Here is a 57413-nt window from a genome sequence, read left to right as displayed (position 1 = left end):
CGCCGAGGCCTATCTCGCGCAATGCCAGCGCGCGGATGACCAGCGAGGTCGCCTGCGAGCCGGAATTGCCGCCGGAACTCATGATCAGCGGGATGAAAAGGGTGAGCACGATCGCCTTCTCCAACTCGCTCTCGTAGCTCTGCATGGCATTGGCGGTGAGCATTTCGCTGAGGAACAGGGCGCAGAGCCAGCCGGCCCGCTTCTGGATCATGGCGAGGAAGCTCATCTTCATGTAGGGCTCGTCGAGCGCCTCCATGCCGCCGAAGCGGTGCACGTCCTCCGTCGTCTCCTCGATCATCGTATCGATGATGTCGTCGATGGTGACGATGCCGAGGATCTTGCCGTGGTCGACAACCGGGACGGCGAGCAGGTCGTATTTGGAGATCGTCTGCGCCAGGTTTTCGCGATCGGTCAGCGGTGTGACCGTGACCGGCATGTGGTCCGGCGCCACCGACAGGATCGGATCGTCCGGCTCACCGGTGATGAGCCGGCGCAAGCCGGTCGACCGCACCAGGAGGTGCGTCTGCGGATCGACGATATAGATCGCGTAGACGGTTTCGCGCGTCCGCTCGACCTTGCGGATGTAATCAAGCGTGCGCCCGACGGTCCAGTCCGAGGGAACGCTGACGAACTCCGTCGTCATGATCGATGCGGCGCTGCCTTCGGGATAGCCCAGAATGGAAAGCAAGGTCGCGCGCAATGGCGGCGCCAGCGCACCGAGCAGTTCGGAGCGTGCCGGCTCGTCGAGCTCGCGCAGGATGTCGGCCGCCCGGTCGACCGACATGGCGGTGAGCAGCTTGCTTGCCTTGGGGCGGGGCAGGGCCTCCGCGAGCTCAGGCGCACTCTCGAGTTCGGGTTGATCGAAAATCTCGACCAGACGCTCGAAGGGTACGGCGCAAAGCAGCTCCGTCGCGGTTTCGCGCGATTCATGATTGAGTGCCTCGACCACGTCGGCGACATGGTCGTTTGCAAGGATACGGGCGATGGCGACGGCCTCGTCGTCCGCTACAGGGAAGAAATCGTTCATGGCTCACTCCTTGCCGTCCGGCCAGGACATGAACCATTCAGGTCACGTCTAGGCGGACGGCGGTTGCGTTCGACTAATACTGTCGCCAGGCATGGCGCGGTGACCTTTCTGCTTGCGGGTTCGCGTTTGACTATCAGCAAGCCGGCGCAACATAGGAGCGAGCCTTGCCGAGTCAATCGTGGTGACGATGGAAAACGGTGCCTGATGGCTCCGATCGCGACACTGTGATCGCCGACTGCCGTTTTGTCCGGCAAGTCGAAATGAACGCATCGTTATTTCTGTTTCAGCCGGCGCGAGAAACGCAACCATTTGTCTTCGACCGGCCGTGGCTGGGCCAGGATCGTGGTGAGTTCGACGGGCAGGGTCGGAGCCAGCGGCTTCTTGGTGGCGACGCCGTCGGCGATCAAGACGATTGAGTGATAGAACTCGGTGCCGGCAGCCGATCTGGGCGCTACCGCCTCATGCATGACGCTGATCACCGTGACATCGGGGCAATTGTCCTTGATCGCCTGGTGGAAGGCAATCTTGCCCTCCGGGTCGAGCGCGCCGGTCGCCTCGTCGAGGAACAGGAGGCCCGGCTGCTGCAGGATGATGCGGGCCACCACCAGCTTCTGTTTCTGACCGCCCGACAGGACCTGATCCCAGCTTTTGCCCTCGCGGTTTTCATTGGCCATGTGTTCGATGAAGTCACCAAGGCCAGCCTTGTGCAGCGCCGACGCGACCTGAGCATCGCCGTGGTCGTGTTCGGAGCCCGGCAGACAGACCAACTGTTTCAGCGACACCTGCTGCAGCTTGACCTCCTGGGCGGCATAGAAACTCTTCACCCCGTCGGGGAAGACGATGGTGCCGCGGCCATAGGGCCAGAGGCCGTTGATCGCCTTTATCAGCGAGGTCTTGCCGCAGCCGGATTCGCCTTTCAGGAACGTCCACTCGCCGCGCCGGAAACGCAGGTTCGCGGCGACGAGGAACGGCGTCGCATCCTCGCCCTGATGCGCCAGTTCGAGTTTCTGGATGGTCAGGCCGAAAACCGGGTTCTGGCTAGCATAGTGGAAATCGGAGCGGCCGGTCTGGCTGTAGAATTCCTGCGGGTGCTGGACGTTCTCGATGGCTTTCGCCAATTCGGTCACACGCTGGCTGTTGGCACGCAGCGTGGCGATAGCAGGCATGACATGGATGAACCACGAACACTGGCTGATAAGTTGGGCGACCATTTCGGAGCCGGTGATGTAGCCCTTGTAGTCCAAGCGGCTGTGGATGAAGGGCACGAGCCCCGGAGCATAGGCCACGATACGGGCGCCGACGAAATTGTAGATCAGCTCGAACGACATATAACTGGTGTTGACGACATTCAGCCGGCCCCACGTGCGATCGATATCGACGTAGAGACGATCGTGCATCATCTTCTGCACGTCCTCACCGTGCGAGGCGGCGACATGGAAGCTGCGGCGCAGGAATGTCGTCAGCTCGCCGCGATAGCTGCCCTCGGCTTTCTGCATGCGGATATTAAGTCGTTCCAGAAGGCTGCCGAGCTTGACGGCGATCCAGGTGTTGAGTGGCACGTAAGTGGCAACAGCCAGAAGCGCGAGGACAGCGCTGCCATAGCTGCCCAGGAACTCCAGGCCTTTTACCTCCACCGACGACTGAATCAGGTTCTGACCGATAAAATAGAGCGAAGTTGCCAGACCCAGCACGCCCATTGCGAGGCCTATGGCACCACCGGTCATGTCCTTGATCAATTCCTGGATGCGCTGGTCGATGTTGTCGGGCGTGACGGCGCCGCCGGCCACGGACCCATGCTGGGCATGGAAATGAGTATGATTGCCGTCGAGCAAGGCCTGGTTGAACTGGCCGTTCAGCCAGCCACGCCATTTGCGGTGCAAGGTCGCCGAGACGAGATTGCGTACGCCGGTAAAGCCGACGTCCTTGAGAATGACCAGTAACACCAATATGCCGGCATTGGTCAGGATGGTCTCAAGCGGGCGGGTATTGGCGGCATCGTGGAGAAAGGCAATCGAATTGACCAATTCGCCGGAAGCCATGGCAAACCAAACGCTGGCCTTGCTGGATAGAGCGGTCAACAGCGCGATGACGAGGGTCAGCGTCCAGGCTTCTTTCCACCGATCCGACAACCAGTAGGCCCGCATCAGTCCCCAGAAATTGCGCATCGAGGATACCGGCGTCAAATGCGACGGCCCTGCGGCGCCGCTGTGTAGTCCATCCGGTACTGACTCCTGCGATCGTCTGCCGATCCGAATCACGATCCCGCCCAAACCTTTTTTGTTTTGTTACGGATGGTAACACCAATTGATCATTTTCCATTAATTTTTGTAGAGGGACGGCGGGATAAAGGAGCCGGCCGTGTCGGCAAGGCAACAGCGCGGGGTTTCCCATGCGTCGCGCGCAAGCCTGCGGAAAGGCGATTTTATGTAATGATATCATTTATTTATCGGCCTGGATGACAGGATACACATACCTTCCCCCAGGGAAGGTATTCACACGATTTCGTGACCTGTTTTGACGTGTTGGGTTTGCCGATTTTTCATTGCGGGCTAACCAAAATTCCGGAAAACAGGTCGCCATAATGTGTCAACGGCCCTGTCCCAAAGGCCGAGCAATGACCTGAAAAAGTCTTTGCGGCAGGCGAAAGGAATCACAGGCCTCAGCCGACCGTGTCCAGTTCGCCGCGGGCCTTGGCAGCCGCCACCTGGCGGATGGCATCAGCCAGGGTGTCGACGTCCTGCGCGCCCATCACGGCATATTTGCCTTCAAGCAGAAAACACGGCACGCCTGATATGCCCATGCGCGATGCCGTGGCGATCTCGGTGCGCACCGCTTCGATATCGGCGTCGGTCGGCAAGAGCGTCGCCACCACGGATGCGTCCATGCCGGCCTCGCGGGCGGCTTCGACCAACACGGCATGGTCGCCGATGTTGACGCCCTCCTCGAAATTCAGCTGGAACAGGCGGCGGACCAGCCTGTTCTGCACGGCTTCACCGGCGGCGCCAGCCCAGCGGATCAGTCGGTGCGCATCCAGCGTGTTTGGCGCCACCTTGATGGCATCGAAGGCAAAGGAAATGCCCTCGGCGTCGCCAAGCGGTTCGATGCGGGCATGAATCTCGCGAATGCGCTCGTCGCTGCCGAACTTGGCCAGCATATACTCCCGGCGGTCCTTGCCCTGCGGCGGAATGGTCGGATCGAGCTGGAACGGCCGCCAGCGTATGTGCACCTCGATATCGCCGGCCGCGGCAACCGCCTTGTCCAGCCGCTTCTGGCCGATGAAGCACCACGGACAGACGACGTCCGACACCACATCAACGGTTATGGCGTTCGCTTCGCTCATCTCGATCTCCGGATTTTCAGTTCGGCTTGCGCCACCATGTCGGCAGCTGATAACCGAATATGGGCGTCTTCTGCGGATGTTCCAGATAATTCCAGTACGCAAGCCACTGCTGCGTGTTGTACTGCATCGGCACCATGTAATTGCCCGAGATCAGCAGTCGGTCGAGAACGCGAACGGCGGCGACATAATCCTCCTTGGTATGTGCGTTCAACATGGCGTCGATCGCGGCGTCGATTGCCGGATCGGCGACACCGGCAAGATTGAACGATCCTTCGGTCTTGGCCGCAGCGGACGACCAACGCCCGATCTGCTCGATGCCCGGGGACAAGGAATTGTTGAAGCCGCTCGAGCCGACCAGCACCTCGAAGTCGAAACGCTGCTTGCGCGACTGGATCTGGTCGCCGTCCAGGCTGCGGATGCTGACGTTGATGCCGATCTTTTCCAGTGTGCGCTGGTAGATGCCGGCCAGGCGTTCTTCGTCCTGCGAAGCGGTCAGTATCTCGAATCCGAAAGGTTTGCCGTCGGGATCGAGCATTGTGCCGTCCTGCACGTGGTAACCGATGCTTTTCAGGAGATCGAAAGCGGCCTTCAGCACCTTGCGGTCCTGGCCTGAACCATCGGTCACCGGCGGTTTCCAGGTGCCGTCCATGATTTCGGCCGGCACGCGGCCGGGGTAGGGGGCCAGCAGCGCCCTTTCCCTGTCGTCGGCCGGATGGCCAAGCGCGGAGAGTTCGGAATTCTGCCAATAGCTCATCGTGCGCGTGTATTTCCCGCCGAACAGGTTCTTGTTGGCCCACTCGAAATCGTAAAGCATGCCGAGCGCGCGGCGAACCACCGGGTTGGAGAACTTCGGCAGCCTCGTATTGAACAGGAAACCGGTCACGACAGGCGGAATGCCGGTGTCGAAGGTTTCGGAAACCACCTCGCCCCTGTGGAAGGCGGGAAAGTCGAGATCGCGCTCGCGCTTCACCGGATCACTGTCGTCGTCGATGGCGCAAAGGCCCTTCTTGAAGGCTTCGAGCTTGGCGTTGGCGTTGAGGAAATATTCGATGGTGATCTGGTCGTAATTGTCGAAGCCGCGCTTGGCGGGTACGTCCTTGCCCCAATAGTCCGGATTGCGCTTGAAGACGATGCGCTGGCCGGGCGTCACCTGGGCGATCGTGTAGGGTCCGCTGCCGATCAACGGCTTCAGCGTCGTCCTGTCGAATGTGTCCATGTCAAAGGCATGCTTGGGGATGATCGGCGTCAGCGCGATGATCAAGGGAAATTCGCGATCGGCCTTGTCGTTGAAAGTAAAGCGCACGCTGTGGTCGCCGGTCTTTTCGAGCTTGGCGATCCTGGCCATGCGGTCGCTGTAGGGCGGGCGGCCCTTTTGCGTATAGACATCATAGGTGAACAGCACGTCTTCTGGCGTCACCGGCTGTCCGTCCGACCATTTGGCCTTCGGGTTGAGATGGAATTCGATGCTCTTGCGCTCCGGGTCCATGTCTGCGGTGTCGGCGAGCAGCCCATAGAGCGTGAAAGCCTCATCCGCGCTGCGTTGCATCAGCGGTTCGAAGACCAGATTGCCGAAGATCGTGTCCATCATGCCGCGCGCGGTCGTACGCAGGCTTTTCAGGATGAACGGGTTGAGGTTATCGAAGCTGCCGACGACGCAATAGGTGATGCTGCCGCCCTTCGGCGCGTCGGGATTGACGTAACTGAAATGCGCGTAGTCCGGCGGCAGGGCCGGTTCGCCCTGCATGGCAATCGCGTATTTTGGCTCCGACAGTGCCGGCAGCGACAGGGTGAGAAACGATATCGCGGTGATCAGCCAAACAAGAACGCGGCCCATGACCGTCTCCTTAACAGGTCGGCTTGATGATTCGGTGCGCACCCTAGCATGAGGCAGTTGCGTGCCGGCCAATGGTGTCATCAAGAATTACAAGTGAGCGGGCTGGATTCGGCACCGCTTGCAGTGTAACACGCCGTCCGAAGTCATTCTGTTGCCTCATTTCGGCAACAGGTAGCTGGACCACACGGCGCAGAGAAGCCGGTTCCGGGATCATTTGAGAGGAAATGCACGACATGACGAGCCTGAACAGCAACGCGTACCGCCTGTCGGTCATGGCCGCTGGCGTGATCGGCTTTCTGGGCGCAGGACTTCCCGCGGCTTCCGCGCAGCAACAGCAGCAGATACCTCAGGGCTGGTTCAAGGCCTGCACCAAGCAGGAAGACGTCGATATCTGCAACGTCCAGAACATCGTCACCGCCGGCAACGGCCAGCTCGTCACCGGTGTCAGCCTGATCGAACTCAAGGGCAAGGTTAACCGCAAGGTGTTCCAGGTCACGGTGCCGACCGGCCGTCTCGTGCCTCCCGGCATCGGCCTGCAGATCGACACTGGCAAGGCGCAAAAGCTCGACTATGTCATCTGCTTCCCGGATCGTTGCGTGGCGGAAGTGCCACTGACCGACCAGCTCGTCGCCTCGTTCAAGAAAGGTCAGGGTATCACCCTGACCTCGATCAATTTCCAGAACCAGGCCAACCCGATCAAGATTGCGCTGCAGGGCTTCAGCGGCGCCTATGACGGCCCGCCGCTGCAGCAGTCGGACATCGAAGACCGGCAGAAGAAGCTCCAGGACTTCGTGGCCAAGAACAACCAGGACTTCGCCAAGAAGCTCAAGGACGAGCAGGACAAGGCGAAGACCGCCAACTGATCACCGGTATCCGGCCAAGACCGATGTCAAAGAAAAGCGGGGCCTTGCCCCGCTTTTTTCGTTCCTGGCCATGGCTGGAGTGCCGGGAGGTCAGTGCTTGGACTGCCGTTTCGGCTCGTAGCGTCCATCCGGCTTCTTGTCGAACATCTCCTTGATCTGCGGATGGCGAACGGGCTCGCCCGACCGATCCTCAAGCAGATTCTGCTCGGACACATAGGCTATGTATTCGGTTTCCGAATTCTCGGCGAGCAGATGGTAAAATGGCTGATCCTTGCGAGGCCGCACGTCGGCGGGGATGGCTTCGTACCATTCGTCGGTGTTGGCGAATTGCGGATCGACGTCGAAAATGATGCCCCGAAACGGAAACAGCCGGTGGCGAACCACCTGTCCGATCGCGAATTTGGCCGTTTTCATCGTACTCACCACTGAATTCCTTGACTTTATTTGGCGCAGACTCCGAGTCAATTCAATCCCGAAGCGTTTGAGCCTCTTCAAGCTACGCAGAATTCGGCGGAAAGGTTTTGATTGACGTCGCGATGTCGCGATAAAGTCCGCAAGATCGCTACCGCTGCCGCACCGGCTTTCGCAGGCCACCCACAAGTGCTGCAAAGCCGCTGCCTGGACGAAGCCCTTCGCGCATGAAGAAGGCACGGAGCGGCGCAAAACCGCCGAGCACGCCCAGACCGGCGCCCCGCGCGATCTGCGCCGGCAACATGTCGGAAAGCAGCGACATGTTGAGGAGATTGACTGCACCGCTGCGCGCCAGAATATCGGGGCGACGTTTGAAATCGTAGGCGGCAAGGGCCTTGGCCCCGCCGGGGTCCTCACGATTTTCACTCGCAATACCAACCAGATCTTCAATATCCCTGATACCAAGGTTGAGGCCTTGCGCACCGATCGGCGGAAACACATGCGCGGCTTCGCCGACAAGTGCCACCCTCTCTCGCGCGAAGCGCAGGGGCGTCACGGTCGAAAGCGGATAGATCTGCCCGCCCGGCTCCACGGTGACCCGACCCAGCATTGACTGCATCTGCTCCTCGACCCGCATTGACAGCGTCGCGTCATCCAGGGCGGCAAGCGCCTTGGCTGTCTCGGGCTTAACCACCCAGACGAGACTTGAGCGATTGCCCGGCAGCGGAACCTGTGTGAATGGTCCTGTCTCGGTGTGGAACTCCGTCGAGGTGAAGGCATGGTCTCGGCTATGCCCGAAATTGAGCACGAGCGCGGCTTGCGGGTAGGAGCGCGCGGCAGTCGAGATATCCGCTGCCTCGCGGGCGGGCGATTGGCGTCCATCGGCGGCGACCGCCAGCGACGCGCCAACCTCACTGCCGTCGGCGAGGTCGGCGTGAGCCTTGTCGGCGCCGAGATGCCAGGCCTTGACCATCGACCTGCGCCATTCGATCCCGGAATGCGAGGCCACCTTGGCGGCAAGCGCCGGGCCAAGGACGCTGTTGGGCAGGTTCAGCCCAAACTGCTCCTCGTCGATCTCGGCGGCGCGGAAGGTGACGACGGGACTGCGGATCAGCCGGCTGGTCGCATCGACGATGCGCATGACCTTCAACGGCGCGGCCTTGGGTTTGATGTCTTCGAGGAGATCAAGCCGCTCAAGCACTTTCAGGGCAGGGTTCATCAGCGCCGTGGTACGGCCATCGGGGGCCGATGCCTCGGGCCCGACAAGGGTCACCGCAAAGCCCGCATCGGCGAAAGCGAGCGCCGCGATCAGCCCTGCGGGACCCGTGCCGGCAATCAGTATGCGCGCTGTTTCCTGATGCTCCAAGGTCGGCTTCCGGCTTGCGATTTGAGGCGGGCCACCAGACCTGCCAGTCGATAGGCATATAGGTCAGATCATGCGGCTTGATCAACGCGGCGATTCGGCCCATTCGGGTGTCATGACCGGCCACCAGGACGATTTCAGCCATCTCGACCGCACCGGCCGCGCCATGGCACATGTCGCGCGCAACCCGCGTTTGACGGTCAACATTGTCGTTGGCGCCGGCATCGCATTCGCATGGCTGTTGCTGGGGGCGATGGCGATTCGCGGCGCCGAGGTCCGAGGCAGCGCGCCCGGCGACACCCTCCTGCACGGCCTGCCACGGCTGCCGCTGCCCGATTTCCTGGAGCGGTTCTTCGCGCTCTGCCTGTCGCCGGCGCCGCTGGACGCAAGCATCGGCTTGCGTGCCGTTGCGCTCGTCATGATGTGGTTCCTGATGGCGATCGCCGTGATGCTGCCATCCGCGGCCCCGATGATCCGGACCTATTGCGAGATCGCCGATACAGCCCGGATCAAGGGCGAGCCGGTCGTCCATCCTCTGGTGCTGGTTGCCGGCTATCTCGGCGTATGGCTCGCTGCCTCGATGCTGTTTTCGGCACTGACGCTCAGCGTGCACACATTCGCCGCGTCCAGCGAAATCTACGATCCGGTGCTTGGGATTGCCGGCGCGCTCGCATTGCTGGTTGCCGGCCTCTATCAGTTCAGCGGCCTCAAGGAGGCCTGCCTGAAGAAATGCCGCAACCCGTTCTCGATCCTGTTTTCAAACTGGAGCGCCAAGGCCAGCAGTGTCTTCCGGCTCGGTGTAGCGCAAGGCATCTGGTGTTTCGGCTGCTGCTGGGCGCTCATGCTGGTGATGTTCGCCGTCGGCGTGATGAACATCTTCTGGATGGCGCTGATCGGCGTGTTCACCCTGATTGAAAAACAGATGAAGGGCAGTCTTCCAACCCGACTGGCCGGTGCGATACTGCTTGTCTGGGCAGCCGCGCTGCTAGTAGTCTCGCTTTCAGTGGGGGAAATTCGATGACAGATCAGGGCTGGGCAATGAAAGGAGAGCTCGTACTCTCCTGCAATTGCACGGTTTTTTGCCCTTGCGTGCTATCGCTCGGCAGTCACCCTCCAACCGAGGGCTATTGCCAGACCTGGGCGGGTTTCCGTATCGATGCCGGTCATTTCGGCGAGGTCGACCTGTCAGGCCTCAACCTTGGGCTGATCATGGAAATCCCCGGCTACATGAGCCGAGGCAACTGGACCGCCGGCCTGTTCATCGACAAACGCGCCTCGATCTATGCAGTCAAGGCCTTGACGAAGATCTTCACCGGCAAGGCGGGCGGGACCACGTCGCTGCTGTCGATCCTCGTCGGAAAATTCCTGGGTGTCGAACAGGTGCCGATCACCTACGAGACGCGGGACAAGACGCGTATCTTCCAGATACCGAAGATCATCGATGGCGCGGTGACGCCAATCGCCGGCAAGGATCGCGAGAAGGATACGGTGATCACGAATTCCGAATACTGGATCGCGCCGGAGATCATCGTGGCGAGGTCCGACAAGAGCAAGATGCGCGCCTTTGGCCGCAACTGGAATTTTGCTGGCCGCTCGGCCGAGATCTGCAAGCTGGATTGGCGGGGCCCGTGAGCAAGAACACAACGGCCAGAAAGGCCGCCAAGAAGATCGCGGACCGGATTCCGCGACCGAAGAAGAAGGTCACCTGGCCGCAGGCAAGGGCATTCTCCGTCCACCTGCTGACCGCGTCTGGCTCGTTCCTTGCGTTCCTGTCACTGGTGGCGGCGAGCGAGGAGCGCTGGACGGCAATGTTCTGGTGGCTCGGACTGGCGCTGTTCGTCGACGGCATCGACGGGCCGATCGCCAGGAAGCTCGAGGTCAAGGAAATCCTGCCGACCTGGTCGGGCGAACTCCTCGACAACATCATCGACTATGTGACCTATGTGCTGATCCCGGCCTTCGCGCTCTACCAGCGCGGCTTCATGGGCGAGGGACTGTCGTTCCTTTCGGCTGCGATCATCGTCGTTTCCAGCGCGATCTACTATGCCGACACCGGCATGAAGACGAAGGAGAATTTCTTCAAGGGATTCCCCGTGGTCTGGAACATGGTGGTGTTCACATTGTTCGTCATCGAACCGGGACAATGGGTGTCGTTCGCTGTCGTGGTGGTGGCTGGCATCCTGACCTTCATCCCGATCAATTTCATCCATCCGGTGCGGGTGGTGCGGCTGCGGCGCATCAATCTCACAATGACCCTTTTGTGGTGCGCTTTCGGCGCGCTTGCGCTTGCGCAGGCGGCTCTCGCGGCCTTCTACGATCAGATCGGCGTGCTGGGCGAACAGGTCGGCACTTTCACCAAGATCGGCATTACCGTTACCGGGCTTTATCTGGCCTGCATTGGCGGCATCATGCAGTTCTTTCCAAATCTCGGTGCCAAGAAGGCCTGACCCGCCAGAGGAATCCCAATCCATGTCCAAAGCGATCCGTATCCACGCCCACGGCGGTCCGGAAGTTCTGACCTATGAGGACGTCGATCCCGGCCAGCCGGGTTCCGGGCAGATCCTGGTCAGGAACAGGGCCATCGGCCTCAACTTCATCGACGTCTATCATCGCTCCGGTCTCTATCCGCCGCCCGGAGGTTTTCCGCTCATTCCGGGCAGCGAGGCCGCCGGCGTGGTGCTGGAGGTAGGGCAGGACGTCGATTGGCTGAAGCCGGGCGACCGGATCGCCTATGCCGTGACGACAGGAGCTTATGCCGAAGAACGCGTCATCGATGCCAGCCGGGTCGTCAAGGTTCCGGACGGCATCAGCGATGAACAGGCCGCCGCGATGATGCTGAAGGGTATGACGGCCGAATATCTGCTGCGCCGGACCTTCAAGGTGAAAGCGGGCGACACGATCCTGTTCCATGCCGCGGCCGGCGGCGTCGGGCTCATTCTCGGCCAATGGGCGAAACATCTCGGTGCGACCGTCATCGGCACGGCGAGTTCAACCGACAAGATCGAGCTCGCCAAGGCGCACGGCTTCGACCATGTCATCAACTACAAGGAGCAGGATTTCGTCGCCGGCGTCGCCGCCATCACCGACGGCCGGAAATGCGACGTCGTCTACGATTCGGTGGGCAACGACACGTTCCCGGCTTCGCTCGACTGCCTGAGGCCGCTCGGCATGTTCGTCAGCTTTGGCCAGTCGTCGGGACCAATCCCGCCATTTTCCATGTCGCTCTTGGCGCAGAAGGGGTCGTTGTTCGCCACAAGGCCGACGCTGTTCGTCTACAACGCAAAACGCGAGGACCTCGATGCCTCTGCGGCCGCGCTGTTCGAGGTGGTGCTCAGCGGCGCCGTCAACATTAAGATCAACCAGCGCTATGCGCTGAAGGATGCCGGCAAGGCACACTCGGATCTCGAGGGCCGCAGGACAACGGGGACGACTATTCTCGTTCCTTAGTCCCGCCTGCCTTGTTATCCCTTGAATTTCCGCTGAAATTCTTGAAGCTCTTTCAAGACGCGTGCCGCTTTCCGTTGGGAGCCGGCGGCGCCTACCATGCTTGCGGGAACACAGAACATATCTGGCGAACCAGATGGGAGGCACTGTGAGTGCAGATCATGATGGGACGAACCTGCTTGAGGTTCGTGGCCTGACCAAGATATTCGGCACGCTGACCGCGTGCGATCATGTCGATCTCAACATCGCCAAGGGTGAAATCCACGCGCTGCTTGGCGAGAACGGCGCCGGCAAATCGACGCTGGTCAAGATGCTGTTCGGCTCGCTGGAGCCCAATTCCGGCGAGATTTTCTGGAACGGCCAGGCGGTGCGCATCACCAGCCCGGGTGCCGCAAAGAAGCTCGGCATCGGCATGGTGTTCCAGCATTTTTCGCTGTTCGAGGCGCTGACCGCGGCCGAGAACATCGCGCTGTCGCTCGATGACGGCGCGCCGATCAGCAGCATCGCCGCGAAGGCAAGGGCGCTGTCCTACAGCTACGGCCTGCCGCTCGATCCGGACTCGCTGGTCGGCGACCTGTCGGTCGGCGAACGCCAGCGTATCGAGATCATCCGTTGCCTGCTGCAGACGCCGCAGCTCATCATCCTTGACGAGCCGACCTCGGTGCTGACGCCGCAGGAAGCCGACAAGCTGTTCGAGACGCTGGAGCGGCTGCGCGCGGAAGGCAAATCGATCCTCTACATTTCGCACCGGCTCGAGGAGGTCAAACGCATCTGCGACCGCGCCACCGTGTTGCGGCATGGCAAGGTGGTCGGTCACTGCAACCCGCGCGAGGAAACCGCCTCGTCGCTCGCGCGCATGATGGTTGGCAACGAGGTTCAGGCTGTGGTGCGGGCTCCGGTCGAGGGGATCGAAACAGCGCAGCCGCTGCTCGAAATCCGCGGCCTCAGCCGCAAGCCGGCGACGCCGTTCTCCATTCCGCTCAAGAACATCAACCTCAATGTCCGCGCCGGCGAGGTGATCGGCATTGCCGGTGTCGCCGGCAACGGCCAGGGCGAGTTCTTCGAATCCGTCTCCGGCGAGGTCTTGCAGCAGGATGCCGCCTCGGTGCGCATCCGCGGCAAGGATGCGGGTGGTCTCACCATCACCGGACGGCGCCTGCTTGGTGCCGCCTTCGTGCCGGAGGAGCGCCTCGGCCATGGTGCCGCGCCGCGCATGAAACTCTCGGAAAACCTTTTGCTCTCGCGCCACGCGACCGACGGCAAGGCGTTTGTCGGCACTGGCGGGATGGTCAAAAGCGGCGCCGTCTACGCTGCCGCGCAACGCATCATCCTGGCCATGGATGTGCGCAAGAGCGCGCCGGATCCGGAAGCGGCCGCACTTTCGGGCGGCAATCTGCAAAAATTCATCGTTGGCCGCGAACTCGACCGCCGCCCAAGCGTCATGGTGGTCAACCAACCGACCTGGGGCGTCGATGCCGGTGCCGCCGCCCATATCCGACAGGCCTTGATCGAGCTGTCGCGCAGCGGCTCGGCGGTTCTGGTGATCAGCCAGGATCTCGACGAGTTGTTCGAGATATCGGACGCGATCGCGGTCATGCACAATGGCGAATTGTCCAAGCCGATGCCGATCGCCGAGGCGACCTTCGAGAAGGTCGGTTTGCTGATGGGTGGCGCCGAGCCCGGCCACGCCGAACACACGCTGGAGACGGCATGATGCGCCTTGAACTCGTCAAACGCCCGCAGCGCTCGGCGCTGTTTTCAATGCTGTCACCCTTCATCGCCTTCGCGCTCACCATTATCGCCGGCGCCATCATGTTCGCTCTGCTCGGCGTCAATCCGCTGACCGCTTTCCGGATCTACTTCATCGAGCCGATCAGCCAGGTCTGGCAATTGCATGAACTGGCGATCAAGGCGGCGCCGCTGATCCTGATCTCGGTCGGCCTGTCGGTCTGCTACAAAGCCAACATCTGGAACATAGGCGCCGAAGGCCAGTTCATTTTCGGCGCCATCTTCGGCTCCGCCATTCCAGTCCTGTTTCCTCAGTTCGAAGGCCCGTTGGTGCTGCCGCTGATGCTTCTGCTCGGCATGGTCGGCGGTGCCGCCTACGCGGCGATCCCGGCCTTGCTCAAGACCCGGTTCAACACCAACGAGATCCTGACCAGCCTGATGCTGGTCTATGTCGCCCAACTCTTCCTCGACTGGCTGGTGCGCGGCCCATGGCGCGATCCGCAGGGCCATGGTTTCCCGCAGACGATCCAGTTCGGCGATTCGGCCGTCCTGCCGGAACTGATGCCGGACGCCGGGCGCGCCAACTGGGGTTTTGTGTTCGCGCTGGTTGCCGCGGTGCTGATCTGGATCCTGATGAGCCGCATGCTCAAGGGCTTCGAGGTCCGCGTGCTGGGCTCCAGCCCGAGGGCAGGGCGCTTCGCCGGCTTCGGTCTCAGCCGCATGGTGTTCTTCGCCTTCCTGCTGTCCGGCGCGCTGGCCGGCCTTGCCGGCATTTCGGAGGTCTCCGGCGCCATCGGGCAATTGCAGCCGGTGATTTCTCCCGGCTACGGCTTCACGGCCATCATCGTGGCGTTCCTCGGCCGCCTCAACCCGCTCGGCATCGTCGCCGCGGGCCTGGTTCTGGCGCTGACCTATCTCGGCGGCGAAGCGGTGCAAAGCGCTCTCGGCATTTCCGACAAGGTGGCGAGAGTGTTCCAGGGCATGCTGCTGTTCTTCGTGCTCGGCTGCGACACGCTCATCCACTATCGCATCCGCCTGATCGGCCTTGCGTTGACCAAGCCCCAGGGCGCGGCACAGCTCGAAGCCGCGCCGAAGTTGAAGGAAGCCCGCTGATGGACATCACCGTCAACATCCTCCTGACCATCGCCACGGCGGCAACGCCGCTTTTGATCGCGGCGATCGGCGAACTGGTGGTCGAACGCTCCGGCGTGCTCAATCTCGGCGTCGAAGGCATGATGATCATGGGCGCGGTCGGCGGCTTCGGGGCCGGCTACCTGACCGGATCGCCCTGGATCGGTCTTCTGGCGGCGATCGCCATGGGCGCGTTGTTCTCGCTGCTGTTCGCCGTGATGACGCTATCGCTGGCCACCAATCAGGTGGCAACCGGCCTGTCGCTGACGCTGCTTGGCCTCGGCCTCTCCGGCATGATCGGAACGAGCTTTGTCGGCCAGCCCGGCGTCAGGCTGCCCAATCTTGACATTCCCGGCCTCAGCTCGATCCCGGTCGTGGGCAGGCTGCTGTTCGGCCAGGATCCGATCTTCTACATCTCGATCGTGCTGACCGCCGCCGTCATGTGGTTCCTATTCAAGACGCGTACAGGCCTGACGCTCCGCTCTATCGGCGACAGCCATGCTTCGGCGCACGCGCTCGGCATCAAGGTTATCCGCTACCGCTATCTCTCGGTCATCTTCGGCGGCGCCTGCGCCGGTCTGGCCGGCGGCCATCTGTCGCTGGTCTACACGCCGCAATGGGTGGAGAACATGACCGCCGGCCGCGGCTGGATCGCTCTGGCGCTCGTGGTGTTCGCCTCGTGGCGGCCGTGGCGGGTGCTGGCCGGCGCCTACATCTTCGGCGCGGTGTGGATCGGCCAGCTTCATGCACAGGCTTTTGGCATTCCCGTGCCCTCGCAGATGCTTTCTTCTCTGCCCTATCTGGCAACCGTCGTGGTTCTCGTTCTAATCTCGCGCAACAAGCGTCTGACGATGATGAACACGCCGGCATCCCTGGGGCAGCCATTCGTTCCGGATCGTTGACAACAATAACAAACGGGAAGCTCCAAGGCTTAACACAGAGAGGTAACACAATGAAAAAACTGCTTATTGCCCTGATGACGACGACAGCGGCATTGTCGCTGGCCGCGTCCGCAGAGGCTGCCGACAAGTTGAAGGCCTGCTGGGTTTATACCGGCCCGATCGGCGATTTCGGCTACTCGTACCAGCACGACCAAGGCCGCCTTGAGGTCCAGAAAGCGCTCGGCGACAAGGTCGAGACCGCCTATCTGGAGAACGTCTCCGAAGGCCCCGATGCCGACCGCGCCTTCGAGCGCCTGGCACGCGAAGGCTGCAAGATCATCTTCGGCACGTCATTTGGCTTCATGGACGCCGAAGTGAAGGTCGCCAAGAAATTTCCCAAGGTGATGTTCGAGCACGCCACCGGCTACAAGACCGGCGACAATCTCGGCATCTATAATGCCCGCTTCTACGAAGGCCGTTACGTACTCGGCCAGATCGCGGCCAAGGAATCGAAGTCCGGCGTCGCCGGCTACATCGTTTCCTTCCCGATCCCGGAAGTGGTGATGGGCATCAACTCCTTCATGCTCGGCGCGCAGTCGATCAACCCGAACTTCAAGGCCAAGATCGTCTGGGTGAACTCGTGGTTCGACCCGGGCAAGGAAGCAGACGCCGCCAAGGCGCTGTTCGACCAGGGTGCCGACATCATCGTCCAGCATACCGATTCGACCGCGGCCTTGCAGGTGGCCGAGGAGCGCAAGCTGCACGGCTTTGGCCAGTCGTCCGACATGATCAAGTTCGCGCCGAATGCGCAGCTGACCTCGCTGACCGACGAATGGGGCCCCTATTACATCAGCCGCGTGCAGGCAGCCATAGACGGCACCTGGAAGCCGGACAATGTCTGGCTCGGCATCAAGGACGGCGCGGTGAAGCTCGCGCCCTACACCAACATGCCCGACGATGTGAAGGCGATGGCCGAGGCGACCGAGAAGAAGATCGCCGGTGGTTGGAACCCCTTCACCGGACCGATCGCCAAGCAGGATGGTTCGGCGTGGCTGAAGGACGGCGAGGTCGCCGACGACGGCACGCTGCTCGGCATGAATTTCTACGTGAAGGGCGTCGACGACAAGCTGCCGCAGTAAGCGGCGCACCACATCTCGAATAGGAAAGGGCGCCGCGAGGCGCCCTTTTTATGTGCCCGGAGAAACGGACGGAAGGCTCAGACAGCCGAACCGTAAAGGTCATAAGCGTCGGCACGCTCGATCTTCACCGTGACGATGTCACCGGCACGCATCGGGCGGCGCGACTGGATGTGGACCGAGCCATCGATCTCGGGCGCGTCGTATTTGGTGCGGCCTTTTGCCGAGGTGCCGTGCGCCTCGTCGATCAGCACCGGCAGGCGCTTGCCGACCTTCCTGGCCAACTGCGTCGCCGAAATCTTCTGCTGGCGCTGCATGAAGCGGTGCCAGCGTGCTTCCTTGACCTCCTGCGGAACCTGTTCGAGGCCAAGGTCGTTGGAACGGGCGCCCTTGACGGGCTCGTATTTGAAGCAGCCGGCACGGTCGATCTTGGCCTCGTCCAGCCAGTCAAGCAGCATCTCGAAATCCTCGTCCGTCTCGCCGGGAAAGCCGACGATGAAGGTCGAGCGGATGGCGAGATCGGGGCACACGTCGCGCCAACCGCGGATGCGTTCGAGCGTCTTTTCGCCATGCGCCGGACGCCGCATGTTCTTCAGCACCTGCGGCGAGGCATGCTGGAACGGAATGTCGAGATAGGGAAGGATCTTGCCGTCGGCCATCAGCGGCATGACGTCGGCGACATGCGGGTAGGGGTAGACATAGTGCATGCGCACCCAGATTCCGAGCTTGCCCAGTTCTTCCGACAGATCGAGGAATTTCGCGCGCACTTCGCGATCGCCGAACATCGACGTCTGGTACTTGATGTCGATGCCGTAGGCACTGGTGTCCTGCGAGATGACGAGGAGTTCCTTGACGCCGGCCTTGGCCAGTTTTTCGGCTTCGCGCAGCACATCGGCGGCCGGGCGCGAAACGAGATCGCCACGAAGGGCGGGAATGATGCAGAAGGTGCAGCGGTTGTTGCAGCCTTCCGAGATCTTCAGATAGGCATAGTGGCGCGGCGTCAGCTTGACCCCTTGCGGCGGCAGCAGGTCGATATAGGGATCGTGCGAAGGCGGGGCTGCCTCATGCACGGCGGCCATCACGCTCTCGTAAGCCTGCGGTCCAGTGATCGCCAGCACGTTGGGGTGCTTCTCGCGGATCACGTCCGGCTCGGCACCAAGGCAGCCGGTGACGATCACCCTGCCGTTTTCTGAAAGCGCGGAACCGATGGCATTGAGCGACTCGTCACGGGCGGAATCGAGGAAACCACAAGTGTTGACCACAACGAGATCGGCGCCATCATGCTTGCGGGCGATCTCATAGCCTTCGGCGCGCAGGCGCGTGATGATACGCTCGGAATCCACGAGCGCCTTCGGGCATCCAAGGCTGACAAAACTGACGCGAGGGGCGGACATAGGCTAGTTTCCAATGGGGGTACGGGCCGAACGCTGATCCGGCCTCAAGTCGCTGTAAATGTCGGTCTGTGGCGCGCGGCTGGAGCCGATACGGGCGGCGCAATAGCATGGCTTCCGCAATCAAGCAAACCGGCGACAGGCCGGCCCGCGCCATAAGGATGGCTCAGTGGCCTCCGGATCCGAACCAGGGTGCCAGGAAAGCGAAGTGTTCGGGGAATTGCTGCACGGCTCCGTCAAGCAGCATTTTGACCGCAACATAGAGGATGATCACCAGGCCGAGATAGGCAATCCAGCGGTATTTGTGCAGCAGGCGCGCGACGAACGACGCGGCAAAGCCCATCAGGGCGATCGACAGGGCCAGCCCGACAATCAGCACCGTCGGATGGTTCATGGCCGCGCCGGCTACAGCCAGAACATTGTCGAGCGACATCGAAACGTCGGCAATGACAATCTGCCAGGCTGCCTGCGAGAAGGTCTTGCTTGGCCCCTTGCCGCCGATGACCCCATCCTTGTCGAAGTCGCCGTTCGACAGCGCTTCCGTGGCGTCACGCTCCTGCTCGTGGCTGACGCGCAATTCGCGCCACATCTTCCAGCAGACCCACAGCAAGAGCAGGCCGCCGCCGATAAGCAACATGGGCCCGATGGTGAGCAGCCATTGCGTGATCAAGGCGAAGAAAATGCGAAGGACGGTGGCGGCGGCGATGCCGACGAGAATGGCCCGTTTGCGTTGGCTGGCCGGCAGTCCGGCCGCGGCGAGGCCGATGACGATGGCATTGTCGCCCGCAAGCGCAAGATCGATGGCGATGACCTGAAGAAGGGCCGATAGGCCCGCGGCGGTAAATATTTCCATCGACCTGGAAGCCCTTCGCCGAGTGTTCGTCGTCGGCTATTCCGACGGCCCTAAAGGCATGGTCCGCTGCCGTCAAGACGCAGCATTGGACAACGCTGGAAAACCACTTTCGTGGCAGTGGCATTACAGGAGATTTTCAGCCGTCGCCGGCTCGTGAACCGAAGCCCACACAAGCTCGCGAAAAAACTAGTCGTAGAGATTGTATTTTGCCCAGTCGGCTTCCGGAATCTCATCGCCGATCCGGTAGCGAAGCTGGAGAACTTCCATATGGTCCGGCCCCGTCTGGCATTTGAATTTCAGCCGGTACCATTGCCCCTTGCTGCGGAACGCCGCACCGGGGCTCCTGATTGCATCGGCGCTCATCTCAGGCGTGGCGAAGGCGTAGGCGACGACACGGTCGGCCTTGAACTTGCGATCGTCATGGGTGATCCGGTCCAGGATTTCGGCATCGCACCGCTGCTCGAGGCGTGTTTGCGGATCAAGTTTCATCAGCCCGGCACGCAAGGCGTTGTCCATTGCGCGGGCCGGGAAAGCTAGCGTCAGGGACGCCATGGCCATCATGCAGAGTGTCTTCATGGGCGGGACAAGCAGCATATTTTGTCTGAAAAATCAACCAAGAGGGGCGCTTCATGCCGGGCAAGCGGCCGCATTCAGGGGGGCGACGCAATCAAAATCTCGTGTCGGACATCCTCGTGCGAGGCCTGCGGCCAACGCACCAGCGAGGCGCGGCCGGCATCCGTGAGATCATAAAGGCCGCGGTCCACGCGCGCGAACCAGCCATAGACGTTGTGCTGCAGGATCTTCGGGGCGATCGGCGTCAGCGCCTTCAAATCGCGCGGCCGTTTGGGTCCGTGGACAAGCGCGGCGGCACAGGTGAGGGCGCTCTGGCGATAGGCGGTCATGATCGGATTCCGCGATCCTCCGCCCGCGACAGGATCGCCGCGTCGGCGCTGGTGTTCGTCGACAAGGCGAGAGCGCCGCCGCGCATTCTTGCGTGGCTCAGGCGCGGCCGGGCTGACAAGCACTTCGACCTTGTCATTCGCGGTCACACCGAGCAAGCCGAAGCCGAGCCGGCGGCAGAGGTTGCGGAAACGGGCGTCGCTTTCGCGCCCCTTGCCTCGTGCCGACATACGCGCCGCCAGCCACACTTCATCGCAAGCGGCCGCGCGGTCGATGCCTTGCAGCACCAGTTCGAGGTTGAACTGCAATTTCAGTTCGCAGATGACGACAACCGGCGGCTCGCCCTCGCGCAGCGCGACGATGTCGCAGCCGCCGATTTCACCCTTCACGACAAAGTCGAGACTTTCGAGGAACCGCTTCACCGGCGCATAAAGGGAGGTCTCGTTCATGCCTTGAGGCTTAGCCGATTCGACGAGAAAAAGCCTTCCGGCTTTAGGGGGGCGGCGCACCCGATGTTCAAGAATGAATGTTTCCGAGGAAGGTCAGCAGCGCGCTGTTGAACTGCCCAGGCCGTTGCAGCGGCGCGAAATGGCTGACGTCAGGCAGGATGATCAATTCCGATCCTGGGACGTTTTGAGACAGATAGTTCGCGTGCTCCCGCTTGATGAATTCGTCATGTTCACTTTGAACGATCGCCACGGGCACGCGCATCCGCGCCAGGTCGGCGGCGGAATAATTGGGTTCGGTCTTCATCATCAGGCCGACGGCTTTGACAAATACATCGAACTGGCCTGGCGTTGCCGATAGTTCGGCATAGTCCTTGGCGTGCCGGCTGAAACACCGATCGATGACCGGACTGGGCTCGAATTCCCTGGTGCCGCTCGGATCCATGTTGCAGCCGAAGAAGAACACACCCGTGATCCGATCGGCGGCGTTCATGCCGAGGATGAGCGCGACGCACGCGCCATCGCTCCAACCCACCACAGTCGCCTTTTCCAATTGCAGTGTATCCATCACGGCCAGGACGTCGGAAGCCATCAGCTCGTATTTGTACGGTCGCCCGTCGCGGGTGCTGCGCCCGTGGCCACGGCTGTCGATCACCACGACCCGATAACCACCCTTGACCAGCTCGGGAACCTGAAATCCCCAATTGCCGCTGTGACCGAGGCCGCCATGCAACAAGACTACGGGAAAGCCGGCCCCGAACGTGGCGTACCAAATTTTCGCGCCCTCGTTTTCGACCCGGCCTTCGTCCTTGGCGGCCGTCAGGGGCGCGGCGCCATGCGCTTCGAATCTGCTGAGGTCGTCGTCTTGATAGTCCATGCCGAAAACGCCTCGAGGCCAACCCGAAGCACCTATAATTATTGCTGGTGCCCGCCAAAACCAACCCACGACGCAATATCCGCTACCAGGCAACAGTGCCATTTCGAGCGGCACATGGCGGACGCCATTGATATTAGCCGTCAGGCTTCCGTGCGCGCCACCGACCGTTTCGATCGCTTGCTGCGAGGCACGAGCGGGTAACCAACCTGACCAAAGTAGCTGGACGGGATCGGATCATCGACACCGTATTTTTCCGGCACCTTGTTGCCGGTGGCATTGTAGGTGCCGAACACCATGTCGAGGAGGGGGAGTTGGCCGGCGAAGTTCTTGTCATAAGCCTCGCGCTGGTTGGCATGGTGCCAGCGATGAAATTGCGGGCTGGCGATCAGCCATTTCAAGGGACCAAACGGAATCCGCAGGTTTGAATGCACAAGCAGCGTGTGCCAAAAATATATGATCGAGAAGGCGGCGATCGAGGCTTCGGAGAAGCCGAGGAAAAAGATCGGCGTCAATGATATTGCCTTTGTGGCAATCGCGTCGACCGGATGGGAGTGGAAAGCGCCGAGCCAGTCCAGCTCCTCAATGCCGTGGTGTACCGCGTGGAATCTCCAAAGCGCAGGGATTTTGTGGAAGGCCCGGTGCGCCCAATAGACGCCGATGTCGGTGATCAAGATGATCTCCGCGACCTGCAACCAGACGGGCTGACCGCCGACGGCGCGCATCATTGATTGCGGGACCACGATTGCGGCGGCGTCAAGCGTGTAGGCCGCTATCAGGACGATGGCTATTTTTATGATAAAGCCGTTGAACAGCACGTAGATCAGATCGACACCCAAGCCCTTGCGGAAGATCTTCTGGGGCCGTTCATGGAACAGATGTTCGAACGGAATGAATATCAACGCGGAGATCAACAGCGCCTTGATGCCAAAAATATCCATTCGCCCGCCTCTATTGCCCAGCCTTTGGCAGCACCCGCTCGCACTTCAGCTTCCGGACAGAACCATATTTCTCCTTTCCAAAGGCTTGATGGCGACTTTCGTCTTTGCAGCCGGGCAGGTGAGGGAGGCGCTCGCCGGCGTGTCACACCGGCGTCGCAACCGGGCGATATCTTTGTAGCGCGCGGTGGCGAACGCAGCGCGTCGCGCGTCCTCCCAGGACTAACCCCTCCGGTTCCCTGCCGGCGGGGTTTTCTATTTCAGGAACCACGCGCCCATCGGCGCGGATACGCCGCCAGACAAACCGACATGATCGTTGTCGCGCAACCAACGATGGGCGAAGGTGCAGCCGTCCGGCGCGATTGGCCGTTCTATCCGCAGTCCGACGCCGGCGGTTGTCGATGCCGTCTGCCCGCCAGGTCAAGATTCTCTCTATAGAAATCGAGACGATCGCGATCTTTCCCCAACCATTGAACCGTTTCTTGCAAGCCCGTGCGCAATGTCGTTTGCGTGGTCCAGCCCAGCTCTGTCGCGGCGTGTCGGGTGTCGGGTTGATTGCAATGCGCCTGCACGAGGCCGCCGAGTAGCTCAATAAGTTGGCGGAGGGAGTGGGATTCGAACCCACGGTGAACTTGCGCCCACGCCGGTTTTCAAGACCGGTGCCTTAAACCGCTCGGCCATCCCTCCAAGCAATTGCAATCATTGCGTTTTTGACAATTTGCGCGGGGCCATGGAATGCCCGTTGCTACGCAGTTTGCAACTGTTTGCCTTTTCGCTCGCTGCTTATAGCGGCCTGAAGCGCAACGTCAACTTGCTCCGCTGCATCAGCCTGCATGCCGGGCATAACGTCGGAGTGAAGGTCTAGAGTTATCCTGATGTTCGGATGGCCCAGGCGTTCGCCTGCTGTCTTGGGGTGACCGCCAGCTGAAAGCACCTTTGTCGCGAGGGTGTGCGAAGACCGTGGAGGCGTGGCAGCGGCGGACCGAGGGTCTAAATATTCGCTTGCGCTAATATAAAAGTGACGTAACGTCACTCCCCAGCATCTTGGGGATGCGCAACCGTGGGGAAGTACGATGAGAGTGGTCATATTTTGTGCGGCACTCGTGATCGCCGCGACTGGTGTCGCCATTGCGAAGGAGAAGAAGGTGACGGTCAGCGATGCCGCGACCCTGTGCTCTACGAAACATTCGAGCAAGAAGCCGAGGCCAGAGCTGGACTGCAACTTGACCGGAACGACTAAATTGCCGGATGGAACAACGACGGAAAAGCCGCGCCTGGGATACGACGCCAATCCGTGGATCATGCCTGGCCTTTAAAGCCGGGCTTAGGTGGACAGCGGAGCAGCGCCTAGCGACCCTTACCTTTTGAGGGTCGTCCAGGATATCACCGGGAAGAAGTGGCTCATCCAGTGGAGCACTACAGGATGAGTGCGGCCGGCTGGATGAAACTGTTCAAGCCGTACGCAGCAAGCGCCGTCACAATCTTGCCCGGTTCCGGCCACAATCGGTTAATATCGTGATAAACAATTCCTGCGCACAAAGGATCGGGGTTCAGGGCGTCGTTGATATCGTCGAGTGAGTGCTTTGGCTCCTCTGTTGTTCAAACAACGGCATCTTGATTGAGACTGTAGGGGATTTCAGGAAAATGCAGGCTACGACGCGTCCGCGTCTTCGTCGCGCTTCCACGCTTACGCTGCTTGCTGCGTCGGCTGCCTTGCTGGCAGCCTGCGCGTCGCAGCCCGAGCCGAAAGCAATGGTGAATCCCAAGCCTCGTTCCAAGGAATATTTCGCCGAGACCGAATATGGTGTGAAGGCGAGCCCGCGCGCCAACTTCATGCGGCGCGGAGGCGGTCGCGACCAGCTCGGCAAGCCTTATCAGGTTCGTGGCAAGTGGTACTATCCCAAGGAAGATCGGCATTACGCCAAGGTCGGCCTGGCTTCCTGGTACGGCGACGCCTTCCATGGCCGGCTGACCGCCAATGGCGAAGTCTACGACATGACGCATCTTACGGCCGCGCACCCGACCATGCCGCTGCCAAGCTATGCCCGCGTCACCAATCTCAAGACCGGCAGCTCCGTCGTCGTGCGCGTCAACGACCGTGGGCCGTATCACGAGGGCCGCATCATCGATGTCTCGGAGCGCGCGGCGCAGATGCTCGACTACGCCAATGTCGGCACCGCCGAGGTGAAGGTGGAATATGTCGGCCGCGCGCCGCTCGATGGCAATGACGACCAGTATCTGATGGCATCCTACCATCCAGGCAACCGGATTCCGGATCCGTCGGATGGCCTGCCAACCGGCGTCATGGTGGCCATGAACGGACCGTCGCCAAGCTTGCCCGTGGGTGCCGCAGCCATACCGTTTCCGGGGCAGTTGACGAATTCCGGGAAGGCGTCCGCCACGCAGACGGCTCTGTCGGCGCAGGAACCGGCTTTGGGCGACTTGGCGCTGCCCGATTTCGGACCGATCGTTCCCGAGCGGCCGGAGATCGGCCTGCCGCCGCAGTCACCCTTCGCGATCGCCTCGCTGTCCTACGCGGATGAACGCGTGCGGCGCGGGGATGTCTTTGCCGCACTGGACGACAACGGCATGTCGCCCGCCGACATCCTGCGGTCGTGGAAAAAGTCCAATCCGCAGGCAGCGCCGTCCAGCGCCGACTATGTCGCCGCCGGCACGTTCGACGACGCCGCGGAAGCCAAGCGCGTGGCAGCAGCACTTCAACCCTTCGGCAGAACGGAGATTCAGCGTTCCGATCTCGACGGCAATGATTGGTATGCGGTCAATCTCTATCCGAATGGCCATGGCGGCCTGGACGAGTTGCTGCAGGCCGCATGGTCGCATGGCGCGCCCGATGCGCTGGCCGTGCGCAACTGATTCACGAGCCGGTTTTCCGCTGAACAGTTGATCCGCCCCGGAAAAAGCCCGATAGTTTCGCGGGCTTGCCGGAGGGACCGGCCAACGGGTCGAATTTCATGCAGTTTCGCTTGCTTCAGCCTTTTGCCGGGTTTTTTCTTCTCGGCCTCCTGATTTCCCTTGCCCCGGCCCACGCGCAGCTCTTCGAGACCAAGGCCACACAAGCCTTCATGATCGATGCCGACACCGGCACGGTGCTGTTCTCGAAAGATGCCGACAAGCCGATCCCGCCGGCCTCGATGGCCAAGCTGATGACAATGGAAGTGGTTTTCAATGCCATCAAATCCGGGCGGCTCAAGCTCGACGACACGTTCGTGGTGAGCGAAAACGCCTGGCGCAAGGGTGGCGCGCCGTCGGGAACATCGACGATGTTTGCCAAGCTCAAATCGGCGATCCGGCTCGAGGACCTGATCCAGGGCGTGACCGTGCAGGCCGCCAATGACGGCTGCATCGTCATCGCCGAAGGCATGGCCGGGTCAGAGGAGAATTTTGCCGCGCAGATGACCGAGCGTGCCCGCCAGATCGGCCTCAAGACATCGACCTTCGTCAACTCGACCGGCCTGCCGGCCGATGGCCAGCAGACGACCGTGCGCGAACTGGCGCAGCTGGCCTTGCATTTGTGGCGCGATTACCCGGATTTCTATCGCTACTATGGCCTGAAGGATTTCACCTGGAACAAGATCTCGCAGAGGAATCGCAACCCGCTGCTGGCCATGGACATCGGTGCCGATGGCCTGGCGGTCGGTGCGAGCGAGGCGTCCGGCTTCGGCATCGTCGCTTCGGCCACCCACAACGGCACGCGGGTGGTCGCGGCGATGAGCGGGTTCGCCAATGACAAGGAACGCGCCGAGGAGGCGCGAAAGCTGCTCGACTGGGGCGCGCGGTCCTTCGAGAAGACCGAGATCTTCGCCAAGGACGAGGTGGTTGGCGAGGCTCAGGTTTTTGGCGGTGCGAAATCCGGTGTGACGTTGAAGGCAAAAGGGCCGATCGCCATCTTCCTGCCGATCACCAACCGCGACAAGCTGACGGCAAGGATCGTCTATAACGGCCCGGTCGCCGCACCGGTGGAGGAGGGCCAGCCAGTGGGTGCGCTGCGCGTCTGGATCGGCGACACGCTGAGCCAGGAGACACCGCTTTTCGCCGCCGAGTTGATCGGTGTCGGCACGCTGCCACAGCGCGCGCTCGATGCCGTCAAGGAACTGGCAATCGGCTGGCTGCGCTAATGCATGTCGCTCAAAAGTGGCCACGGTTTTGAGACAACGACATGCGTAGAAGCAAAAATCTGACGGCATGGACGTTTCCCTGAACGCGGACTATCTAGAGCGCAACAATCCACTCCAACATGGACAAAGGCCGTTTCGATTGGCGCGCGGATTTTTCATCACCTTCGAAGGCGGCGAGGGCGCAGGCAAGTCGACGCAGATCGAGCGGCTGGCAAGGAAGATGCGCGCCAAGAAGTATGACGTCCTCGTCACCCGCGAACCGGGCGGCTCGCCCGGCGCGGAAGCCGTCAGGCATGTGCTGCTTTCGGGTGCCGCGGAGCCATTCGGGCCGAAGATGGAAGCACTGCTCTTCGCCGCCGCCCGCTCCGACCATGTCGAGCAGGTCATCCGGCCCGCGGTCGAGCATGGCTCCATCGTTCTTTGCGACCGCTTCCTGGATTCTTCGCGCGTCTACCAGGGCGTCACCGGCGGGATCGACCCGGCATTCATGGCTGCGCTGGAACAGGTCGCCATCAACGGCATGATGCCCGACATCACGCTGGTGTTCGATATCGATCCGGCCGAGGGCCTCCGGCGCGCGACCCTGCGGCGCGGCAGCGACGCCAGCGCCGACCGCTTCGAAAAGGAGACGCTGGCCATCCATCAGGCCCGGCGCGAGGCCTTTTTGGCGATCGCCGCGGCCGAGCCGGAACGCTGCATCGTCGTCGACGCGTCCGCCGATCCCGATACGGTGGAGCATGTCGTCACCGCCGCCGTGTTCGCGGCGCTGGAGGCGAGGGCGCCCGCGCGCAACAGGCAGGCCGCACCAGTATGACCTTCGAACGCAGCGCGCCTGAACAGCATGATACGCTGGACGGCGTGCCCGAGCCGGCCGAGACGCCTCGTCTGGTCGGGCACGGGCAGGCAGCCGAGATGCTTGCCGCCGCCTACCGATCCGGAAAGCTGCCACATGCTCTGATCTTCGCGGGGCCGGTCGGCATCGGCAAGGCGACACTGGCCTTTCATCTCGCACATCACCTGCTGAAGCACCCGGACTTCGCGCAGGCGCCGGAGAGCCTTGCCGTTCCCGATCCGGCCTCGTCGCTGTTTCGCCAGATCGCAACCGGGGCGCATCCCGGCGTGTTGCACCTGACCCGGCCGATGAACGACAAGACCAAGAGCTTCAAGACGGTCGTCACCGTCGACGAGATCCGCCGGGTCAGCCGCTTCCTGTCGATGACCTCGCATGACGGCAGCTATCGGGTGGTCATCGTCGATCCAGCCGACGACATGAATGCCAATGCCGCCAATGCCTTGCTCAAAAATCTTGAGGAGCCGCCCGCACGAACGCTGTTCGTTCTCATCGTCCATGCGCCGGGCAGCCTGCTGCCGACGATCCGCTCGCGCTGTCAAATGGTGCGCCTGACACCGCTCGGCGCCGACGAGCTGCTGGCGGTGCTGGAAACCGCCGAGCCGCCGCCACCGGACGATCCGGCCGCACGGGCGGCATTGGTCGAACGGGCAGGGGGCAGTGTGCGCAACGCGATCCTGCTGACGCAATATGGCGGGCTCGAAATCGCCCAGACACTCGATGCACTGGTGGCGGCGGGAAAGACCGATATCGGCGGAGCCTATCGGCTCGCCGAAGCCGTCGCCGGCCGAGACCAGGCGATCCAGTTCGATATCTTCAACCGCCGCGCGCTCGACCTGTTGTCGGATGCCGCAAGCCAGGCAGCGCTGTCAGGCGACCTCGCATGGGCGAAAACGCTGTCGGACACTTGGCATGAGGCGCTGGACGCGATATCTGAGACCGACACCTACAATCTCGACAAGAAGCAGCACGCCTTGACCATGATCGACCGCCTGAATTCTGCGATGCGAATGTGACGGCCTTTTTGGTGCATGCCGTTGCCCCAAAACCGGGGCCACTTTTGGGCGGCATGCATCGGCACCGGGATGGCAATCGCCATTCCGATGCGATATCCACCGCCACGGCTTCCATTCAGACATTCATGACGGTTCATTCATGTCACGCGACACATTCTACATCACGACCGCGATTTCCTATCCGAACGGCAAGCCGCATATCGGCCATGCCTACGAACTGATCGCCACCGACGCGCTCGCACGCTTCCAGCGGCTCGACGGCAAGCAGGTCTTCTTCCTCACCGGGACCGACGAGCACGGCATAAAGATGCTGCAGACGGCGAAGCGCGAAGGCATTTCGGCGCGCGAACTGGCCGATCGCAACTCGGCCGATTTCAAGCGCATGGCGATCGCGCTCAACGCGTCCAACGACGATTTCATCCGCACCACGGAAGAACGGCATTACGCCTCCTCGCAGGCGATCTGGAAGGCGATGGACGCCAATGGCGATATCTACAAGGGCGGCTATGCCGGCTGGTACTCGGTGCGCGACGAAGCCTATTACGGCGAAGAGGAGACGGAGGTCCGCCCCGACAATGTCCGCTACGGACCGCAGGGAACGCCGGTCGAATGGGTCGAGGAAGAAAGTTACTTCTTCCGTCTTTCGGCCTACCAGGAAAAGCTCATTGCCCTTTATGAAAGCCAGCCCGACTTCATCGGTCCGGCGGAGCGACGCAACGAGGTGATGAGCTTCGTCAAGTCGGGGCTGAGGGACCTGTCGATCTCGCGCACCACCTTCGACTGGGGCGTGCCGGTTCCGGGCGACGAGAAGCACGTCATGTATGTCTGGGTCGATGCCCTGACAAACTACATTACCGGCATCGGCTATCCCAATGAAAAGGCTGACAATTGGCGCTTCTGGCCGGCCGACGCGCACATCATCGGCAAGGACATTGTGCGCTTCCATGCGGTTTACTGGCCGGCCTTCCTGATGTCGGCCGGCATCCCGTTGCCGAAGCGCGTCTTCGGCCACGGCTTCCTGTTCAACCGCGGCGAGAAGATGTCGAAATCGGTCGGCAACGTCATCGACCCGTTCACCATGGTCGAGCATTACGGCCTCGACCAGGTGCGCTATTTCTTCCTGCGCGAAGTGCCGTTTGGCCAGGACGGCAGCTACAGCCATGAAGCGATCGTCAACCGCACCAACGCCGACCTCGCCAACGGCCTGGGCAATCTGGCGCAGCGCTCGCTGTCGATGATTGCCAAGAACTGTGGCGGCGTGGTGCCGAAGCGCGGTGACCTGACCGATGCCGACAGCGTGATCCTGGATCAGGCGGCGGCCGCTCTAGCCACCGCGCGCAAGGCAATGGCTGAGCAAGGCATCCATCTGGCGCTGGCGGCGATCTTCGCCGTGGTGGCGGAAGCTGATCGCTATTTCGCCGGGCAGGAGCCGTGGGCGCTGAAGAAGACCAACCCGGAGCGTATGGAAACGGTGCTGTGGACGACAGCCGAAGTGGTACGGCGCGTGGCGGTGATGTGCCAGCCCTTCATTCCGGGATCGGCCACGAAGCTGCTCGACCTGCTGGCCGTGCCGGTCGACAAGCGCGACTTCGTGCATGTCCACGCTGACCACGCGCTTGTATCGGGTACTGCCTTGCCGGTGCCGGAAGGGGTATTTCCGCGTTACATCGAACAGCCGGGCGCGAACGCCTGATGCTCGTCGACAGCCACTGCCACCTGGACTTTCCAGATTTCGCCGAGGAGCGGGCGGCCATTGTCGCTCGCGCCAAAGCGGCTGGTATCGGCCGCATGGTGACGATATCAACCCGCGTAAAGCGATTTCACCAAATCATTGAAATCGCTGAAACTTTTGATGAAGTTTACTGCTCCGTCGGCACCCATCCGCACAATGCCGCCGAAGAGCTCGAGGTCACCGCTGCGGACCTTGTTCGTCTGTCCGATCATCCTAAGGTGGTGGCGATCGGCGAGGCTGGGCTGGATTACTTCTACGACAAGGCGCCGCGCGATGCGCAGGCGCAAGGCTTTCGCAATCACATCGCGGCGGCTCGCGTGACCGGGCTGCCGCTGGTCATCCATTCGCGCGATGCCGATGACGACATGGCTGCCATTCTCGAAGACGAAACAGGGAAGGGCGCCTTCCCCTTCATCCTGCACTGTTTCTCCTCCGGACGCCGGCTGGCCGAGGTGGGCGTCTCGCTCGGCGGCTACGTGTCGTTCTCGGGCATCCTGACCTTCAAGAACTCAGCCGAATTGCGCACCATCGCCGCCGACGTGCCGCATGACCGGCTGCTCGTCGAAACAGACGCGCCATACCTGGCGCCGATCCCATTCCGCGGCAAGCGTAATGAGCCGGCCTATGTCGCGCACACCGCCAAGGTGCTGGCGGAGACGATTGGTGTCAGCGAAGCTGAAATCGCCGATCTGACGACGAACAATTTCTTCCGGCTGTTCGGGAAGATGCCGCGACCTGCCGAGTTGAGCGCCTGACCGATGACTGACCGGCTGCGTCTAACCGTTCTCGGCTGCGGCTCGTCGCCAGGTGCGCCGCGCATCACCGGCGACTGGGGCAATTGTGACCCGGACAACCCGAAGAACCGGCGCATGCGTACGGCCGTCCTGGTTGAACGGATCGCGGCGAATGGCAACCGCACGACCGTCGTCATCGACACTGGCCCCGATTTCCGCCAGCAGATGCTGATGGCCTCTGTCAGGCGCATTGACGCGGTCGTCTACACACATCCACACGCCGACCACATCCACGGCATCGATGACCTGCGCGGCTTCGTCCTCGATCAGCGCCAGCGGATCGATATTCACGCCGACGAGCCGACAATGCTGCGGCTGCGCCAGGCGTTCGGCTACTGCTTCGAGACACCACCCGGCAGTTCCTATCCGCCGATCGTCAGTGCCCATATCATCGACCACGCGAAGCCGGTGGTGATCGAAGGAGAGGGGGGTGCCCTCACCCTTGAACCATTGCCGCAGGTGCATGGCGACATCATCTCGCTCGGGTTTCGCATTGGAGCGCTGGCCTATTGCCCTGACATCAGCGACTTTCCCGACACCACCGCCGAGCGGCTGTGCGGCCTGGAGATTTTGGTCATCGACGCGCTGCAGTACAAAACCCATCCCAGCCATTTGTCGCTCGGCCAGGCGCTCGGCTGGATCGAAAAGCTGGCACCGAAACAGGCCGTGCTAACCCATATGCACGTGCCGCTCGACTATGCCACCGTAATGGCTGAGACGCCTGACAAGGTGGTGCCGGCCTATGATGGCATGGTGATCGAAATGCCTTTTGAATCAGAGTGATAGATCGATTTTCTCGCGAGTTGTGAGCCGTGAAATCGTTCAAGCTGGGATTACCGGCGGCAAACCGACCTGGCGTGAGTTGCTGCTTAGGATGACGACGTCAAGGACTGTGATCATCGGCGAAAAATCATTGCCGGACGAAGATACGCAACGCTTGTGTCAGCAAAGGCATCGCCTTTAGCGTCGTACCGCAGGCCCGGCATTCCATGGCCTGGGAGAACCCGGCCGGATTGGCGGGCGCGATGCGGAAAGCGCTGTCCTGATTACCGCACCGCCCGCTCCCATCAGTTCCATAATCTATCTTATGCGACTTTTGTGTGAGCACGCTTCGTCCCTGGGCAATCCCAGATAGCGGGTAAGTTTCAGCCGCATGGAGTTTGTTACCGCGGAGGCTTCCTTAGTCGCCCTCGAGCCTGTCGTACACCGACGACGAAGCCTTTTTGCGCGCACAGGCGAACAGCGCCCGCAAGCGCCGCATCCGCTTCTTCCGGGAGGCCGGCGATGTGGAGAACCTCTCCAAGACCGTCGAGGACGAACGACTGGAGGAACAGAAAGTCCGTCGGCTCGGCGATCGCGACAGCCTCCCGGGCCATACGGAGAGCTCCCTCCACATCGCCCACACGGACCGAGATCTTTGACCTAACGCATCGCAGCAGGCCTTGCGAGTACGTGTCGTCACTGCCGGCGATCCCCTCGCCCAACCGAACGAACGCTTCGGCCTCCTCGTACCGGCCTTGGACATAGATGGCCTGGGCGAGTATGCCGGCAATCGAAGCTCCCGCTCGGCGGCTGCCGCGTCGCCCGCCCAGAGCTCGGCCAGAGCGCTCATCTCGGTGAGAGGTCCCGCGCTCCACACGGTCAGTGCGACTTCCTCGACCGTTGACCGCGCCTGCGCTATCAACTGCCGCGCCTCGCCAAATCGGCCGCGCATCGCCTCGAGATTCCCCCAGCTGAAGAGCGCCGCCGACATCGCCTTGCGATCACCTTGTGCCCTGGCGAGCACATCCTTGCACCGGCCGATCGCCGCCTTGACCGGCATACGGCCCGCCCACACGACAAGCGGCACCCATGATAGCGACTCGAGCCATTCTCTGTCGTTGCCCGCTGCGAACGCATGCGCCGCCGCGCTCTCCCACGCCTCTTCAGAGGCGCCGAAATTGCACTTTGTCAGGTGAAACAAGCCAAGCAAGGACCAGCCCTTGGCCAAGCCGTGCTCGTCGTTTTCCTGCTCGAACATCGATATGGCCTGCCGCGCCTCGCGGTAGGCCTCGTCCGCCCACCCCTCTGGCTCTGACAGGAAGCGCACCCACAGATCGAGAATGAGCGCATGCGCTTGCAGTCTGCGATCGGCGGAGGCGGTCGCTGCCTCACGCATCTGGGCGATCGCGCCACGCGTGCGCTCGAGGTCGCCGGTTTCCAGCAGTGCAAATGCGAGCTCCGGCAAGAGCGCCAGTCGCCCAGGATCGTCGCGAGCTCCGAGCGAGATGGCGCGCGACAGCATGTTGACCGCGGCGGGCATGTCACCCCGCGCGAAGGCGCGCTGCCCGGCAGAAGCCAGCGGCACGCTCGCACGTCGTGCCAGCGACTCGACGCGCTCGTTCGATAGACCGAGCTCCGCGAGAGACCTGTAGGCCCGCTCGAGGTGGTAGCCGACGATCTCTTCGTACTCTCGGGCCCGCTCGCGCATCCTTGCCTCCAGCCATGATGCGAAGCGCTCATGCATGTTGGCTCGTACGCCCTTCGGAATGCCATTGTAGGCCGCGTCCCCGACGAGGCTGTGAGTGAAGCGAAAAGCATCCTCCTCCTCCAGGTCCGAGCGATCCGGGCGGATCAGCTGCTTTCTGGCCAGGGACCGAAGCTGGCCGCCAACGCGGGGCCGCTGCTCTTCCGGCGACATCTCCTCGACGGCCCCCCACCAGAAGATGCGACCGATCACTGATGCTCGCTCGATCACAGAGCGCTCCTCGCCGCCGAGCCGGTCCAAACGCGCGTTGATAAGGGCGTTGATCGTGGGCGGAATCGTCAGCCTCGACAGATGGTCAGCCGCCGTCCACGTCCCGTCGACGGCGATGAGCAAACCGTCGTCGATCAGCATTCGCAGCGTCTCCTCCACGAAGAGAGGGTTCCCCTCGGCGGCATCGGCGATCCGCGCGCGGTCCTCGTTCGCGAGTTCCGCGCCTCCGAGCAAGTTCCGGATCAAGCCGTCCGTATGAGCGTCGCTCAGCGAGCGCAGGGTGATGAGGGACGCGTTCGCCTTCGACGTCATCCAGCCGGCGCGGACCTCGAGCAGCTCAGGGCGAGCGAGGCAGAGGAAGAACGCCGGCACGCCGTCCAACGAATCGGCGAGATATTCGAGGAGATCGAGGAACGTCGGCTCCGCCCAGTGAATGTCGTCGAACACGACGACCAATGGCCGATGCGTTGCCAGCTTGCCGAACAGCTTGCGCACGGCCCAGAACGTCTCTTGAACACCAGGCGTCGCACGGGTCAGGCCCATGAGTGCGGACAGGCGTTCGACGACCAGCGCGGCATCGGGGCCTTCCAATAGCTTGCCAATCTTTGCGCGAGCATCGTCGGGCGAGTGACTATCTGTGATGCCCGCCGCGGCCTTGAGCACCTCGATGATGGGCCAAAAGGTAATCCCCTCGCCGTATGGCAGGCATCGCCCCGCCACGACTGTCGTTGTCCTTTCGAGTCGGGGAAGAAATTCACGCGTGAGCCGGGACTTGCCGATTCCCGCCGGGCCCATCACCGTTACGATCTCGCATACTCGAGACTTGACCGTCCTTTCGAACATCTCTCCGATTTCGGCGATTTCTTTGTCGCGACCGATCAGAGGGGATTCAAGACCATGGGCAGCGAGGGCCGCGGGGGCGACATCCATGAGGTTCCACGCGGCTAAGAGCTCTGACTTCCCCTTCACGCGAAGCGGCTCGATCGGTGACGTCATCGCGACATCGCGGACCAGCCGATATGTCGCGTCTCCGATCAGGATCTGCCCTGGCTCGGCAGCTTGTTCGAGCCGGGCAGCAATGTTGACCGCGTCTCCGACCGCGAAAGTTTCGCCCTGGCCCGGATCCCCGGCGATCACCTCACCCGTGGTCATACCTATCCGGATCACGATCCTGGTGCCCCAACGCGACTCGAACTCATCATTCAGCCGATGCAGCGCATGAAGCATCGCAACCGCGGCTCGAACCGCACGCACCGCGTCGTCCTCATGGAGCAGCGGGATGCCGAACACCGCCATGATCGCATCCCCAATGAACTTCTCGGTTGTCCCCCCGTGGCCACGAATTACCGCGGCCATCTCCCGAAAGTACTGGGTCATGAGATTGCGAAGCAACTCGGGATCGAGCTCATCTCCCAACGCCGTCGAGCCGACAATATCAGCAAAGAGGATCGTGACCACCTTGCGCGTATCGGCGGCACCGGAAGCTCGTTGGGTCAGCGGCGATGCACAGGACGCACAGAACTGCAATTCGGCTGCATTGGCAGATCCGCATGTCGAACAGATCGAGCTCCCAAGAGCATATCTCATTGTGCTCATGGACTGTACGGCCAGGCCTTGCGTAGGGCAAGTCCGCCCTCTTGACAGGTCCATCTTAGTCTAGGATAGTTTAGGATGGTCTAAGATAACTGGAGGATGGGCGATGGCAGTAGAATTGCCACCACACGTCAAAAAGTATCTCGACGACATGGAGGTCTCGGCGGATACCCTCCCAGAGGACGCGAGGGAGACGTTTGCCAGTCTCTCGGGGGGCGAGATAGCCCTTCTAAGGAAGCTGGGGAAGGACCTGGAGAAAGCAGATGTCGGCATCGTCATCAAGGTTCACTAGCCGAGCTTCTTAACCACCGGGCTGCTTCTTAACCACCGGGATGCCATGAACGGGATCGAGGTTGGGGCCATTGCTACGCCGAGCGTTCGTCTCCGGCGGAAGATTAATCTTGTGGTGCAACCATACGCAAAGTCATGTCGCACCCTTGTGACGCATCCTAGGCTTGCTGACTTTTGGCCGCAGTTCCTGCTCACTCAGCACCAAATCATTCGTGCAACGGTGCCGTTGACGGAAGTAGCAGCGGAGCGAGCCGAGAAAATGGCGGCCGCTGACCCTATCGCGTCCGGTCTGGCCCGATATCTGGAGGAGCATGTCAAGGAGGAGTTGGGGCATGATGACTTGCTGCTCGATGACCTCGAACTGCTAGGTGTGAAGCGGGCGACGGCGCTGAGCCGCATACCATCCCCCTCGGTCGCGAGCCTTGTGGGAGCGCAGTACTACTGGATCCATCACCATCACCCTGTCGCGTTCCTTGGTTTCGTCGCGTTGATGGAGGGACACCCGCCGACACCGACGCTGATCCAGACGCTGATTTCCGCAACGGGGTTTCCGCATGCGGCTTTCCAGACGCTCATCGACCACGGTGAGCTCGATCCCGGACACCGCGACCGGCTCTACCGCACGATCGACGCCCTGCCCCTGACAGCCGAGCACGAAACCGTCATGGGCATCTCCGCCATGCATGGCGCCACGCTCCTTCCATCCACGATCGAGGAGATCCTCGAACAGGGGTAGCGAGGCGGCAATTGGGAAATCAACATGGCCTCCGGCAGCGCGAATGATGGAAATGATCTGCCGCGCCTTGCACGGATCGACCCACGCCTGTTCGATCTTCTCTTCAGCGGCTGCAAGGTCGAACGCTACGCGGCTGGTCAGCATCTCTTCGTTCAGGAAGATCCATCCGATCGCATTTACGGGGTGATGAGCGGGACGGTGGAGATCTCGATCTATTCGCAGGGAGGCCAGAGGCTGGTGGCCAATATCGAGCTTGCGCACAGCTTGGTCGGAGAGGTTGGCGCGCTCGACGGGCGCCCGCGCACCGCAACCGCCATCTGCCTCACCGCTTGCGATCTGGCCTCGCTGGGCAGGACGCAACTCTTCGATCGCATTGAAAGAAACCCATCGCTGGCACGTGCCATGATTGAGCTGTTGTGCGCACGGCTGCGTTGGATCAGCAGCGAACTTGGGGATCATGCTTTCTTCGGCATTGAGGCGAGGCTGGCAAAGCGACTGGTCTTCCTGGCTAGCGTAATGGCGGATGGGTCAGGCTGGATACCGATTTCCCAGTCCGAATTGGCGGAGTTCCTCGGCGCCACGCGCGAGTCCGTCAACAAGACGCTTAACAATTGGCGCAACCGCTCGATCATCGCAATCAAGCGCGGCGGCCTGCGAATAACCAATTTCGGCGCTCTTCGTCATTTGGCCGAGTCACAGAACGACAACTGATGTCGCCAATTCACAAGGGTGGAATGAGGGCCACCAAATCGGATGTCATTCCCGCCTGAGGCGGGAGAGCGGTGGCGCTGACCACCGCTCCCCACTTGTATCTCAGTTGCGGCAATTGGGGCTGACAGGGTCATACTGGTGCGGGCTAACCCCCATGCAATTGGAGTTCGAAACGCCACCAGCCAACCCGATCGATCCTGTCTGGAACCCATACACCGCTTCTTCTGAAGCCAATGGATGTTGGCCCTTGACCTCTCCCGGGGCCTCGAAGTCGCCATTGTCGGCACGAAGGCTGTGGACGAAGGTCGAGTCGATCGCGAACGAAGGCGCTGTAAGCATAAGCAATGCCGATGCAACTGTAATTATCTTGTACATTTTGATCTCCTTTGTTTGCTTCCACCACAATTATTATGAATAGAACGAAAATTTATCCTATTTGTAAAAGACTTCCCCTCTCGTTTTATCTGATCTCTTTTCTGCAAGATCCATTCGCAAGGGCGGATAAATTTCTGTTCTGGCATATGTTGTGCGCCACGCACGAATTTGTATGTGAAGGAGTTCACAAGAGGCCGCCAATATGACGTAGCCCGCCTTTCGAGAGGCGCGTGGAACAGATCCATCGCGAGAGCGACGACACGACAATCGATTACAATCGCAAAAGCTCAGGGGGTGATCGAGCCGTCGAGCTTCTCGATCCCAAAGACGGCCCACTTTGCGGCAGCCGCTGTTACGCGATAACCTCCCGGTCCGTGTCATCAGGACCATCAAGAAGATGTCGTCATCATTCCTCGGCCTTCCCGATCGCCTCGCCGACGGCCGCACGCCCCGCGCGGTGATCTTCGGAGCCGGCCATGGCAGCACCTATCCCGGCAAGGACAGCAGCGGGCATGCCTTGGCCGCCTTCGCCATACGCGCGGCCAGCCAGGGCGATGCTCCGCTCGTCGAGCACTGGGATTTCGATCTCGGCGGTCCGTTGTTCGACGGCAAGCCGCTCTGCTGCGTCGACGCCGGCGACATTTCGACCATCCTGCACGACAATGCCGAAAACAGGGTCCGGATCGAAGCCAAGACGCGTGAAGTCTTGGCCTTGCCGGCCGTGCCAATCCTGATTGGCGGTGACGATTCCGTCGTCACTCCGTTCCTTGCCGGCTTTGCCGATCACCAACCGATCTGGATCCTGCAGATCGATGCCCATATCGACTGGCGCGACGAGGTGCATGGCGAACGCTACGGCTATTCGAGCCCGATGCGGCGGGCGAGCGAGATGGCGCATGTCGCGGGCATGGTGCAGGTCGGCCTGCGCAGCGTCGGCAGCGCGCGCCTCGCTGAAATCGAAGCGGCGCGGTACTATGGCAGCCGTTTCGTGACCGCCCGCGAAATTCATGCTCAAGGCGTGGAAGCGGCGCTCAGGCACATACCGGAAGGCGCGCGGGTCGTCGTCACCTTCGACTGCGACAGCCTTGATCCTGGCATCATGCCGGGCGTGGCGGCGCGTACGCCGGGCGGCCTCACCTACACGCAGGCGATCGACCTGATCGCCGGCCTCGGCAAGCGGGCCAGGGTCGCGGGATTCGACCTTGTCGAACTCTATCCGCCCGCCGATATCGACGGAATGTCGGCCCTCACCGCAGCGCGTGTTCTCGTGAATGTGATCGGCACAATCGTCCGGCAGAGTGGTTCAACGCCCGATTGACGCGTGCTTATCCGAGCAGCAGTCGAATTCCTCGTACTCAACTAACGATCGATCGAACCGGATTCAGGTTTGGCCGTCACCCTCAGACCGAGATATCTCTGCCCGCTACAGCACTCTCCTACGCACACTCGCCTACACGCGTTATGGCGACGCGGGCCGTACAACCCCGTGTCGCGCAACAGCGTTGCGACGCCGGCCTCCGCTCCGGTCCTGTTCGGGGCCATTGCACCTAGACTAAAACGAAAATCTCTGGAGCCACGCAACCCTCAAGTGCGATACCCAGATCGGACAGAAAAAATAGATCACTAACTCGCGAACCAGAGTTTTCCATAGAAGGGTGTTGGTGGAATCGGTCGTCTGATAAGCTCCCCAAGCGCCACGGCCTGTCGCGTGATCATTGAAGCCCCCAGCCAACATCCCGACAATCATAAAGACCATCACCAATGTCACGATGACTGGTCGAGCTTTCATGGTGACTGGGTCCGCCTTCGACAGCAACGTCGTATAAAATAGTATGCTAAATATTGCAAACAATATAGATAATATAGAACTTACTGAAAACAATTTGCACTCGTCGTTGTCCGCACCTTGCCATTCAGTGATCTGGTCGTAAATTATCTGATTTCCTGGCCACAAACGCCGTAGCGCCGGGATATCACGAAATGAACAGGTGTAGACTATGGGAAAATGAGGGATGACAAGCCATATTGCTGCTGATGCAGTGGCCAAAATACAGATAGCAGCGAATATCTTTCGCGCACTCACGGGCAGTTTTTGCGCGCGTCCTTCGCTATGCGACATGACAAGGCTCCACTTTACGACCTTGATGGCGCGTGAGCGTTCTATCAGTATTTTTGGTTGTCTCGCGGAGCAAGAGGGCCTGTCCAACGGCGTTGTTGCCTGTCTTGATAAAAGGCGTCCATGCCGATTGAGACCACTACCAGATCAGGCTTTCGATGATCAGGAAGAACCGTCGTCGCAGACCGTAGCCCGTCTTCTCCAGCTAGAGATGGACATCCTAGCAAGAACCACGAAAGCCGAACCAGGCCCTTATAGTCACAGCCTTCCAAAAGGCGGTCCAAAAACTGTCGGCTATCACCAGCTTGATTAGAGCCGTCGGTACGATTGTGCCACTAGCGATCCAAATGAATCCGGTAACCCAGAGAACGCTTCGCTCCCGGCTCGATCAGCATCACGCCAGGTTTCTCGCTGAACTCGCCGTCGAAATCGGCTGGGCTTGCAATGCCGCGCCAAGGTTCGATGCACAGGAACGGCGCGCCGCCCGGTTTGGACCAGATGCCCAGTTCCTCTGCTCCCTGCCATGACATTTCGATCGCCGGACCGTGGTCGGCGGCGTAGCGCACGCTGGTGCTGGCGGGCCGGTCCAGAATGACGGCGTCGTCATCGAACAGGCGTTCGGACAGCGAAAGCGTCTTGCCTTCGATGGGTGTCGGCCGCGGTGCCGGGAGCAAAAGGCCGTCCTTCAGCCGGCGGATCGGCGCTGGCTCGGCCTCCGCAAAGGTCAGCCGATAGGCCTCCTTGGGCAATTCCGGCAGCAATGGCCAGTTGAATGCCGGATGCGCACCGATCGAAGCCGGCAATGGCTCGTCACCGGTGTTGGTGATCTCGAAGGTCACGCCAAGCTGCTGGCGGTCGAGCGTGTAGGTCACGGCGAGGCGGAAGGCGAAAGGATAGTGCGCGCGCGTGTCGGCGTCGTCGGTGAGGATCAGCGTGCAGGACCGAGGCCCCCTCTCCTCCCAGGTGAATGGCTTGTCGCGGGCGAAGCCGTGCTGTGTCATCGGATAGGTGTGGCCGCGATGGCGCAGTTGGTCGCCCTTCAGCCGGCCGACGATCGGGAACAGCACCGGCGAATGGCGCCGCCACTCTGGTCCGGCCTGCCACAGGAACTCAAACCCTTGCGCATCCTGCAGCGAGACCAGTTCGGCACCCTGCCCGACTATGACAGCCGAGATGCCGTCGCCACGAAGCGTTTGGCTGTCCTGTGCCATATGTCCTCGCGGGCCGGCGTTGAAGCTGGCGGCAGACTAGCAAAAGCTCCTAGGGACTCAAGCCGGGTCTTGCCTGAACGGATTGGGCCGGAACGAATTGTGGCCGGAGGATTTCTCCTCCGGCCACCTCTCCGCATCAAGGGCGAGAACCCCACCCTTGCCCACAGCGGACAGTCGTTACTCCCGCTCGCCGGTGAAATTCAGCAGCAGCTGGAAGATGTTGATGAAGTTCAGGTAGAGCGAGAAGGCCCCGAAGACGGCGAGCTTCTGGCGCGATTCCGCGTCGAAATTCTCGGCATACTGTTCCTTGATCGTCTGCGTGTCCCAGGCGGTCAGGCCGATGAAGACAGCGATGCCGATCACCGAGATGGCAAACTGCAGCGCGGTCGAGCCAAGGAAGATGTTGACGATGCTGGCGATCACCACGCCGATCAGGCCCATGATCAGGAACGACGAGAACTGCGTCAGGTCACGCCTGGTCGTGTAGCCATAGAGGCTGGTGGCGCCGAACATGGTGGCGGCGATGAAGAAGGTGCGGGCAATGCTGGTTCCGGTGAAGACCAGGAACACGGAGGCGAGCGACAGGCCCATCACCGCGCAGAAGGCCCAGAACATCATCTGGGCGCTGGCCGCCGACATGGTCTGCATCTTGAACGAAAACAGCATGACGAAGGCGAGCGGCGCCAGCATCACCACCCACTTCAGCGGGCTGGAGAAGATCGGCACGTAGAGCGCCGGCGTCGACGACACCAGGAAGGCGACAAGGCCGGTGACCACGAGGCCAAGGCCCATATAGTTGTAGACGCGCAGCATGTGCTGGCGCAGGCCCTCGTCAAAGACGGCTCCGGTTTGGGCGCCGGTGCCAACGCGATATCCCAGATTGGGCGTATTCATCTGCAGTCTCCTTTGGATCGGTCAGTAAAGTGTTCTGGCGAGCGTCTCGGCGGCGCGGTCGAGGTCATGAACTCCGCTCTTCGCGACCACCGCGTAGGCAACCTCGCCGATCTGAAAATAGGCCGAGGAAATATCGCCCGAGGGCGTGACGGTCGGCTTGACCACGTCGAAGGTTCCCGGCCGGATCGCAAACAGCGACACCAGCCCCATATCCTTGGTGTCCAAAGCCATCTCGACGCTCGGACCAAAGCGTGACGGATAGATCTGCACGTCGCGCACCTTCCAATCCTTGGGCAGCGAGGGCATGACGATCGCTGTGGCGGCGCGGATCTCTCCGGCATTGTAATTGGGCGCTTCCGGCTGCGAGGGCATGGCTTCGCGCACCAGCGTCGTCCTGTGCGCCCGCACCGCCTCGTCGACATAAGCGGGAGGCTGCGGCGAAGCGACGACCTTGGTCACAGACATCGGCCCGATGATGCCGTTCGCCAGCCAACCGGCGGCAACGAAGGCGGCAACGGCGGCGGCGCGCTGCAACACGCCGAAGATGCGGCCGCGGGCAAGCCCCCTCTCCAGACGCCGCGCCGCGTCAGCGGTCGCCGGCCGCGCCATGCCCTTGGAGCCGGCGAGCGCCACGCGCAGTTCGTCGCGGGTCCGCAGATCCGACATCACGCGTGCGGCAGCCTCCGGACGCGTGGACAGGAAAGCTTCCACCTCGATGCGGCGGGTGACATCCAGTTGCTCGTCGACATAGGCGTCGAGGTCGGTGTCCGTAACGGGGTCGACAAGAGCGGTCATTGCTCACCTCCCACGATCCTGAGATGATTCTTGCCGCGCCCCGGGGCGGCGTCTTCCATCTGGCGCAAGGCGGCGCGCGCCCTGCCGATGCGCGACATCAGCGTACCCAGCGGCACGCCCGTGGCATTGGCCGCCTGCTGATAGGAAAGCCCTTCGATGGCGACCAGATGCAGCGCCGAACGCTGTTCTTCCGGCAGGTTGAAAAAGGCATCCCGCACCTGCGCCAGGCGCACCGAATGCTCCTGCGGAGCTGGCGTGGCGGTGTCGGCGAGGTATCCGGCCTGTTCGATGCGCACCGCTTCCGATCGGCGCGAGCGCATGCGGTCGACAAAGGCGTTGTGGACGATCGAGAGCAGCCACGCCCGCAGGTTTCCGCCGGAGCGGAAAGTGCCGCGCCGCTCATAGGCGCGCACCAGCGCGTCATGCACGAGATCCTCGGCATCCGCACTGTCGCGGGTCAGCGACTGCGCGTAGCGCCGCAGCGATCCGAGCTGTCCTATGATGTCAAAGCGTGGCATCGACCGTTTCATGCCCTGTTTACGGAGCATGTGGGGATTTTAATCCCGACCTTGCCATTTTTCTTCGACGGGCTCTTCGGAGGACATCGTTCCAGTACCCTGGCCCAGCGCGGCTCTCAGGGGCGAGATGGTTTTGCCGGTTTGGGCGTAGTCAAGCCGCAGGCGCGCAATACCCATCTGCGGCCGTCGCTGCGAAAATCGGTGATGCTCAGCGGCTCGATGTCGATCTTCCAACAGGCGGCAAGCGGAGCACCCAGAACATGCACGATCGCGGTGCGGATGACGCTGGCATGGGTCAGCGCGATCGTATGGCCACGCTCGGCGATTAGCCGGTTCATCAAGTTGGAGGCCCGATGGGCAACGTCGGCCAGCGACTCGCCGCCATGCGGCGACCCATTGGGGTCTGTCAGCCAGGCAGCCACGCCCTCGGGCGCCTCCGCCTGAACCTCCTCAAAGCTCTTGCCGACCCAGCTTCCATGATCCTGATCCGCCAGAAGGGGTTCGACCGATGCGTCCAACCCCAGCGCCTCGGCGGTCTGCCGGGCACGAAGCGAGGGCGCTGTCCACACGCGTTCGGCGCGACGCAGCGTTCCGCGTATCGCCTTCGCCTGCGTCAGCGAGCGCGCCTCCAACGGCTCGTCCGCAGGAAACGCCCCCAGGCGTGTCGCGGCCGTGGCGCCGCTGCAGATCATCGTCAGCCGTACCAGCATGAAGCAGTCATCCCCAAGCCGCTTTCGAAGCGGCGCATACGTAGCGATTAGAATGGCGGCTATCGTTTCGATCGAAAGGCCACACACTTGGGTGCCGCCTTCTGTTTCGCACAACTAAAACCGCTGGCGAAGCGCCTTCTATTTGCGTATCACTCCGCCGCGCCAACGGAACCATAACGATGTTTGAAGACCTGCAGCCTGCTCCCGCCGACAAGATCCTGGCCCTGATCGGCCTTTATCGCGCCGATCCGCGTACCAACAAGGTCGACCTCGGCGTTGGGGTCTACAAGGATCGCGATGGCAAGACGCCGGTGATGCGCGCGGTTCGCGAGGCCGAAAAGCGGCTGCTCAACGGCCAGGACACCAAGACCTATCTCGGGCTGGCCGGCGATACCGCGTTCAACGCGGTGATGGCCAAGCTCGCCTTCGGCCCCGGTGCAGACATGACGCGCATCCGGGCGGCACAGGCGCCCGGCGGCTCCGGTGCCTTGCGCCTTGTGGCGGAGTTGCTGAAGCGGACGCGTTCGGACGCAACCGTCTGGCTGTCGGACCCGACCTGGCCGAACCATATGCCGGTGATGCGTGCCGCCGGCCTGCAAATCAGCGAATATCCTTATTTCGATGCGGCCTCGGGAGCGGTTCGTTTCGACGACATGCTGACGGCGTTGCGGACGGCACAGAGCGGCGACGTGGTGCTGCTGCATGGCTGCTGCCACAACCCGACCGGCGCCAACCTGGATGCGGCGCAGTGGGAGGCCGTCACCGATCTGGTCGTCGAGCGCGGTCTGTTGCCGTTCGTCGACATCGCCTATCAGGGCTTTGGCGACGGCCTCGAGGCCGATGCTCTCGGCTTGCGCCTGCTGGCGGTGAAAGTGCCGGAAATGGTCGTCGCGTCGAGCTGCTCGAAGAATTTCGCCGTCTACCGCGACCGTGTCGGCGCGGCGATGGTCCTGGCCAGGGACGGCGCACAGGCCGATGTGGCGATGAGCCAGATGCTGTCGGCGGCGCGCGCCATGTATTCGATGCCGCCGGACCATGGTGCCGCGGCGGTGCGCATCGTCCTGGAAGACGCCACCTTGCGTGCCGACTGGGAAGCGGAGCTGGAAGAGATGCGCCTGCGCATGCTTCGGCTTCGCGTCCAGTTCGCCGAGGCATTGCGCCGGCAATCCAACTCCGACCGCTTCGACTTTGTCGCCAGCCATCGCGGCATGTTCTCGCGACTTGGCCTCACGGAAGCGCAGGTCGAGCGGCTGCGCACCGAACATGGCGTCTACATGGTCGGCGACAGCCGCATCAACGTCGCCGGGCTGCCTGAAGACGGCATGGATGACCTCGCCAAGGCCATCGTCTCCGTGATCGACTGAAGCGGCTCACCTGTGGACAAGGCCCCCTCGCCGGCTGACAACATTGGCCGCGCGTCGGGCCGCAGGATAGCATGCGCCGCATGACGCCATCGAAAGACATTTCGCGCCTGATCGAGATCATGGCGGCGCTGCGCGCGCCGAAGACAGGCTGTCCCTGGGACATCGAGCAGGATTTCTCGACCATCGCCCCCTACACGATCGAGGAAGCCTATGAGGTGGCGGATGCCATCGCCCGTGGTGATCTCGATGACCTGCGCGACGAACTCGGCGATCTCCTGCTGCAGGTCGTCTATCATGCGCAAATGGCCGAGGAAGCGGGCGAATTCGCCTTCCCGGACGTGGTCCAGGCCATCACCACCAAGATGATCCGTCGCCACCCGCATGTCTTTGGCGACGAAAAGGCCCGCAGCGCCGGCATGGCCAAGGGCATGTGGGAAAAGATCAAGGCCGAGGAGAAGGCGGAGAAGCGGCAAGCCCGCCTCGCGCGCGGTCTCGACCCCGAAGACAATGGCAAAGGGTTTCTGGACAGTGTTCCGGTCGCCCTGCCCGCTTTGACGCGGGCGCTAAAACTTCAGGAGAAGGCTGCGCGTGTCGGCTTCGACTGGAGCGAGGCGGCCCCCATCCTCGACAAGATCGAGGAAGAGATCGGCGAATTGCGCGAGGCACTTGCCAAGGGCGACACGGCGTCGATCAAGGACGAGTTCGGCGACATGCTGTTCGCCGTCGTCAATCTCGGGCGGCATCTCAAGCTCGATTCGGAAGCGGCGCTGAGCGGTACGAATGAGAAATTCCGCTCACGCTTCCACTATGTCGAGCAGGCCCTGGAAAAGTCAGGTAATACGCTGGAAAAGGCCACCCTGGCCGAGATGGAAGCGCTCTGGCAGGAAGCGAAGGGCGCGAAGTAGACCTGTCAGCCGGCAATTCCAGACGGAGTGCGCTGCACGCTTTCCCGGAATTACTCCGGGCTACCCATTGTTTTTACGACGCAATCGGCTCTCGATCTCTTCGCGCGCACTTTGTGTCGCCTTGAGCGAGATGGTGGCGCTGCCGTCGTCATTGTCGGTGCGCGCAACAATATCGCCATTGCGATAAAGCCAGTCGACAAGACCGAACTGCGCCGGCTCGATCGTCACCGTCAGGTCTTCGAGTTCGCCCGCCATGCGTGTCTCGATGATTGACTTTAGCGCATCGATGCCCTCGCCGGTTACCGCAGATACGGCGATCGGCGGCCCCTTGTTGCCGTCGGCGGCGTCGGCAAGCAGGCGGTTCCTGTTGCCTTCGTCGAGCAGATCGATCTTGTTCCAGACTTCGATCACGCGCTTGGTATCGCCGGCGTCGACACCGAGGTCGGCCAGGATGCGTTCGACATCCTCGGCCTGTGCGGCCGTGTCGGGATCGGAAATGTCGCGCAGGTGGATGACGAGATCGGCCTCGACCACCTCTTCCAGCGTCGCGCGAAAGGCGGCGATCAGATGGGTCGGCAGGTCCGAGATGAAACCGACCGTGTCCGACAGGATGATCGGCGTGCCATGCGGCAGGCGCACGCGGCGCAGCGTCGGGTCGAGCGTGGCGAACAGCATGTCCTGCGCCAGTACGTCCGCTCCGGTCAGCCTGTTGAACAGGGTCGATTTGCCGGCATTGGTGTAGCCGACGATCGCCACCACCGGGAACGGCACCTTCTTGCGCTTGGCGCGGTGCAGATCGCGGGTACGACGAACCGTTTCCAGCTCGTGCTTCAGCTTGATGATCTTTTCCTGCAATTGCCGCCGGTCGGATTCGATCTGGGTTTCGCCGGGGCCGCCGAGGAAGCCGGCACCGCCGCGCTGACGTTCAAGGTGGGTCCAGCTGCGGACAAGGCGGCCCTTCTGGTAGTTGAGATGGGCAAGTTCGACCTGCAGCGTGCCTTCCTTGGTGCGGGCGCGCTCGCCAAAGATCTCGAGGATCAACCCGGTGCGGTCGAGTACCTTGGCATGTAGCTCCTTCTCGAGATTGCGCTGCTGCACCGGGGTCAGAGGATGGTCGACGATGACCAGCTCCGCGTCCTTCTCCTTGACGATCTCGGCAAACTCTTCGACCTTGCCACTGCCGAGCAAGGTCGCCGGGCGTGGGTCGTTGACGGTCACGACGGCCGTATGGACGGGGTCGAGATTAATGGCCCGGGCAAGGCCGACCGCCTCGTCGTGACGGGCTTCAGCCGACCGCGTCAACCGAGGTCGGTTGGTGTCGTCGTCGCCGCGCGGCTGGCGGGTAAGCACGGGCACAATGACGACAGCCCGGGTCGGCCCCTTGGCTTCCGTCCCGGGATGATGCGCTGGTTTTCCGCGGACCGTAGCGTCCGCGTCTTTCTCACGTGCCAATCAGGCGCCCTGGCTTTCCTCGCCATCGAACATCTGAACCGGCTGGCTCGGCATGATCGTGGAAATGGCGTGCTTGTAGACGAGCTGGGAGTGACCGTCGCGGCGCAGCAGCACACAAAAATTGTCGAACGAAGTGACCACGCCGGTCAGCTTCACGCCATTGATGAGGAAGATGGTGAGCGGGTTCTTGCTCTTGCGAACTGAATTCAGGAACAGGTCCTGAAGGTTTTGCGATCGTTCCGCCATTGTTCTTGTCTTTCGCCGATCCCCTTCGGTTTGCTGGCCAATGCGCCAAATTGTCGGGCACATGTCAAGCACGCAAACACCGTCTTGTCGTCAGTAACGACAAGCAGAACGAGATATATTGATGTTCATTCCACCTGTGCGGTTATCAGGCTGGACTTTTTTCCGCAACGTCAAAAAAGGCTTGCCGCAACGAAAGTGTTATTGAGCCGGGGTGTCCATTGGCGACCGGATCGCCGTCGATCGATACGACCGGCATGGCAATCGTGGTCGCGGAACTGATGAAAGCCTCGCGCGCCGTCTTGGCCTCGGCAACGGAAAAACCGCGCTCCTCGATCTTCAGACCGAGCTTTGCCGCCACCTCGAACATGGTCGTGCGGGTGATGCCGCGCAGGATGCCATGGTCGGCCGGCCTGGTGACCAGGACGCCGTCCCTGGTGACGATCCAGGCGTTCGACGACCCGCCTTCCTTGACGTTGCCGTCGGTGTCGACGAACCATGCCTCCTGGGCGCCCGCTTCCTTGGCTTTCTGCTTGGCCAATACATTGGGCAGCAGTCCGACGCTCTTGATGTCAACCCGGTCCCAGCGGTTCTCCGGCACGGTGATGACCGCGATGCCTGTTTCGGCCCGCTTTGTACCGGCGGCGGGATCGGCCTTCTTGGCTGTCACCACCAGGGACGGCTTGGTGTCCGCCGACGGGAAGACAAAGTCGCGGCTGGCAACGCCGCGCGTCACCTGGACATAGACCAGACCGTTGACGACATGGTTGCGGTTGACCACTTCGCGCAGGATGAGCGGCAGCACGTTGCGCGCGACCGGCCAGGCGATCGACAGTTCGGTCAGCGAGCGGTTCAGCCGCGCAAGGTGGCGCGGCATGTCGACGATGAAGCCGCGCGCCACCTCGCAGACCTCATAGACGCCGTCGGCGAATTGATAGCCGCGATCCTCGATATGCACGGAAGCATCCGCGTGAGCGACGTAGCGCCCGTTGACATAAGCAATGCGCGGCATTGGCGACCCCTGGAGAACTCTCGGGCTTTCTTATGCGATTCCGCCTTGGCCGTAACCGGCAAATGCTTGGCCCAGGCGTGGCTGAACAGACATCGCGCCTGTCAAACTCCCAGCGACTTCAGCTTGCGGTGCAGGGCCGAGCGTTCCATGCCGATGAACTCGGCGGTCTTCGAGATGTTGCCGCCAAAGCGGTTGATCTGGGCGATCAGATAGTCCTTCTCGAACTGCTCACGCGCCTCGCGCAGCGGCAGCGCCATGATGTGCTGGTCGGACTGATTCGGCGTGCGCGGCATGACATCGCCGATCTCTGACGGCAGCAGGTCCGCGGTGATGGGCGCATCGACGTCGTCGCCCCGCGCCAGGATCATCAGCCGCTCGACATTGTTGCGCAGCTGGCGGACGTTCCCTGGCCAGTTGTGCGCCTGCAGCACGGCCAGCGCGTCATCGCCGATGCGACGCGGCTTGATACCGGCCTGGCGGGCGATCTGCTTCATGAAATTGTCGACGAGATAGGGAATATCCTCGCGCCGCTCGGCCAGTCCCGGCACCATCACGGGAACCACAGCCAAGCGATGATAGAGATCCTCGCGGAAACGGCCGTCGGCAATCATGGCTTCCAGGTTCTGCGAGGTCGAGGAGATGATGCGGACATCGACCTTGACCCGCTTGGTGCCCCCTACCCGCTCGAACTGCTGCTCGACCAGCACGCGCAAAATCTTGTTCTGCGTCTCGCGCGGCATGTCTGCCACTTCATCGATATAGAGGATGCCGCGATGGGCTTCTTCCAGCGCGCCGACCTTGCGCTCGACACCGTTCGATTCGGTGCCGAACAGTTCGATCTCCATGCGCTCGGGCGTGATGTTGGCGGCGCTCAGCGTCACGAACGGCGCGCCCTTGCGGGCCGACAGCGTGTGGATGGCGCGCGCCGCCAGTTCCTTGCCCGAGCCGGACGGGCCGATGATCATGACACGGCTGTTGGTCGGCGCGACGCGCTCGATGGTCTGACGCAACTGGCTCATCGCCGACGACATGCCGATCAAGTCGAAGGTCTCGCCGCTGCGCTGCTTGAGGTCGGACACCTCGCGCCTCAGTTTCGAGGTTTCGAGCGCGCGCTCGGCAATGAGGATCAGCCTATCGGCCTTGAACGGCTTCTCGATGAAATCATAAGCGCCACGACGGATGGCGGAGACCGCCGTTTCGATGTTTCCGTGGCCGGAGATCATCACCACCGGCAAGGTTGGATGCATGGTCTTGATCTCGTCCAGCAGCGCCAACCCGTCCAGACGCGAACCCTGCAGCCAGATGTCGAGGAAAATCAATCTCGGCGCCCGATCGGCTATGGCAGCTAGCGCGCTGTCGGCGTCGAACGCCGTGCGGGTTTCGTGACCTTCGTCGCTCAGGATGCCTGCGACGAGCTCGCGGATGTCTTCCTCGTCATCGACGATGAGAATATCAGACGCCATTACCGACCTTTTCAGTTTCTCTTTCGTGTTCCGTCTTGGCCTCACCGCGCGGCGGCGTGGCGGCCGCGGGCGGCAGGATGATGCTGATCATCGCGCCGCGCCCGCCATGGAAGTCCGCAGGTGCATCATGAAGTTCCAGCCGGCCGCCATGGTCCTCCACGATCTTCTTGACGATAGCGAGACCAAGCCCGGTGCCCTTCTCTCGTGTGGTCATATAGGGCTCGAGCAGCCGTTGGCGATTCTCCCGCGGCAGGCCTTTGCCATTGTCGATGACGTCGATACGAATCGCGCCATTCTGACGGCCGGCTTGAATCCGGATTATGCCGTGCGAACCATCCTTCTGTTCCAGTCCATCGATCGCTTCGGCGGCATTCTTGATCACATTGCCGAAAGCTTGCGCCAGAAGGCGGCTGTCGAACGTGCCCTTGAGCGGTTCGTTGCCGAATATCCGCTCGAACGTGATGTCGGCCCGGCTGACTTCGACCAGGAACGATGCCTCGCGCAGCGATTCGCGCAGATCGATGGCCTTCATCTCGGGCTTTGGCATACGGGCAAAAGCCGAAAATTCGTCGACCATGCGGCCGATATCCTCGACCTGCCGGATGATGGTGTCGGTGCATTGATCGAAAACCTCGCGGTCCTCGGTGATGACCTTGCCGTAACGGCGCTTGATGCGTTCGGCCGAAAGCTGGATCGGCGTCAGCGGGTTCTTGATCTCGTGGGCGATGCGGCGCGCCACATCGGCCCAGGCGGAAGAACGCTGCGCCTGAACCAGATCGGTGATGTCGTCGACCGTCACGACGTAGGATTTCTCCTCCGATCCGTCATCGCCCGCCTCGATGGTGATCTGCACGTTGAAGGTGCGCTCGGTGCCGGCGCGGAAGAATGTCACCTGCTCGCGGTAGACGGGTTTGCCTGACTGGCGGCCGATCTCGAAGACGCGGCCGACATGCGGCAGAATGGCGGAAAGATTCTGTCCGAGCGCGGCACTGGCGGAGATGGCCAGCATCGATTCGGCCGAACGGTTGACGATGGTGATGATGCCGTAGGGATCGACGCCGATGACGCCGGCGGTGACACCGGCAAGCACGGCTTCGGAAAAGCGCCGCCGCTCGTCGATCAGGTCCTTTGCCGACAGGATCTCGTTGCGTTGCGATTTGAGCTCGAGCAGCATCTTGTTGAAGGTGTCGCCGAGCGAGGCGACATCGCCATCGGAAGGCCTGACGGGGACAGCGACGTCGAGATTGCCGGTCGCCACCTCGTCGGCGGCACCGATGAGCTGGCGAATCGGCCGCACGAGACGGTCGGCGACGGCAATGCCGGTCCAGATCGCCGACAGGATGATGATCAGGGTCAGCGACAGATATGGCAGCGCGAAGGCCACTTGCGAGGTGCGCCTGTTGTCTTCGAGATTGCGGTACTCGTCCGTGTTGGACCTGACGATCTGGCGCGCCTTGATCACCTCGGGATCGACCAATCGGATGGTGTAGAGGTAAAGGCCCTCGATCTCACGCAGCTTGACGATGGCACCCATGATGTTGCGGGTGCGCGGCTCTATCAGCACCGGCCTGCCGTCGGTGGCGCTGCTGACCGAGCCTTCCGGCGGTTCCGGCATGGCGAAATCGGCATCGGTCTGGGCGCTCATGACGAACGAGCCGTCGGGTTTGATCAGCGCCGCGTGGGCCAGCGACCGGCCCACCGCCTCCTTGTTGAGGAGGTCGAGAAAGCCTGTGCGATCAAGGCCATAGAGCGTGCGCGACGCATCGAGGTCATAGGCCATCGACAGCGTCGTGCCTTGCAGATTGCGGGCGTTTTCCTGGACATAGGCATCGGCGATCGACAGCGAGGAATTGACGATCGTCTTGGTGCGAATCTCGAACCAGCGGTCGAGGCCGATATCGAGCGTGATCGAGGCGATGATCGCCACCATGATGGCGGGAATGGCGGCAACCAGCGCGAACATCGCAACGATGCGCACATGCAGCCGCGAGGCCGCCTTTCCGTGCCGGCGCGCCATGACGATGCGATGCACCTCGCGCCCAACCAGGGCGCTGAGGAAGATCACGAAAGCGGCGTTGAGCGCGATCAGCGCCCAGGTCGTCCTGGCGTCAGGCGCGATCGGCGTCGCACCGACCAGGATGGTGAAGGAGATGGCCGCCATGACCAGCGCGCCGACGACCGCCACCACGCCGGGCAGCGCCAGCAAGCGGCGCCCGTCGCGCGCGCCGGGTTCGCTGAAGAGCGGTTGGTCGAGTACAGGTGCCTGCGGAGCCATATCGCCTTGGAGCCAATGATTGCGTCCGATCTATGCAACGCATTGTGGCGATTATGCAACAAGTGTGACAATGGCGGAAATCTTTCGCCGCTCAGTCCCCTGAAAAGAGCGGGATCGGATCAGCGCTCAGCCTGGCCGCGATGATTTATAGACATTGACGCCGAGTTCGCGAATCTTCTTGCGCAGCGTGTTGCGGTTCAGGCCCAGCAGCTCCGCCGCCTTGATCTGGTTGCCGCGAGTCGCCGTCATCGAGGCCAGGACCAGCGGATATTCGACTTCGGACAGGATGCGCTGATAGAGTCCGGCGGGCGGCAATTCGCCGGCAAACGAGGCGAAATAGCGCTGCAGGAAATGCTCAACCGCCTGGCCGATGGAGAGGTCGTCGGGGATGAGGTTGCCGACGCCGGGGACCACGGGCCGTTCCCCGGTCTTGAGCTCCGCCTCGATGATCTCGGCGGAAATCTCGTCCTGCGAATAGAGCGCGGCGAGCCGGCGAACGAGGTTTTCCAGTTCGCGCACATTGCCGGGCCATGGGTAACGCTTCATCAGTTCAATGCCGCCGGAAGAGATGCGTTTGGTCTGCAGACCCTCCATCTCGCCAAGCTTGAAGAAGTGGCGCACGAGGTCAGGCACGTCCTCGGAGCGCTCACGCAATGCCGGCAGCCTGAGCGGCACGACGTTGAGGCGGTAGAACAAATCCTCGCGGAACAGTCCCTGGTTGATCAGGGTGCGCAGATCCTTGTTGGTGGCGGCGACAATGCGCACGTCGGTCTTGATCGGCGTGCGGCCGCCGACCGTCGTGTATTCGCCCTGCTGCAGGACGCGCAGCAGGCGCGTCTGCGCCTCCATAGGCATGTCGCCGATCTCGTCGAGGAACAGGGTGCCGCCCTCGGCTTGCTCGAAACGGCCGGTGGAGCGGTTCTGGGCGCCGGTGAAGGCGCCCTTCTCGTGGCCAAACAGCTCCGATTCGATCAGGTCGCGCGGAATCGCCGCCATGTTGATGGCGACGAACGGCCCGCCACGACGGCGGCCATATTCATGCAGCGCACGCGCCACCAGTTCCTTGCCGGTGCCGGATTCACCCGAGATCATCACCGTCAGGTCAGTCTGCATCATGCGTGCCAGCATGCGGTAGATGTCCTGCATGGCCGCCGAACGGCCGACCAGCGGCATCGTTTCGGGCTGCTCATCCGGCCGCGCATCGATCTTCGGCCGCCTTGGCTCCGACAGCGCCCGGTTGACGATGTTGAGGAGTTCGGTCAGGTCGAACGGTTTTGGCAGATATTCATAGGCGCCGGTCTCGGATGCGCGAATCGCCGTCATGAACGTGTTTTGGGCGCTCATCACGATAACGGGCAGCTCCGGCCGCGCCTTCTTGATGCGCGGCAGCATGTCGAAGGCGTTTTCGTCCGGCATCACCACGTCTGTGATGACAAGGTCGCCCTCACCCGCCGCCACCCAGCGCCACAAGGTCGAGGCGTTGGAGGTTACGCGCACCTCATGGCCGACGCGAGAGAGGGCCTGATTGAGCACGGTGCGGATCGCCGCATCGTCATCGGCGACGAGAATATTGCCGCGAACCGTCATTTGCGGTCTCCTTCACCGTCTTCTTCAGCGCCGAACGGCGTTTCCTTCCAGGCCGGCATCAGGATGCGGAAAGTGGTTCCGCGCGGGGTCGAGTCGCATTCGATGATGCCGCCATGCTCGCCGACGATTTTGGCGACCAATGCCAGCCCCAGCCCAGAGCCGTTCGGCTTGGTGGTGATGAAGGGATCGAAAAGAATCGGCAGGATATCCTCCGAGACGCCGGAGCCGTTGTCGCGGACGCAGAATTCCAGCGGCAGCGATACGCGGTCCTGCGTTCCGGGAACCGAAACGCGAATGCCCGGCCGGAAGGCGGTCGACAGCACGATCTCCCCTTGCGGGTCGCTGCCGATCGCCTCAGCAGCGTTCTTGACCAGGTTCAGGAACACCTGGATCAGCTGGTCGCGATTGGCGAATACCGGAGGCAATGATGGATCATAGTCCTCCATTATCTTGATTTTCTTTGCAAAACCGTTCTTGGCAATCGCCTTGACGTGGTCGAGCACGACATGGATGTTGACGGGGTATCGATCGATCGGCCGCTCGTCGGAAAACACCTCCATGCGATCGACCAGCGACACGATACGGTCCGTCTCGTCGGTGATCAGCCGGGTCAGCGCGCGGTCTTCATCGGAGGCGGACAGTTCGAGCAACTGGGCGGCACCGCGAATGCCGGAAAGCGGGTTCTTGATCTCATGGGCAAGCATCGCCGCCAGGCCGGTCACCGAGCGCGCCGCACCACGATGCGTCATCTGCCGGTCGATCTTGTCGGCCATCGAGCGTTCCTGGAACATGACCACGACGGAGCCCGGGAATTCCGGCACCGGCGCGACATAGAGATCGACGACCTTCTCGATGCCGAGGCGTGGCGACGACACATCGACGCGATACTCGTTGACCGGAGCCCGGCGCTCGCGCACCTGATCGACAAGGGTCAGCAGCGGACTGCCGAAGGGGATCAGCTTGGACAGCGTGTTGCGCGCCAGCATGGTCGCGCTGGAGCGAAAGAAGTCCTCGGCATCGGCGTTGGCGAAGGTGATGAACCCCTCCTCGCTAATCATGATCACCGGACGCCGGATGGTGTTGAGAACGATCTGGGCGGCATCCGCCATTTCAGCGACCTGGCCTGCGGTGGCGTTCATGCGGCGCTCCTCAGGATCAAGGGTTGCGGATCGCGCGAGAACACATTTCGCAGCAAGGCAATGACGCGGTCCGGCTCGAACGTGGTCAGGATGGCTTTCCGGTCGTCGTCGGCAACGCCAACGGCATGGCGATCGAGATACCAGCCCAGATGCTTGCGCGCCTGCCGCAAGCCGCTCTCGACACCATAAAGCGCCAGCATGTCCTCGTAGTGGGCGACAATATAGTCGGCCAATGCCGCGGGATTTTGCGGTACGTAGACGGCCGTTTCGCCTGCCGCCGCGGCTGCGATGCCACCGGCGATCCAGGGCGCGCCATAATGTGCGCGGCCGACCATCACCGCGTCGGCGCCGGATTGCTCTAGAATGGTGGCCGCTTCGGCCGGGGAGCAGACATCGCCATTGGCAACGACAGGAATCGACACAGCTTCCTTGACGCGAGCGATGGCACGCCAGTCGGCCTTGCCCTGATAGAACTGGCAGCGCGTGCGACCGTGCACCGTCACCATGCTGACGCCCGCCTGCTCGGCACGGCGCGCAAGGACCGGTGCGTTGAGCGCACCTTCGTCCCACCCAAGCCGCATCTTGACCGTCACCGGCACCTTCACCGCGCCAACCACGGCCTCGATCAAAGACAGTGCATGGTCGAGGTCGAGCATCAATGCCGAACCGGCATAGCCGCCGGTAACCTTCTTGGCCGGGCAGCCCATGTTGATGTCGATGATGTCGGCGCCCTCGCCAGCGGCGATCCGCGCGCCTTCGGCCATATGGGCCGCCTCGCGGCCGGCAAGCTGCACCATATGGACGGGCAGGCCGGAATGACGTATGCGCAGGTCGAAGCCGGCCCTGCCCTTGGCCAGTTCGCCGCTTGCCACCATTTCGGACACGACAAGGCCAGCGCCATGCGCATGGGCGCGTTGCCGGAAAGGCTCGTCTGTAATACCCGACATCGGCGCGAGGAACACGCGATTGCGGATTTCCACGCCGCCGACGTCGAGAGGCGCGGCCAATTTGGTCAGGTTAACCATGCACAAAAACCAAGCACGTCCATTCGTTGCACATTCTCTAGCCAGAACCGCCGCAATGTGCAACGCGGAATGACGCCACATTAAGGCGCAATTGGGAAAATGCCGGCCCTTCGGTTTTGTCGCGACCCCGGGCGCCCCGCGTCCTTGAGGACGCGTCGGGGACACTTTGGAATTCATATTTGACGCACGATCTTTTCGGAAAACCAATTACACTTTTGGGGATCGTGCGCTAAGCCAATCGCCATGACTGACGGAAGTGAAAACTCGAGCGCGACAGGTGGGGTTGCGGTGGTGATCGTCGCCGCCGGCCGCGGCGCTCGTGCCGGGCAGGCCAACGGACCCAAGCAGTACCAGAACATCGGCGACCGCGCGGTCATTGCGCATACGCTGGAGATGTTTCTTGCCCATCCGCAAACCGGCCAGATTGTCGTCGCCATCCACGCCGACGATCACGAACTGTTCCGGCAGGCGGCGGGTGCCCAGGCCCAGCGTGTCATCGCCGTCATCGGCGGGCCGACCAGGCAGGAGTCCGTCCGGCTCGGGCTGCTGGCGCTGAAGGGCCACGCGCCGGGCCAGGTTCTGATTCACGATGCCGTCCGCCCCTTCGTCGACGCGGACTTGATCGACCGCACCATCGCCGCCATCAGCGAACACGAGGGGGCGTTGCCTGCCCTGCCCGTCGCCGACACGCTGAAGCGCGAGTCGGCATCCGGCGTGGTCGCGGAAACCGTTTCCCGCAGCGGGCTGCACGCGGCGCAAACACCGCAAGGTTTTCCCTACGGGCCGATCCTCGCCGCACATGACAAGGCCCATCAGTTGGGCAAGCTCGATTTCACCGATGACGCGGCCATCGCCGAATGGGCGCATATTCCGGTCAAGCTCGTTCCGGGCTCGCCGGACAACGTCAAACTCACCTGGGCACGGGACATCGCCATGGCGCACCAGCGACTTTCCAGCGAACGAATACACTTCCCAGACATCCGCACCGGGAACGGCTATGATGTCCATGCCTTCGAGGCTGGCGATCACGTGACCCTGTGCGGCGTCGCCATTCCGCACGACAAGAAATTGTCCGGCCATTCCGATGCCGATGTCGGCCTGCACGCCTTGACCGATGCGCTGCTGGCGACCTGCGGCGCCGGCGACATCGGCACGCATTTTCCCCCGTCCGAT

At 62.0% G+C, this 57413-nt stretch carries 52 protein-coding genes and 1 tRNA gene (2 of these 53 only partly in view); 24 read left to right on the top strand and 29 right to left on the bottom strand.

The window, feature by feature from the left end:
• The 4 genes from mgtE to AC1VON_RS20770 all read right to left on the bottom strand — a co-directional run.
• Positions 1 to 1027, bottom strand: the 5' portion of a protein-coding gene (mgtE, locus tag AC1VON_RS20785; RefSeq protein ID WP_483124692.1) for a magnesium transporter. Its footprint begins 338 nt before the window's first position; 1027 of the gene's 1365 nt are visible here — the first part of the coding sequence; its start codon is at positions 1025 to 1027; the stop codon falls past the left edge of the window.
• Between the two features lie 272 nt (positions 1028 to 1299).
• Positions 1300 to 3192, bottom strand: a complete 1893-nt coding sequence (locus AC1VON_RS20780; RefSeq protein WP_483126351.1) for an ABC transporter ATP-binding protein/permease — start codon at positions 3190 to 3192, stop codon at positions 1300 to 1302.
• Positions 3193 to 3686: 494 nt separating this feature from the next.
• On the bottom strand, positions 3687 to 4367 hold the full coding sequence (locus AC1VON_RS20775) for a DsbA family oxidoreductase (RefSeq protein ID WP_483124691.1): 681 nt from the start codon (positions 4365 to 4367) through the stop codon (positions 3687 to 3689).
• A 16-nt stretch (positions 4368 to 4383) separates the two neighbouring features.
• Positions 4384 to 6201 (bottom strand): extracellular solute-binding protein, encoded by a 1818-nt coding sequence (locus tag AC1VON_RS20770; protein ID WP_483124690.1) that lies wholly within the window; start codon positions 6199 to 6201, stop codon positions 4384 to 4386.
• 233 nt (positions 6202 to 6434) lie between these two features.
• Between AC1VON_RS20770 and AC1VON_RS20765 the strand changes: the two genes are divergently transcribed.
• On the top strand, positions 6435 to 7064 hold the full coding sequence (locus tag AC1VON_RS20765) for an invasion associated locus B family protein (protein ID WP_140773822.1): 630 nt from the start codon (positions 6435 to 6437) through the stop codon (positions 7062 to 7064).
• A 90-nt stretch (positions 7065 to 7154) separates the two neighbouring features.
• Here the strand turns inward: AC1VON_RS20765 and hspQ are convergent, their stop codons facing one another.
• Positions 7155 to 7478, bottom strand: coding sequence for a heat shock protein HspQ (gene hspQ / locus AC1VON_RS20760; protein ID WP_172350556.1), 324 nt, complete (start codon positions 7476 to 7478; stop codon positions 7155 to 7157).
• 148 nt (positions 7479 to 7626) lie between these two features.
• On the bottom strand, positions 7627 to 8841 hold the full coding sequence (locus AC1VON_RS20755) for a UbiH/UbiF family hydroxylase (RefSeq protein WP_483124689.1): 1215 nt from the start codon (positions 8839 to 8841) through the stop codon (positions 7627 to 7629).
• 70 nt (positions 8842 to 8911) lie between these two features.
• Between AC1VON_RS20755 and AC1VON_RS20750 the strand changes: the two genes are divergently transcribed.
• From AC1VON_RS20750 to AC1VON_RS20715, 8 genes are all read left to right on the top strand, one after another.
• A complete protein-coding gene (locus AC1VON_RS20750) occupies positions 8912 to 9859 on the top strand; it encodes a DUF2182 domain-containing protein (RefSeq protein WP_483124688.1) in 948 nt (315 codons plus the stop codon).
• Positions 9856 to 10470, top strand: a complete 615-nt coding sequence (locus tag AC1VON_RS20745) for a DUF1326 domain-containing protein (protein ID WP_095788751.1) — start codon at positions 9856 to 9858, stop codon at positions 10468 to 10470. The genes AC1VON_RS20750 and AC1VON_RS20745 overlap by 4 nt, the downstream gene beginning before the upstream one ends.
• Positions 10467 to 11285 (top strand): phosphatidylcholine synthase, encoded by an 819-nt coding sequence (pcsA, locus tag AC1VON_RS20740; RefSeq protein ID WP_056577267.1) that lies wholly within the window; start codon positions 10467 to 10469, stop codon positions 11283 to 11285. The genes AC1VON_RS20745 and pcsA overlap by 4 nt, the downstream gene beginning before the upstream one ends.
• 22 nt (positions 11286 to 11307) lie before the next feature.
• Positions 11308 to 12285, top strand: a complete 978-nt coding sequence (locus tag AC1VON_RS20735; protein ID WP_483124687.1) for a quinone oxidoreductase family protein — start codon at positions 11308 to 11310, stop codon at positions 12283 to 12285.
• A 133-nt stretch (positions 12286 to 12418) separates the two neighbouring features.
• Positions 12419 to 13996, top strand: a complete 1578-nt coding sequence (locus AC1VON_RS20730) for an ABC transporter ATP-binding protein (RefSeq protein ID WP_172350560.1) — start codon at positions 12419 to 12421, stop codon at positions 13994 to 13996.
• On the top strand, positions 13993 to 15123 hold the full coding sequence (locus tag AC1VON_RS20725) for an ABC transporter permease (protein ID WP_483124686.1): 1131 nt from the start codon (positions 13993 to 13995) through the stop codon (positions 15121 to 15123). The genes AC1VON_RS20730 and AC1VON_RS20725 overlap by 4 nt, the downstream gene beginning before the upstream one ends.
• On the top strand, positions 15123 to 16043 hold the full coding sequence (locus AC1VON_RS20720) for an ABC transporter permease (RefSeq protein ID WP_172350562.1): 921 nt from the start codon (positions 15123 to 15125) through the stop codon (positions 16041 to 16043). Before AC1VON_RS20725 ends, AC1VON_RS20720 begins: the two co-directional genes overlap by 1 nt.
• 50 nt (positions 16044 to 16093) lie before the next feature.
• Entirely contained in the window at positions 16094 to 17161 is a 1068-nt protein-coding gene (locus AC1VON_RS20715; RefSeq protein ID WP_172350563.1) for a BMP family ABC transporter substrate-binding protein, read from the top strand.
• Between the two features lie 77 nt (positions 17162 to 17238).
• Here AC1VON_RS20715 and rimO read toward each other — a convergent pair whose 3' ends face one another.
• From rimO to AC1VON_RS20680, 7 genes are all read right to left on the bottom strand, one after another.
• Entirely contained in the window at positions 17239 to 18552 is a 1314-nt protein-coding gene (gene rimO, locus AC1VON_RS20710; RefSeq protein ID WP_483124685.1) for a 30S ribosomal protein S12 methylthiotransferase RimO, read from the bottom strand.
• A 163-nt stretch (positions 18553 to 18715) separates the two neighbouring features.
• Entirely contained in the window at positions 18716 to 19402 is a 687-nt protein-coding gene (locus AC1VON_RS20705; RefSeq protein WP_172350565.1) for a TerC family protein, read from the bottom strand.
• Between the two features lie 186 nt (positions 19403 to 19588).
• Positions 19589 to 19996 (bottom strand): DUF930 domain-containing protein, encoded by a 408-nt coding sequence (locus tag AC1VON_RS20700; RefSeq protein ID WP_172350566.1) that lies wholly within the window; start codon positions 19994 to 19996, stop codon positions 19589 to 19591.
• A 56-nt stretch (positions 19997 to 20052) separates the two neighbouring features.
• On the bottom strand, positions 20053 to 20751 hold the full coding sequence (locus tag AC1VON_RS20695; protein ID WP_483124684.1) for a DUF2161 domain-containing phosphodiesterase: 699 nt from the start codon (positions 20749 to 20751) through the stop codon (positions 20053 to 20055).
• Between the two features lie 67 nt (positions 20752 to 20818).
• Positions 20819 to 21625, bottom strand: coding sequence for an alpha/beta fold hydrolase (locus AC1VON_RS20690; RefSeq protein ID WP_483124683.1), 807 nt, complete (start codon positions 21623 to 21625; stop codon positions 20819 to 20821).
• Positions 21626 to 21765: 140 nt separating this feature from the next.
• Positions 21766 to 22563 (bottom strand): sterol desaturase family protein, encoded by a 798-nt coding sequence (locus AC1VON_RS20685; RefSeq protein ID WP_483124682.1) that lies wholly within the window; start codon positions 22561 to 22563, stop codon positions 21766 to 21768.
• Positions 22564 to 23157: 594 nt separating this feature from the next.
• Positions 23158 to 23247 (bottom strand) — tRNA-Ser (locus AC1VON_RS20680).
• 386 nt (positions 23248 to 23633) lie between these two features.
• Between AC1VON_RS20680 and AC1VON_RS20675 the strand changes: the two genes are divergently transcribed.
• From AC1VON_RS20675 to AC1VON_RS20640, 8 genes are all read left to right on the top strand, one after another.
• Positions 23634 to 23876 (top strand): hypothetical protein, encoded by a 243-nt coding sequence (locus AC1VON_RS20675; protein WP_483124681.1) that lies wholly within the window; start codon positions 23634 to 23636, stop codon positions 23874 to 23876.
• Positions 23877 to 24204: 328 nt separating this feature from the next.
• Positions 24205 to 25434 carry a septal ring lytic transglycosylase RlpA family protein gene (locus AC1VON_RS20670; protein WP_172350571.1) on the top strand — a complete coding sequence of 410 codons (1230 nt, stop codon included), beginning with the start codon at positions 24205 to 24207 and terminating at the stop codon, positions 25432 to 25434.
• Between the two features lie 98 nt (positions 25435 to 25532).
• Positions 25533 to 26696, top strand: a complete 1164-nt coding sequence (locus AC1VON_RS20665) for a D-alanyl-D-alanine carboxypeptidase family protein (RefSeq protein WP_483124680.1) — start codon at positions 25533 to 25535, stop codon at positions 26694 to 26696.
• A gap of 139 nt (positions 26697 to 26835) precedes the next feature.
• On the top strand, positions 26836 to 27510 hold the full coding sequence (tmk, locus tag AC1VON_RS20660) for a dTMP kinase (RefSeq protein ID WP_483124679.1): 675 nt from the start codon (positions 26836 to 26838) through the stop codon (positions 27508 to 27510).
• A complete protein-coding gene (locus AC1VON_RS20655; protein ID WP_483124678.1) occupies positions 27507 to 28562 on the top strand; it encodes a DNA polymerase III subunit delta' in 1056 nt (351 codons plus the stop codon). The genes tmk and AC1VON_RS20655 overlap by 4 nt, the downstream gene beginning before the upstream one ends.
• A 139-nt stretch (positions 28563 to 28701) precedes the next feature.
• Entirely contained in the window at positions 28702 to 30255 is a 1554-nt protein-coding gene (metG, locus tag AC1VON_RS20650; protein ID WP_483124677.1) for a methionine--tRNA ligase, read from the top strand.
• Complete coding sequence (locus AC1VON_RS20645) at positions 30255 to 31049, top strand: TatD family hydrolase (protein ID WP_483124676.1); 795 nt, start codon at positions 30255 to 30257, stop codon at positions 31047 to 31049. The genes metG and AC1VON_RS20645 overlap by 1 nt, the downstream gene beginning before the upstream one ends.
• A 3-nt stretch (positions 31050 to 31052) precedes the next feature.
• A complete protein-coding gene (locus tag AC1VON_RS20640) occupies positions 31053 to 31871 on the top strand; it encodes an MBL fold metallo-hydrolase (protein WP_172350577.1) in 819 nt (272 codons plus the stop codon).
• Between the two features lie 397 nt (positions 31872 to 32268).
• Here AC1VON_RS20640 and AC1VON_RS20635 read toward each other — a convergent pair whose 3' ends face one another.
• Positions 32269 to 35283, bottom strand: a complete 3015-nt coding sequence (locus AC1VON_RS20635) for an ATP-binding protein (protein ID WP_483124675.1) — start codon at positions 35281 to 35283, stop codon at positions 32269 to 32271.
• A 241-nt stretch (positions 35284 to 35524) separates the two neighbouring features.
• Between AC1VON_RS20635 and AC1VON_RS20630 the strand changes: the two genes are divergently transcribed.
• The 3 genes from AC1VON_RS20630 (at position 35525) to AC1VON_RS20620 (ending at position 37156) form a co-directional block, all read left to right on the top strand.
• A complete protein-coding gene (locus AC1VON_RS20630; RefSeq protein ID WP_483124674.1) occupies positions 35525 to 35710 on the top strand; it encodes a hypothetical protein in 186 nt (61 codons plus the stop codon).
• 258 nt (positions 35711 to 35968) lie between these two features.
• Positions 35969 to 36445 (top strand): iron-containing redox enzyme family protein, encoded by a 477-nt coding sequence (locus AC1VON_RS20625; RefSeq protein WP_483124673.1) that lies wholly within the window; start codon positions 35969 to 35971, stop codon positions 36443 to 36445.
• Between the two features lie 24 nt (positions 36446 to 36469).
• Positions 36470 to 37156: a Crp/Fnr family transcriptional regulator gene (locus AC1VON_RS20620; protein WP_483124672.1), complete on the top strand. Its 687-nt coding sequence runs from the start codon at positions 36470 to 36472 to the stop codon at positions 37154 to 37156.
• Between the two features lie 102 nt (positions 37157 to 37258).
• Here the strand turns inward: AC1VON_RS20620 and AC1VON_RS20615 are convergent, their stop codons facing one another.
• Complete coding sequence (locus AC1VON_RS20615) at positions 37259 to 37531, bottom strand: hypothetical protein (protein ID WP_172350581.1); 273 nt, start codon at positions 37529 to 37531, stop codon at positions 37259 to 37261.
• 397 nt (positions 37532 to 37928) lie between these two features.
• On the opposite strand from AC1VON_RS20615, the gene AC1VON_RS20610 reads away from it, so the two are divergent.
• Positions 37929 to 38849 carry an agmatinase gene (locus AC1VON_RS20610; RefSeq protein ID WP_483124671.1) on the top strand — a complete coding sequence of 307 codons (921 nt, stop codon included), beginning with the start codon at positions 37929 to 37931 and terminating at the stop codon, positions 38847 to 38849.
• A gap of 234 nt (positions 38850 to 39083) precedes the next feature.
• Here the strand turns inward: AC1VON_RS20610 and AC1VON_RS20605 are convergent, their stop codons facing one another.
• The 6 genes from AC1VON_RS20605 to AC1VON_RS20580 all read right to left on the bottom strand — a co-directional run bounded on the left by AC1VON_RS20605 (position 39084) and on the right by AC1VON_RS20580 (position 43775).
• Complete coding sequence (locus AC1VON_RS20605) at positions 39084 to 39650, bottom strand: hypothetical protein (protein ID WP_483124670.1); 567 nt, start codon at positions 39648 to 39650, stop codon at positions 39084 to 39086.
• Positions 39651 to 39982: 332 nt separating this feature from the next.
• Positions 39983 to 40858: an aldose 1-epimerase family protein gene (locus AC1VON_RS20600; RefSeq protein ID WP_483124669.1), complete on the bottom strand. Its 876-nt coding sequence runs from the start codon at positions 40856 to 40858 to the stop codon at positions 39983 to 39985.
• A 177-nt stretch (positions 40859 to 41035) separates the two neighbouring features.
• A complete protein-coding gene (locus AC1VON_RS20595; protein ID WP_056577346.1) occupies positions 41036 to 41752 on the bottom strand; it encodes a Bax inhibitor-1/YccA family protein in 717 nt (238 codons plus the stop codon).
• A 21-nt stretch (positions 41753 to 41773) separates the two neighbouring features.
• Entirely contained in the window at positions 41774 to 42547 is a 774-nt protein-coding gene (locus AC1VON_RS20590; protein ID WP_172350584.1) for an anti-sigma factor family protein, read from the bottom strand.
• The gene (locus AC1VON_RS20585) at positions 42544 to 43095 is read right to left on the bottom strand and encodes a sigma-70 family RNA polymerase sigma factor (protein WP_483124668.1); all 552 of its coding nucleotides are present in this window, start codon (positions 43093 to 43095) and stop codon (positions 42544 to 42546) included. The genes AC1VON_RS20590 and AC1VON_RS20585 overlap by 4 nt, the downstream gene beginning before the upstream one ends.
• A gap of 86 nt (positions 43096 to 43181) precedes the next feature.
• On the bottom strand, positions 43182 to 43775 hold the full coding sequence (locus tag AC1VON_RS20580; RefSeq protein WP_483124667.1) for a histidine phosphatase family protein: 594 nt from the start codon (positions 43773 to 43775) through the stop codon (positions 43182 to 43184).
• A gap of 179 nt (positions 43776 to 43954) precedes the next feature.
• Between AC1VON_RS20580 and AC1VON_RS20575 the strand changes: the two genes are divergently transcribed.
• A complete protein-coding gene (locus AC1VON_RS20575) occupies positions 43955 to 45139 on the top strand; it encodes an amino acid aminotransferase (protein WP_483124666.1) in 1185 nt (394 codons plus the stop codon).
• 80 nt (positions 45140 to 45219) lie between these two features.
• On the top strand, positions 45220 to 46044 hold the full coding sequence (mazG, locus tag AC1VON_RS20570; RefSeq protein WP_483124665.1) for a nucleoside triphosphate pyrophosphohydrolase: 825 nt from the start codon (positions 45220 to 45222) through the stop codon (positions 46042 to 46044).
• A gap of 60 nt (positions 46045 to 46104) precedes the next feature.
• Here mazG and hflX read toward each other — a convergent pair whose 3' ends face one another.
• From hflX to dusB, 8 genes are all read right to left on the bottom strand, one after another.
• Positions 46105 to 47496, bottom strand: coding sequence for a GTPase HflX (hflX, locus tag AC1VON_RS20565; RefSeq protein ID WP_483124664.1), 1392 nt, complete (start codon positions 47494 to 47496; stop codon positions 46105 to 46107).
• Positions 47497 to 47742 carry an RNA chaperone Hfq gene (gene hfq / locus AC1VON_RS20560; RefSeq protein WP_006202172.1) on the bottom strand — a complete coding sequence of 82 codons (246 nt, stop codon included), beginning with the start codon at positions 47740 to 47742 and terminating at the stop codon, positions 47497 to 47499.
• Positions 47743 to 47887: 145 nt separating this feature from the next.
• Positions 47888 to 48751, bottom strand: a complete 864-nt coding sequence (locus AC1VON_RS20555; RefSeq protein ID WP_483124663.1) for a D-amino-acid transaminase — start codon at positions 48749 to 48751, stop codon at positions 47888 to 47890.
• A 101-nt stretch (positions 48752 to 48852) separates the two neighbouring features.
• Complete coding sequence (gene ntrX, locus AC1VON_RS20550) at positions 48853 to 50214, bottom strand: nitrogen assimilation response regulator NtrX (RefSeq protein ID WP_010909346.1); 1362 nt, start codon at positions 50212 to 50214, stop codon at positions 48853 to 48855.
• Positions 50204 to 52489, bottom strand: a complete 2286-nt coding sequence (locus tag AC1VON_RS20545; protein ID WP_172350591.1) for a sensor histidine kinase NtrY-like — start codon at positions 52487 to 52489, stop codon at positions 50204 to 50206. Before AC1VON_RS20545 ends, ntrX begins: the two co-directional genes overlap by 11 nt.
• Positions 52490 to 52615: 126 nt before the next feature.
• A complete protein-coding gene (gene ntrC / locus AC1VON_RS20540; protein WP_483124662.1) occupies positions 52616 to 54076 on the bottom strand; it encodes a nitrogen regulation protein NR(I) in 1461 nt (486 codons plus the stop codon).
• Positions 54073 to 55215, bottom strand: a complete 1143-nt coding sequence (locus AC1VON_RS20535) for a two-component system sensor histidine kinase NtrB (protein ID WP_172350592.1) — start codon at positions 55213 to 55215, stop codon at positions 54073 to 54075. The genes ntrC and AC1VON_RS20535 overlap by 4 nt, the downstream gene beginning before the upstream one ends.
• Positions 55212 to 56240 carry a tRNA dihydrouridine synthase DusB gene (dusB, locus tag AC1VON_RS20530; RefSeq protein WP_483124661.1) on the bottom strand — a complete coding sequence of 343 codons (1029 nt, stop codon included), beginning with the start codon at positions 56238 to 56240 and terminating at the stop codon, positions 55212 to 55214. Before dusB ends, AC1VON_RS20535 begins: the two co-directional genes overlap by 4 nt.
• A 243-nt stretch (positions 56241 to 56483) precedes the next feature.
• Between dusB and AC1VON_RS20525 the strand changes: the two genes are divergently transcribed.
• Positions 56484 to 57413 carry the 5' portion of a bifunctional 2-C-methyl-D-erythritol 4-phosphate cytidylyltransferase/2-C-methyl-D-erythritol 2,4-cyclodiphosphate synthase gene (locus AC1VON_RS20525; RefSeq protein ID WP_483124660.1) on the top strand. It continues 294 nt past the right edge of the window, so the window shows 930 of its 1224 coding nt (coding positions 1-930); its start codon is at positions 56484 to 56486; its stop codon lies off the right edge, out of view.

Source organism: Mesorhizobium sp. HAY1-8B, from assembly GCF_056868045.1.
This window is presented reverse-complemented; position numbering and strand designations above follow the sequence as displayed.

Excerpts from the sequence above, each read along its gene's own strand:
- AC1VON_RS20780 (WP_483126351.1), bottom strand. The coding sequence starts at position 3,192 with ATGCGCAATTTCTGGGGACTGATGCGGGCCTACTGGTTGTCGGATCGG.
- AC1VON_RS20775 (WP_483124691.1), bottom strand. The coding sequence starts at position 4,367 with ATGAGCGAAGCGAACGCCATAACCGTTGATGTGGTGTCGGACGTCGTC.
- AC1VON_RS20770 (WP_483124690.1), bottom strand. The coding sequence starts at position 6,201 with ATGGGCCGCGTTCTTGTTTGGCTGATCACCGCGATATCGTTTCTCACC.
- AC1VON_RS20765 (WP_140773822.1), top strand. The coding sequence starts at position 6,435 with ATGACGAGCCTGAACAGCAACGCGTACCGCCTGTCGGTCATGGCCGCT.
- hspQ (WP_172350556.1), bottom strand. The coding sequence starts at position 7,478 with ATGAAAACGGCCAAATTCGCGATCGGACAGGTGGTTCGCCACCGGCTG.
- AC1VON_RS20750 (WP_483124688.1), top strand. The coding sequence starts at position 8,912 with ATGCGGCTTGATCAACGCGGCGATTCGGCCCATTCGGGTGTCATGACC.
- AC1VON_RS20745 (WP_095788751.1), top strand. The coding sequence starts at position 9,856 with ATGACAGATCAGGGCTGGGCAATGAAAGGAGAGCTCGTACTCTCCTGC.
- AC1VON_RS20735 (WP_483124687.1), top strand. The coding sequence starts at position 11,308 with ATGTCCAAAGCGATCCGTATCCACGCCCACGGCGGTCCGGAAGTTCTG.
- AC1VON_RS20730 (WP_172350560.1), top strand. The coding sequence starts at position 12,419 with ATGGGAGGCACTGTGAGTGCAGATCATGATGGGACGAACCTGCTTGAG.
- AC1VON_RS20725 (WP_483124686.1), top strand. The coding sequence starts at position 13,993 with ATGATGCGCCTTGAACTCGTCAAACGCCCGCAGCGCTCGGCGCTGTTT.
- AC1VON_RS20720 (WP_172350562.1), top strand. The coding sequence starts at position 15,123 with ATGGACATCACCGTCAACATCCTCCTGACCATCGCCACGGCGGCAACG.
- AC1VON_RS20715 (WP_172350563.1), top strand. The coding sequence starts at position 16,094 with ATGAAAAAACTGCTTATTGCCCTGATGACGACGACAGCGGCATTGTCG.
- rimO (WP_483124685.1), bottom strand. The coding sequence starts at position 18,552 with ATGTCCGCCCCTCGCGTCAGTTTTGTCAGCCTTGGATGCCCGAAGGCG.
- AC1VON_RS20705 (WP_172350565.1), bottom strand. The coding sequence starts at position 19,402 with ATGGAAATATTTACCGCCGCGGGCCTATCGGCCCTTCTTCAGGTCATC.
- AC1VON_RS20700 (WP_172350566.1), bottom strand. The coding sequence starts at position 19,996 with ATGCTGCTTGTCCCGCCCATGAAGACACTCTGCATGATGGCCATGGCG.
- AC1VON_RS20695 (WP_483124684.1), bottom strand. The coding sequence starts at position 20,751 with ATGAACGAGACCTCCCTTTATGCGCCGGTGAAGCGGTTCCTCGAAAGT.
- AC1VON_RS20690 (WP_483124683.1), bottom strand. The coding sequence starts at position 21,625 with ATGGACTATCAAGACGACGACCTCAGCAGATTCGAAGCGCATGGCGCC.
- AC1VON_RS20685 (WP_483124682.1), bottom strand. The coding sequence starts at position 22,563 with ATGGATATTTTTGGCATCAAGGCGCTGTTGATCTCCGCGTTGATATTC.
- AC1VON_RS20675 (WP_483124681.1), top strand. The coding sequence starts at position 23,634 with ATGAGAGTGGTCATATTTTGTGCGGCACTCGTGATCGCCGCGACTGGT.
- AC1VON_RS20670 (WP_172350571.1), top strand. The coding sequence starts at position 24,205 with ATGCAGGCTACGACGCGTCCGCGTCTTCGTCGCGCTTCCACGCTTACG.
- AC1VON_RS20665 (WP_483124680.1), top strand. The coding sequence starts at position 25,533 with ATGCAGTTTCGCTTGCTTCAGCCTTTTGCCGGGTTTTTTCTTCTCGGC.
- AC1VON_RS20655 (WP_483124678.1), top strand. The coding sequence starts at position 27,507 with ATGACCTTCGAACGCAGCGCGCCTGAACAGCATGATACGCTGGACGGC.
- metG (WP_483124677.1), top strand. The coding sequence starts at position 28,702 with ATGTCACGCGACACATTCTACATCACGACCGCGATTTCCTATCCGAAC.
- AC1VON_RS20645 (WP_483124676.1), top strand. The coding sequence starts at position 30,255 with ATGCTCGTCGACAGCCACTGCCACCTGGACTTTCCAGATTTCGCCGAG.
- AC1VON_RS20640 (WP_172350577.1), top strand. The coding sequence starts at position 31,053 with ATGACTGACCGGCTGCGTCTAACCGTTCTCGGCTGCGGCTCGTCGCCA.
- AC1VON_RS20630 (WP_483124674.1), top strand. The coding sequence starts at position 35,525 with ATGGCAGTAGAATTGCCACCACACGTCAAAAAGTATCTCGACGACATG.
- AC1VON_RS20625 (WP_483124673.1), top strand. The coding sequence starts at position 35,969 with ATGGCGGCCGCTGACCCTATCGCGTCCGGTCTGGCCCGATATCTGGAG.
- AC1VON_RS20620 (WP_483124672.1), top strand. The coding sequence starts at position 36,470 with ATGGCCTCCGGCAGCGCGAATGATGGAAATGATCTGCCGCGCCTTGCA.
- AC1VON_RS20615 (WP_172350581.1), bottom strand. The coding sequence starts at position 37,531 with ATGTACAAGATAATTACAGTTGCATCGGCATTGCTTATGCTTACAGCG.
- AC1VON_RS20610 (WP_483124671.1), top strand. The coding sequence starts at position 37,929 with ATGTCGTCATCATTCCTCGGCCTTCCCGATCGCCTCGCCGACGGCCGC.
- AC1VON_RS20605 (WP_483124670.1), bottom strand. The coding sequence starts at position 39,650 with ATGTCGCATAGCGAAGGACGCGCGCAAAAACTGCCCGTGAGTGCGCGA.
- AC1VON_RS20600 (WP_483124669.1), bottom strand. The coding sequence starts at position 40,858 with ATGGCACAGGACAGCCAAACGCTTCGTGGCGACGGCATCTCGGCTGTC.
- AC1VON_RS20595 (WP_056577346.1), bottom strand. The coding sequence starts at position 41,752 with ATGAATACGCCCAATCTGGGATATCGCGTTGGCACCGGCGCCCAAACC.
- AC1VON_RS20590 (WP_172350584.1), bottom strand. The coding sequence starts at position 42,547 with ATGACCGCTCTTGTCGACCCCGTTACGGACACCGACCTCGACGCCTAT.
- AC1VON_RS20585 (WP_483124668.1), bottom strand. The coding sequence starts at position 43,095 with ATGCTCCGTAAACAGGGCATGAAACGGTCGATGCCACGCTTTGACATC.
- AC1VON_RS20580 (WP_483124667.1), bottom strand. The coding sequence starts at position 43,775 with ATGCTGGTACGGCTGACGATGATCTGCAGCGGCGCCACGGCCGCGACA.
- AC1VON_RS20575 (WP_483124666.1), top strand. The coding sequence starts at position 43,955 with ATGTTTGAAGACCTGCAGCCTGCTCCCGCCGACAAGATCCTGGCCCTG.
- mazG (WP_483124665.1), top strand. The coding sequence starts at position 45,220 with ATGACGCCATCGAAAGACATTTCGCGCCTGATCGAGATCATGGCGGCG.
- hfq (WP_006202172.1), bottom strand. The coding sequence starts at position 47,742 with ATGGCGGAACGATCGCAAAACCTTCAGGACCTGTTCCTGAATTCAGTT.
- AC1VON_RS20555 (WP_483124663.1), bottom strand. The coding sequence starts at position 48,751 with ATGCCGCGCATTGCTTATGTCAACGGGCGCTACGTCGCTCACGCGGAT.
- ntrX (WP_010909346.1), bottom strand. The coding sequence starts at position 50,214 with ATGGCGTCTGATATTCTCATCGTCGATGACGAGGAAGACATCCGCGAG.
- AC1VON_RS20545 (WP_172350591.1), bottom strand. The coding sequence starts at position 52,489 with ATGGCTCCGCAGGCACCTGTACTCGACCAACCGCTCTTCAGCGAACCC.
- ntrC (WP_483124662.1), bottom strand. The coding sequence starts at position 54,076 with ATGACGGTTCGCGGCAATATTCTCGTCGCCGATGACGATGCGGCGATC.
- AC1VON_RS20535 (WP_172350592.1), bottom strand. The coding sequence starts at position 55,215 with ATGAACGCCACCGCAGGCCAGGTCGCTGAAATGGCGGATGCCGCCCAG.
- dusB (WP_483124661.1), bottom strand. The coding sequence starts at position 56,240 with ATGGTTAACCTGACCAAATTGGCCGCGCCTCTCGACGTCGGCGGCGTG.